The organism is Streptomyces noursei, from assembly GCF_001646665.1.
In the GTDB taxonomy this organism is placed as follows: domain Bacteria; phylum Actinomycetota; class Actinomycetes; order Streptomycetales; family Streptomycetaceae; genus Streptomyces; species Streptomyces lavendulocolor.
The window spans coordinates 56,010-111,230 of record NZ_LWBU01000373.1 but is presented as its reverse complement, the minus strand read 5'-3'; the positions used below and the strand labels follow the sequence as shown (position 1 = coordinate 111,230).

Annotated in this window: 57 protein-coding genes (2 of these 57 running past the window's edge); 33 read left to right on the top strand and 24 right to left on the bottom strand. The window is 73.1% G+C overall.

From position 1 onward, the window contains the following. The 6 genes from A4V12_RS28610 to ligD all read right to left on the bottom strand — a co-directional run. On the bottom strand, positions 1-67 hold the 5' portion of the coding sequence (locus A4V12_RS28610) for a gas vesicle protein (protein ID WP_064072333.1). The gene continues 254 nt to the left of window position 1, outside the view; only the first 67 of its 321 coding nucleotides appear in the window; its start codon is at positions 65-67; its stop codon lies beyond the left edge, outside the window. Further along, on the bottom strand, positions 64-300 hold the full coding sequence (locus A4V12_RS28605) for a gas vesicle protein GvpG (RefSeq protein WP_064072332.1): 237 nt from the start codon (positions 298-300) through the stop codon (positions 64-66). The genes A4V12_RS28610 and A4V12_RS28605 overlap by 4 nt, the downstream gene beginning before the upstream one ends. Before the next feature lie 13 nt (positions 301-313). Next, positions 314-1,030: a GvpL/GvpF family gas vesicle protein gene (locus A4V12_RS28600; protein WP_064072331.1), complete on the bottom strand. Its 717-nt coding sequence runs from the start codon at positions 1,028-1,030 to the stop codon at positions 314-316. Further along, on the bottom strand, positions 1,027-1,425 hold the full coding sequence (locus tag A4V12_RS28595; protein ID WP_064072330.1) for a gas vesicle structural protein GvpA: 399 nt from the start codon (positions 1,423-1,425) through the stop codon (positions 1,027-1,029). Before A4V12_RS28595 ends, A4V12_RS28600 begins: the two co-directional genes overlap by 4 nt. 18 nt (positions 1,426-1,443) lie before the next feature. Then, positions 1,444-1,797: a gas vesicle protein GvpO gene (locus A4V12_RS28590; RefSeq protein WP_079137410.1), complete on the bottom strand. Its 354-nt coding sequence runs from the start codon at positions 1,795-1,797 to the stop codon at positions 1,444-1,446. A 66-nt stretch (positions 1,798-1,863) separates the two neighbouring features. Next, positions 1,864-2,775, bottom strand: a complete 912-nt coding sequence (gene ligD, locus A4V12_RS28585; RefSeq protein ID WP_064072328.1) for a non-homologous end-joining DNA ligase — start codon at positions 2,773-2,775, stop codon at positions 1,864-1,866. 84 nt (positions 2,776-2,859) lie between these two features. Between ligD and A4V12_RS28580 the strand changes: the two genes are divergently transcribed. Further along, entirely contained in the window at positions 2,860-3,414 is a 555-nt protein-coding gene (locus tag A4V12_RS28580; protein WP_064072327.1) for a GNAT family N-acetyltransferase, read from the top strand. Between the two features lie 163 nt (positions 3,415-3,577). Here A4V12_RS28580 and A4V12_RS28575 read toward each other — a convergent pair whose 3' ends face one another. Further along, positions 3,578-5,452: a transketolase gene (locus A4V12_RS28575; protein WP_064072326.1), complete on the bottom strand. Its 1,875-nt coding sequence runs from the start codon at positions 5,450-5,452 to the stop codon at positions 3,578-3,580. Position 5,453: 1 nt separating this feature from the next. Further along, the gene (locus tag A4V12_RS28570; protein WP_064072474.1) at positions 5,454-6,791 is read right to left on the bottom strand and encodes an NAD(P)/FAD-dependent oxidoreductase; all 1,338 of its coding nucleotides are present in this window, start codon (positions 6,789-6,791) and stop codon (positions 5,454-5,456) included. 332 nt (positions 6,792-7,123) lie between these two features. Here A4V12_RS28570 and A4V12_RS28565 point away from each other — a divergent pair, with 332 nt between their 5' ends. The 13 genes from A4V12_RS28565 to A4V12_RS28505 all read left to right on the top strand — a co-directional run bounded on the left by A4V12_RS28565 (position 7,124) and on the right by A4V12_RS28505 (position 14,721). After that, the gene (locus tag A4V12_RS28565) at positions 7,124-7,930 is read left to right on the top strand and encodes a methyltransferase domain-containing protein (protein WP_064072325.1); all 807 of its coding nucleotides are present in this window, start codon (positions 7,124-7,126) and stop codon (positions 7,928-7,930) included. Positions 7,931-8,231: 301 nt separating this feature from the next. Next, positions 8,232-8,579, top strand: coding sequence for a VOC family protein (locus tag A4V12_RS28560; RefSeq protein WP_064072324.1), 348 nt, complete (start codon positions 8,232-8,234; stop codon positions 8,577-8,579). A 98-nt stretch (positions 8,580-8,677) separates the two neighbouring features. After that, positions 8,678-9,007 carry a gas vesicle protein gene (locus A4V12_RS28555; protein WP_079137428.1) on the top strand — a complete coding sequence of 110 codons (330 nt, stop codon included), beginning with the start codon at positions 8,678-8,680 and terminating at the stop codon, positions 9,005-9,007. A gap of 57 nt (positions 9,008-9,064) precedes the next feature. After that, positions 9,065-9,520, top strand: coding sequence for a gas vesicle structural protein GvpA (locus A4V12_RS28550; protein WP_199831408.1), 456 nt, complete (start codon positions 9,065-9,067; stop codon positions 9,518-9,520). Positions 9,521-9,523: 3 nt separating this feature from the next. Then, positions 9,524-10,237, top strand: coding sequence for a GvpL/GvpF family gas vesicle protein (locus A4V12_RS28545; RefSeq protein ID WP_064072322.1), 714 nt, complete (start codon positions 9,524-9,526; stop codon positions 10,235-10,237). A 14-nt stretch (positions 10,238-10,251) separates the two neighbouring features. Next, complete coding sequence (locus A4V12_RS28540) at positions 10,252-10,503, top strand: gas vesicle protein GvpG (protein WP_064072321.1); 252 nt, start codon at positions 10,252-10,254, stop codon at positions 10,501-10,503. 22 nt (positions 10,504-10,525) lie between these two features. Then, a complete protein-coding gene (locus tag A4V12_RS37735; RefSeq protein WP_064072320.1) occupies positions 10,526-11,131 on the top strand; it encodes a hypothetical protein in 606 nt (201 codons plus the stop codon). Continuing rightward, positions 11,128-12,327: an SRPBCC family protein gene (locus A4V12_RS28530; RefSeq protein ID WP_064072319.1), complete on the top strand. Its 1,200-nt coding sequence runs from the start codon at positions 11,128-11,130 to the stop codon at positions 12,325-12,327. The genes A4V12_RS37735 and A4V12_RS28530 overlap by 4 nt, the downstream gene beginning before the upstream one ends. Positions 12,328-12,354: 27 nt before the next feature. Continuing rightward, on the top strand, positions 12,355-12,885 hold the full coding sequence (locus tag A4V12_RS35700; protein WP_079137409.1) for a gas vesicle protein: 531 nt from the start codon (positions 12,355-12,357) through the stop codon (positions 12,883-12,885). Beyond that, on the top strand, positions 12,882-13,736 hold the full coding sequence (locus A4V12_RS28520) for a GvpL/GvpF family gas vesicle protein (protein ID WP_064072318.1): 855 nt from the start codon (positions 12,882-12,884) through the stop codon (positions 13,734-13,736). Before A4V12_RS35700 ends, A4V12_RS28520 begins: the two co-directional genes overlap by 4 nt. Next, on the top strand, positions 13,733-13,987 hold the full coding sequence (locus tag A4V12_RS28515) for a gas vesicle protein (protein WP_064072317.1): 255 nt from the start codon (positions 13,733-13,735) through the stop codon (positions 13,985-13,987). Before A4V12_RS28520 ends, A4V12_RS28515 begins: the two co-directional genes overlap by 4 nt. Next, positions 13,977-14,414 carry a gas vesicle protein K gene (locus tag A4V12_RS28510; RefSeq protein ID WP_064072316.1) on the top strand — a complete coding sequence of 146 codons (438 nt, stop codon included), beginning with the start codon at positions 13,977-13,979 and terminating at the stop codon, positions 14,412-14,414. Before A4V12_RS28515 ends, A4V12_RS28510 begins: the two co-directional genes overlap by 11 nt. A gap of 133 nt (positions 14,415-14,547) precedes the next feature. After that, complete coding sequence (locus A4V12_RS28505) at positions 14,548-14,721, top strand: CsbD family protein (protein ID WP_064072472.1); 174 nt, start codon at positions 14,548-14,550, stop codon at positions 14,719-14,721. A gap of 33 nt (positions 14,722-14,754) precedes the next feature. Here the strand turns inward: A4V12_RS28505 and A4V12_RS28500 are convergent, their stop codons facing one another. The 3 genes from A4V12_RS28500 to A4V12_RS28490 all read right to left on the bottom strand — a co-directional run bounded on the left by A4V12_RS28500 (position 14,755) and on the right by A4V12_RS28490 (position 17,883). Further along, positions 14,755-15,669: an arginase family protein gene (locus tag A4V12_RS28500; RefSeq protein WP_064072315.1), complete on the bottom strand. Its 915-nt coding sequence runs from the start codon at positions 15,667-15,669 to the stop codon at positions 14,755-14,757. Between the two features lie 19 nt (positions 15,670-15,688). After that, on the bottom strand, positions 15,689-16,258 hold the full coding sequence (locus A4V12_RS28495; RefSeq protein WP_234372363.1) for a GNAT family N-acetyltransferase: 570 nt from the start codon (positions 16,256-16,258) through the stop codon (positions 15,689-15,691). 164 nt (positions 16,259-16,422) lie between these two features. After that, entirely contained in the window at positions 16,423-17,883 is a 1,461-nt protein-coding gene (locus A4V12_RS28490) for an MFS transporter (protein WP_079137408.1), read from the bottom strand. Positions 17,884-18,116: 233 nt separating this feature from the next. On the opposite strand from A4V12_RS28490, the gene A4V12_RS28485 reads away from it, so the two are divergent. The 4 genes from A4V12_RS28485 (at position 18,117) to A4V12_RS28470 (ending at position 23,253) form a co-directional block, all read left to right on the top strand. Continuing rightward, positions 18,117-18,875 carry a GntR family transcriptional regulator gene (locus tag A4V12_RS28485; RefSeq protein ID WP_064072469.1) on the top strand — a complete coding sequence of 253 codons (759 nt, stop codon included), beginning with the start codon at positions 18,117-18,119 and terminating at the stop codon, positions 18,873-18,875. 231 nt (positions 18,876-19,106) lie between these two features. Then, positions 19,107-20,189 (top strand): adenosine deaminase, encoded by a 1,083-nt coding sequence (locus A4V12_RS28480; RefSeq protein WP_064072314.1) that lies wholly within the window; start codon positions 19,107-19,109, stop codon positions 20,187-20,189. Positions 20,190-20,447: 258 nt separating this feature from the next. After that, positions 20,448-21,509, top strand: a complete 1,062-nt coding sequence (locus tag A4V12_RS28475; RefSeq protein WP_064072313.1) for an AI-2E family transporter — start codon at positions 20,448-20,450, stop codon at positions 21,507-21,509. Between the two features lie 214 nt (positions 21,510-21,723). Continuing rightward, on the top strand, positions 21,724-23,253 hold the full coding sequence (locus A4V12_RS28470; protein ID WP_064072312.1) for a serine/threonine-protein kinase: 1,530 nt from the start codon (positions 21,724-21,726) through the stop codon (positions 23,251-23,253). A gap of 83 nt (positions 23,254-23,336) precedes the next feature. On the opposite strand, the gene A4V12_RS28465 is transcribed toward A4V12_RS28470, so the two are convergent. From A4V12_RS28465 to A4V12_RS28450, 4 genes are read right to left on the bottom strand one after another with little or no spacing between them, the layout of a single operon-like run. Further along, positions 23,337-24,269 carry a S66 peptidase family protein gene (locus tag A4V12_RS28465; protein ID WP_064072311.1) on the bottom strand — a complete coding sequence of 311 codons (933 nt, stop codon included), beginning with the start codon at positions 24,267-24,269 and terminating at the stop codon, positions 23,337-23,339. Continuing rightward, positions 24,266-26,251, bottom strand: coding sequence for a prolyl oligopeptidase family serine peptidase (locus tag A4V12_RS28460; RefSeq protein WP_064072310.1), 1,986 nt, complete (start codon positions 26,249-26,251; stop codon positions 24,266-24,268). Before A4V12_RS28460 ends, A4V12_RS28465 begins: the two co-directional genes overlap by 4 nt. Positions 26,252-26,266: 15 nt before the next feature. After that, a complete protein-coding gene (locus A4V12_RS28455) occupies positions 26,267-27,607 on the bottom strand; it encodes a M20/M25/M40 family metallo-hydrolase (protein ID WP_064072309.1) in 1,341 nt (446 codons plus the stop codon). Beyond that, positions 27,600-28,433 carry a M55 family metallopeptidase gene (locus A4V12_RS28450; protein WP_064072308.1) on the bottom strand — a complete coding sequence of 278 codons (834 nt, stop codon included), beginning with the start codon at positions 28,431-28,433 and terminating at the stop codon, positions 27,600-27,602. The genes A4V12_RS28455 and A4V12_RS28450 overlap by 8 nt, the downstream gene beginning before the upstream one ends. Before the next feature lie 254 nt (positions 28,434-28,687). Between A4V12_RS28450 and A4V12_RS28445 the strand changes: the two genes are divergently transcribed. Then, a complete protein-coding gene (locus tag A4V12_RS28445) occupies positions 28,688-29,431 on the top strand; it encodes a 2OG-Fe dioxygenase family protein (protein WP_064072307.1) in 744 nt (247 codons plus the stop codon). On the opposite strand, the gene A4V12_RS28440 is transcribed toward A4V12_RS28445, so the two are convergent. After that, positions 29,418-30,551: a carboxylate-amine ligase gene (locus tag A4V12_RS28440; RefSeq protein WP_064072306.1), complete on the bottom strand. Its 1,134-nt coding sequence runs from the start codon at positions 30,549-30,551 to the stop codon at positions 29,418-29,420. The two genes, A4V12_RS28445 and A4V12_RS28440, sit on opposite strands and share 14 nt — an antisense overlap. Positions 30,552-30,737: 186 nt before the next feature. Next, positions 30,738-31,274, bottom strand: coding sequence for a hypothetical protein (locus A4V12_RS28435; RefSeq protein ID WP_064072305.1), 537 nt, complete (start codon positions 31,272-31,274; stop codon positions 30,738-30,740). A 214-nt stretch (positions 31,275-31,488) separates the two neighbouring features. Between A4V12_RS28435 and A4V12_RS28430 the strand changes: the two genes are divergently transcribed. Next, positions 31,489-32,052 carry a hemerythrin domain-containing protein gene (locus A4V12_RS28430; protein WP_064072304.1) on the top strand — a complete coding sequence of 188 codons (564 nt, stop codon included), beginning with the start codon at positions 31,489-31,491 and terminating at the stop codon, positions 32,050-32,052. Between the two features lie 35 nt (positions 32,053-32,087). Here A4V12_RS28430 and A4V12_RS28425 read toward each other — a convergent pair whose 3' ends face one another. After that, positions 32,088-34,547, bottom strand: a complete 2,460-nt coding sequence (locus A4V12_RS28425) for an MFS transporter (RefSeq protein WP_234372362.1) — start codon at positions 34,545-34,547, stop codon at positions 32,088-32,090. A gap of 647 nt (positions 34,548-35,194) precedes the next feature. Continuing rightward, positions 35,195-35,638, bottom strand: coding sequence for an SRPBCC family protein (locus A4V12_RS28420; RefSeq protein ID WP_064072302.1), 444 nt, complete (start codon positions 35,636-35,638; stop codon positions 35,195-35,197). 145 nt (positions 35,639-35,783) lie between these two features. Between A4V12_RS28420 and A4V12_RS28415 the strand changes: the two genes are divergently transcribed. From A4V12_RS28415 to A4V12_RS28400, 4 genes are all read left to right on the top strand, one after another. After that, positions 35,784-36,821 (top strand): Rv2578c family radical SAM protein, encoded by a 1,038-nt coding sequence (locus A4V12_RS28415; RefSeq protein WP_064072301.1) that lies wholly within the window; start codon positions 35,784-35,786, stop codon positions 36,819-36,821. 108 nt (positions 36,822-36,929) lie between these two features. Further along, a complete protein-coding gene (locus A4V12_RS28410) occupies positions 36,930-38,513 on the top strand; it encodes an alpha/beta hydrolase (protein ID WP_079137406.1) in 1,584 nt (527 codons plus the stop codon). A gap of 38 nt (positions 38,514-38,551) precedes the next feature. Next, positions 38,552-38,965, top strand: coding sequence for a RidA family protein (locus A4V12_RS28405; protein ID WP_064072299.1), 414 nt, complete (start codon positions 38,552-38,554; stop codon positions 38,963-38,965). Further along, the gene (locus A4V12_RS28400) at positions 38,962-39,486 is read left to right on the top strand and encodes a GNAT family N-acetyltransferase (protein WP_064072298.1); all 525 of its coding nucleotides are present in this window, start codon (positions 38,962-38,964) and stop codon (positions 39,484-39,486) included. Before A4V12_RS28405 ends, A4V12_RS28400 begins: the two co-directional genes overlap by 4 nt. 7 nt (positions 39,487-39,493) lie before the next feature. Here A4V12_RS28400 and A4V12_RS28395 read toward each other — a convergent pair whose 3' ends face one another. Continuing rightward, positions 39,494-40,096, bottom strand: coding sequence for an adenylosuccinate lyase (locus A4V12_RS28395; RefSeq protein ID WP_064072468.1), 603 nt, complete (start codon positions 40,094-40,096; stop codon positions 39,494-39,496). An 878-nt stretch (positions 40,097-40,974) separates the two neighbouring features. On the opposite strand from A4V12_RS28395, the gene A4V12_RS28390 reads away from it, so the two are divergent. From A4V12_RS28390 to pssA, 9 genes are all read left to right on the top strand, one after another. Next, on the top strand, positions 40,975-42,756 hold the full coding sequence (locus tag A4V12_RS28390) for a 3-hydroxyacyl-CoA dehydrogenase family protein (RefSeq protein WP_064072297.1): 1,782 nt from the start codon (positions 40,975-40,977) through the stop codon (positions 42,754-42,756). 103 nt (positions 42,757-42,859) lie between these two features. Next, entirely contained in the window at positions 42,860-43,690 is an 831-nt protein-coding gene (locus tag A4V12_RS28385; protein WP_199831407.1) for a TetR family transcriptional regulator, read from the top strand. A 429-nt stretch (positions 43,691-44,119) separates the two neighbouring features. Beyond that, positions 44,120-45,457 carry a crotonyl-CoA carboxylase/reductase gene (ccrA, locus tag A4V12_RS28380; RefSeq protein WP_064072296.1) on the top strand — a complete coding sequence of 446 codons (1,338 nt, stop codon included), beginning with the start codon at positions 44,120-44,122 and terminating at the stop codon, positions 45,455-45,457. After that, on the top strand, positions 45,457-47,478 hold the full coding sequence (locus tag A4V12_RS28375; RefSeq protein WP_064072295.1) for a protein meaA: 2,022 nt from the start codon (positions 45,457-45,459) through the stop codon (positions 47,476-47,478). The genes ccrA and A4V12_RS28375 overlap by 1 nt, the downstream gene beginning before the upstream one ends. Continuing rightward, on the top strand, positions 47,475-48,437 hold the full coding sequence (locus A4V12_RS28370; RefSeq protein WP_064072294.1) for an HpcH/HpaI aldolase/citrate lyase family protein: 963 nt from the start codon (positions 47,475-47,477) through the stop codon (positions 48,435-48,437). The genes A4V12_RS28375 and A4V12_RS28370 overlap by 4 nt, the downstream gene beginning before the upstream one ends. 5 nt (positions 48,438-48,442) lie before the next feature. After that, positions 48,443-48,955 (top strand): MaoC family dehydratase, encoded by a 513-nt coding sequence (locus A4V12_RS28365; RefSeq protein ID WP_064072293.1) that lies wholly within the window; start codon positions 48,443-48,445, stop codon positions 48,953-48,955. Between the two features lie 2 nt (positions 48,956-48,957). Then, complete coding sequence (locus A4V12_RS28360) at positions 48,958-50,163, top strand: acyl-CoA dehydrogenase family protein (RefSeq protein ID WP_064072292.1); 1,206 nt, start codon at positions 48,958-48,960, stop codon at positions 50,161-50,163. Between the two features lie 167 nt (positions 50,164-50,330). Continuing rightward, on the top strand, positions 50,331-50,978 hold the full coding sequence (locus A4V12_RS28355) for a phosphatidylserine decarboxylase (RefSeq protein WP_064072291.1): 648 nt from the start codon (positions 50,331-50,333) through the stop codon (positions 50,976-50,978). Then, positions 50,971-51,831, top strand: a complete 861-nt coding sequence (pssA, locus tag A4V12_RS28350; protein ID WP_064072290.1) for a CDP-diacylglycerol--serine O-phosphatidyltransferase — start codon at positions 50,971-50,973, stop codon at positions 51,829-51,831. Before A4V12_RS28355 ends, pssA begins: the two co-directional genes overlap by 8 nt. 73 nt (positions 51,832-51,904) lie before the next feature. Here the strand turns inward: pssA and A4V12_RS28345 are convergent, their stop codons facing one another. The 4 genes in view from A4V12_RS28345 to A4V12_RS28330 are tightly spaced (at most 54 nt apart) and all read right to left on the bottom strand, a layout consistent with a single transcriptional unit that may run on beyond the window. Beyond that, entirely contained in the window at positions 51,905-52,456 is a 552-nt protein-coding gene (locus tag A4V12_RS28345) for a GNAT family N-acetyltransferase (protein WP_064072289.1), read from the bottom strand. A gap of 54 nt (positions 52,457-52,510) precedes the next feature. Next, positions 52,511-53,782, bottom strand: coding sequence for an ABC transporter substrate-binding protein (locus A4V12_RS28340; protein ID WP_064072288.1), 1,272 nt, complete (start codon positions 53,780-53,782; stop codon positions 52,511-52,513). Next, positions 53,779-54,849 carry a branched-chain amino acid ABC transporter permease gene (locus A4V12_RS28335; protein WP_064072287.1) on the bottom strand — a complete coding sequence of 357 codons (1,071 nt, stop codon included), beginning with the start codon at positions 54,847-54,849 and terminating at the stop codon, positions 53,779-53,781. The genes A4V12_RS28340 and A4V12_RS28335 overlap by 4 nt, the downstream gene beginning before the upstream one ends. After that, positions 54,842-55,221: the end of a branched-chain amino acid ABC transporter permease gene (locus tag A4V12_RS28330; protein ID WP_064072286.1), read on the bottom strand. Its footprint extends 511 nt past the window's final position; only the last 380 of its 891 coding nucleotides appear in the window; the start codon falls outside the window, past its right edge; it ends in the stop codon at positions 54,842-54,844. The genes A4V12_RS28335 and A4V12_RS28330 overlap by 8 nt, the downstream gene beginning before the upstream one ends.

The window sequence follows — 55,221 nt, the reverse complement described above, 5'->3', positions numbered from 1 at the left end:
CGAGGTTCGCGCTGCTGCCTTCGGAGGCGTACGGGCTGGGGAGGCCGCTGGGGCGGGGGGTGCTCATGTCTGTCTCGGGCCCTTCTCCAGGCGGTCGAGGAGCTCGTCCTCCCGGCGGTCGAATTCCTCTTCGTCGATCTCCCCCGCCTCGAGCAGCTCGTTGAGGCGGGAGAGTTCGCGTTGTACGGCGGCGGGGTCGTAGTACTGCCGCTCGGCCTCCGCCACCACCTGGCGCAGCACCCAGGCGGTGCCGCGCAGGGGCGCCGCCGGCAGGAGCAGCAGTTCTCCCAGCAGGCCCATGCTCGGTCCCTCCCTATTCGACGAAGCTGTACGGCGGCAGCGGGCCGTTCACCTGCAGCACGAGGTGGTGGTGGTCCTGCTGGAGCTTGTCGATCGCGGCGACGAAGCCGTCGGCGCTGTCGCGCTGCACCAGGAAGGAGATGTTGGCCAGCCAGCCGCCGCTCTCCGGGCCGGGGCGGACGTCGGTGGCCTCGGCCTCCAGCGCCTGCTGGAGGAGGACCGCGTCGCTCGCCTCGCGCTGCTGGACGGCGGCCGCGACGCGTTCGCCGAGAGCCAGCTTCTGCTCGTAGGTGCCGCCACCCGCGGCGCGGTTGGCCTCGCTGAGCTTGCGCAGTTCGGGGTTGTCGGCGAGCACCCGGTGCAGGACGGCTTCCTCGTCGTGGCTGGCCTTCACGTTGTACTCGACCTTGTCGTCGAGGGCGCGCAGCCGCTCCAGGTAGTGCTCCTCGCGGTCGCCGAGGACGGCGAGGACGGCGTCGTCGTCGGGCGAGACGCCGCCGAACCGCATGGGCAGGACCGCGCCGGCCGCGCCCGCCTCGGCGAGCACGTTCTGATGGGCCATCAGGTCGCGCCGCTTGGGCCTGAGGTCCTCGGGCGCGTCGCTGACCAGCGCGGCGAGGGCGCCGTGCTTGAGGACGCGGACGGCCTGCGGCGGGTCGCCGATGCCGCCCATCTTCTCGGGGAGGCCGGGGTGCGAGCTCCGCGCGATCCCGTAGACGTACGTGCTCACTCCGTCTCCTCCTTCTTACGGGTCGACGTGCGGCTGCCGGACGAGCCGCTGGACGAGCCCTTCAGGGCGTCCGAGATGGTCTCGGCGGCGCCGGAGAGCGCCCCCTTGGACTTGCCGCGTGCGCCGGACTCGGTCATCTCGCCGACCAGGTCGGGCAGTCCGGGGTTCTTCCGGGGCCCGGCCTCCAGGTCGAGGCGGTTGCAGGCCTCGGCGAACCGGAGGTAGGTGTCGACGCTCGCGACGACGACACGGACGTCGATCTTCAGGATCTCGATGCCGACCAGGGACACGCGGACGAACGCGTCGATGACGAGTCCGCGGTCCAGGACGAGTTCGAGGACGTCGTAGAGGCCGCTGCTGCCGCCGCCGCTCTGCTGTGCCGGAACTACGGTCATGGTGGGGTGCCTCCCTCCCTAGGAACGGTCGGACCTGCCGCGCTCGTAGCGGCGGACCCGCCGGTAGCCGCTCAGCTCGCCGTTCGCGTCGAGTTCGACCTCGTACGAGGCGAGCAGGCTCATCGTGTCGGGGACACGCGCCAGTTCGAGCACTTCGACGTTGAGCGTCCAGCCGTCCTCGGTGCGTTCGAAGGACGACACCGACTCGGTCTCCATACCGGTGAGTTCGGCGAGCTGGGCACATGCCCCTCGCAACACCTGCATGGGGCCCGGCGACTGTTCCTTGGGCTGTTGTCGTGTCCGGGCGCTCTTCGCCCGGGCGCTGGAGTTCTTCTCTGCGTTGTCTGATGTGTTCTCTGATGTGTTCGCCATGAATGCCTCGCTCTCCTGGTTGCCGTGACTCGGATCCGCAAACCCCTGGCCTGCGCTCGGTGCGGGTCAGCGCAGCGCGTCGAGGCGCCGCCGGGCGGGACCGAGCGCCCGCGGACGGGCGGTGGAGCCGTCCCAGGGGCCGCTGCGGGCCTGTTCGAGCGCGGTGGCGACGGTCCAGCGACGGGCGTGGGTGGCGGGGTCGTCCAGTTGGTCCCAGCGCAGCGGGGTGGCGACCGGTGCGCCCGGCCTGGCGCGTACGGAGTAGGGGGCGACGGCGGTCTGCGCGTAGCCGTTGCGCTGGACGTCGAGGTACAGACGGTCGCCGCGGTCCTGTTTGCGTGCCGCGGTGGTGAGTTCGCGCGGGTGGGCGGCGGCGAGCGTGGCGGCGACGTCGTGCGCGAAGGCGCGGACCTCGTCGAAGTCGCTCTGCCCGTCGAGGGGGACGATGACGTGCAGGCCCCGGGAGCCGGTGGTCATGAGCGTGGAGGGCAGCCTCAGCGCGTCGAGGAGTTCGCCGAGCCGGTGGGCCGCCCGGCGGACGGCGTCGAAGTCGTCCCCGGCGGGGTCGAGGTCGAACACCATGCGGTCGGGCGTCTCCAGGTGACCGGTCCTCGACTGCCAGCGGTGCAGGGTGACACAGGCCTGGTCGGCGAGGTGGACCAGGGTCGCGGTGTCGTCGCACACGGTGTGGGTGACGGTGCCGCCCTCCTTGGCGACCTCGACGCGGTGGACCCAGTCGGGGTAGCCGGCGGGCGTGTCCTTCTGCATGAAGCGGGGTCCGCCGATGCCGTCGGGGAGCCGTTCGAGCATCAGTGGCCTGCCGCGCAGGTGCGGCAGCATGTGGGGCGCGACGGAGCGGTAGTAGGCGGCGAGGTCCGCCTTGGTGATCCCGTCCTCGGGGAACAGGACCTTGTCGGGGCGGTGGATGTCGACGGTCCGGCGGCCGGCTCGTACGGCCCTGGTGCTGCTCGTACTCATCGTGTGCGCGTACCCGGGCGCCCTTCCCGGCACACGCCGCAATGCCGTTGCGGCGCGGCGGCGTTCGGGCGCAGGATCCGGTGCATGAGTGTTCTGCTGCGGACGCCCCGGCTCGTGCTGCGCACGGTGACGGAGGACGACCTGGACGAGGTGGTGGCGCTCGACAACGACCCGTGCGTCATGCGGTACATCAACGGCGGCCGCCCGGTGTCGCGCGACGAGGTGCGGGCGGGGTCGCTGCGGCGGCTGCGGGGGCCGGGGTTCTGGGCCGCCGAGGAGCGCGCCACGGGTGCGTGGCTGGGCTGGTTCGCGCTGGAGCCCACCGCCGAGCGGGGGGTGGTGGAGCTGGGCTACCGGCTGCGCCGGTCGGCGTGGGGGCGGGGGTACGCGACCGAGGGCGCGCGGGCGCTGATCGGCGCGGGCTTCCGGGAGTCGGGGGTGCGGCGGGTGACGGCGCAGACGATGACGGTCAACGCGGGGTCGCGCCGGGTGCTGGATAAGTGCGGGATGGCGTACGTCCGGACGTTCTTCGGGCAGTGGCCGGAGGTCATCGAGGGCTCCGAGCACGGGGACGTGGAGTACGTGCTGACCCGGGAGTCCTGGGCGGCGGGACGGGCCGCCGTGCACACGGGTGAGTGACTTCGGTGCGCATCGCGCGTGTCGTGACCCGTCCGGGGCGGGCACGCTGACCGCCGTCCGTCCGCCCGCCCGCCCGCGCAGGCGGACGGGCGGGCGGTGACACGCCCGTGTCCCGGCCGGGCCGGCCGGGACACGGGGAAGAGGTGCTGCGGGGGCGGGGCGCTCAGGGCGCGATGCCCCGCTCCACCAGCAGTTGTACGGCGGCCACGATCGCCTCCGCGTCGATGCCCGCCTTCCGCAGCTGCTCCTCGGGCGTCGCCGACGCGGGCATGTCCCGCACCGCGAGGCGCGCCATCCGCGGTGCCGGGCGCCCGTCGGAGAACGCCTCGGCGACCGCGTCGCCCAGGCCGCCCTCGGGGTGGTGGTCCTCCACGGTGAGGAGGCAGCCGGTGGCGGCGGCCGCGTCGCTCAGCGTGTCGACGTCCACGGGCTTCACGGAGTACAGGTCGACGACCCTGACCGGGATGCCGTGCTCCTCCAGCAGGTCGGCCGCCTTCAGCGCCTCGTGCAGCGTGACCCCGGCGGCGACGACGGTGGCCTCGTCGTCGTCCCCGTGGCTGCGCAGCACCTTGCTGCCGCCCACCGGGAACGTCTCGTCGGGCCCGTACAGCACGGGCATGTCGCTGCGGGAGGTGCGCAGGTAGCGGACGCCCTTGAGGTCGGCCATGGTCGCCACCAGCCGGGCGGTCTGGTTGGCGTCGCAGGGGTACAGCACGGTACTGCCGTGCACCGAGCGGAACATCGCCAGGTCCTCCAGGCCCATCTGGGAGGGCCCGTCCTGGCCGATGGCGACACCCGCGTGGGAGCCGACCAGGTTGATCCCGGCGCGGCTGACGGCCGCCATGCGGACGAAGTCGTACGCGCGGCTCAGGAAGGCCGCGAACGTCGACGCGTACGGGACGTAGCCGCGGGTCTGCAGGCCGACGGCGGCGGCGACGAGCTGCTGTTCGGCGATGTAGCACTCGAAGTACCGGTCGGGGTGGGCCTTGGCGAAGAACTCGGTCCGGGTGGAGTCGCCGACCTCGGCGTCCAGGGCGACGACGTCGGCGCGTGCGGAGCCGAGCGCTTCCAGGGCGTGCCCGTAGGCGGTGCGGGTGGCGACGGCGTCGCCGACGTCGAAGCGCGGCAGCTCGGTCTGCGGCGCCTCGCCCTCGTCGCCGCCGGCGTTGGTGACGGTCCTGCGCGCGGCGGTCGCCTCCGGGGGCTTCTGCACGTCGACGCGGAGGTGGCGCGGGCCGCCGAGTTCGGCGATCGCCGCGTCGGCGTCCTTGAGCGGCTTGCCGTGGAAGCCCTCCAGGTCCTCGACGGCGGCGACGCCCCGCCCCTTGCGGGTGGCGGCGAGGATCGCGGTCGGCTGCCGGATCGTGGAGCGGGCCTCGGCGAACGCCCGGTCGAGGGCCTCGACGTCATGGCCGTCGACCTCGACGGTGTGCCAGCCGAAGGCGTGCAGCCGCCGCTCGTAGGCGGCCAGGTCGTGCTCGTGGCGGGTCGGGCCGCGCTGACCGAGCCGGTTGACGTCGACGACGAGGGTGAGGTTGTCGAGGTGGTTGTACGCGGCGTGCTCGACGGCCTCCCAGACCGATCCCTCCGCCATCTCGCTGTCGCCGGACAGCACGTAGACGTGGTACGGGACGTCGTCGAGGCGCTTGCCGGCGAGCGCGATGCCCACGCCGACGGGCAGGCCCTGGCCGAGGGAGCCGGTGGCGACGTCCACCCAGGGCAGCCGGGGCGTGGGGTGCCCCTCGAGGCGGCTGCCGAGCTCGCGGAAGGTGAGGAGTTCGTCGTCGTCGACCGCCCCGGCCGCCTTGTACATGGCGTACAGCAGCGGGGAGGCGTGGCCCTTGGACAGGACGAGCCGGTCGTTGCCGGGGTGCTCGGGGTGGTCGAAGTCGAACCTCAGGTGGTGGGCGAGGAGGACGGCGCCGATGTCGGCCGCCGACATGGACGAGGTGGGGTGTCCGGAGCCGGCGGCGTCGGCGGCGCGTACCGCGTCGACGCGCAACTGCTGGCCGAGGGAGGCGAGTTCGTGGTGGTGCATGTCACTCCTTGCCGGGTGTGCCACCACGGGTGCCGTGGTCGCCGCCGGGTCCGGCCGGGATGCGGGCCAGTTCGGGCGAGGCGGTGTCGAGGGGGACCTGCCAGGAACGGAGCAGGCCGAGCTGGACGGCCTGCCGCGGCAGGGCCGCGTCCAGCAGCCAGTCGGCGGCGACGCGCACCCGGTTGCCGGGCATCGCGGCCAGGTGGTAGCCGCGGGTCACGGCGCCGGCGACGGGGCCGGACAGCTTGACGCCCATCGGGTTGGCGGCCGCCTTGACCCCGCCGAGGTCCACGGCGAAGCCCAGGTCGTTGTGCCGGTACGGGACGGCCTCGCCGTGCCCGAGGGACGCGGCGACGTTGCGTGCGGCCACCTTGCCCTGCCGGGCCGCGTGCTGGGCCGTCATGGGCGTGTACTCGCCGGGCCGGGTGAGGTCCGGTACGGCGGCGGCGTCGCCGCACGCGAAGACGTCGGGGTGGCCGGGGACGCCGAGCTGCGGCGTCACGACGAGGCGGCCGCGCTCGACGGGCAGGCCCAGTTGGGAGACGAGCGGGTCGGGGCGCACACCGACGCACCAGATCAGCGACCGGGTCTCGACGAACTCGCCGTCGTCCAGCAACACGCCGTCGGGCCTCGACTCCTTGACGGACGTCCTGACCCGCACGTCGACGCCCCGGCCGCGCAGCACCTCGTCGGCGGTGCGGGAGAGCGACTCGTCGAGGCCGGGCAGGACGCGGTCGGCGACGTCCAGGAGCATCCAGCGGGGCCGGACGCCGGAGGGCCAGGCGGGCTGCTTGCGGACCAGGGCGTCGGTGAACATCTTGCCGTGCGCGGCCAGTTCCGTACCGGTGTAGCCGGCGCCGACGACCACGAAGGTGCAGCGGGAGGTGCACTCGGCGGGGTTGCCCGCGGCGGACGCCAGCTCGATCTGGCGGGTGATGTGGTCGCGCAGGTACAGCGCCTCGGGCAGGCCGCGGAAGCCGGTGGCGTTCTCGGCGACGCCCGGGATGGGCAGCAGCTTGCTGACGCTGCCGACGGCGAGGACCAGCCGGTCGTAGGTGAGCGTGCCCTCGGTGCCCTCGGGGTCGGTGAAGTGGACCGCGCGCCCGTCGAGGTCGACGTGGTCGGCCTGGCCGAGCACCAGCCGTACGTGGCGGAGGGTGCCGGGCAGGGACACGGTGATCCGCCGGGGCTCCAGGACACCGGCCGTGACCTGGGGCAGCAGCGGGAGGTACAGGAAGTAGTCGGTCGGGTTCAGCAGCACGATCTCGGCCCGGCCGCGCAGGGTCCGGGAGAGGTGGCGTGCGGTCTGGTACCCGGCGAAGCCGGCTCCGACGATCACGACGCGCGGCAGGGCGCGGGAGCCGTCGGGGTTGCCGGAACGGCCGGACGGGCCGGGGAACGGGCCGGACGGGCTGACGGACGGGGTCACAGGGCCTCCAGCGTCATGTCTGCGTTACGGCACAGCCGCGTGAAGCGGGCGGACCTTCCCGGTGCCCCGGAGCCTGCCGCCCAAACGCGGCATACCGGTCGCACACCGGGTCCGGGGCCTCCCCGGGGGCCGTCGGCCGCCCCGTGAGCGCGTATCAGAATGCGAGAAGTACGTATCAGGATGTGACACGACCGGTCTAGGCTGACGGCACCGACCACCCGGCGCTACCAGGGGAGTACGCGATGGCCGACGCCGTCTACACGCACGGGCACCACGAATCGGTGCTGCGCTCGCACCGCTGGCGGACGGCCGCCAACTCGGCGGCGTACCTGCTCACGGAGGTGCGGCCGGGGATGGAGGTGCTGGACGTGGGCTGCGGCCCCGGGACCATCACGGCCGACCTGGCAGCGCTCGTCGCCCCGGGCGGCCGGGTGACGGGGGTCGACGCGGCCGCGGGCGTACTGGAACAGGCCCGGGCCACCGCCCGCGAACGGGGCCTGGACAACGTCCGCTTCGCGGTCGCCGACGTCCGCGCGCTGGACTTCCCGGACGACTCGTTCGACGTGGTCCACGCCCACCAGGTGCTCCAGCACGTGGGCGACCCGGTGGGCGCGCTGCGCGAGATGCGGCGGGTGTGCCGCCCCGGCGGGGTGGTCGCCGTGCGCGACAGTGACTACGCGGCGTTCGGCTGGTACCCCGAGGTGCCCGTGCTCGACGAGTGGCTGGAGCTCTACCGGCGCGTGGCGCGCGCCAACGGCGGCGAGCCGGACGCGGGCCGCCGGCTGCTGTCCTGGGCGCGGCGGGCCGGGTTCACCGACATCACCGCCACCGCGGCGGCCTGGTGCTTCGCCACCCCCGACGAGCGCGCCTGGTGGAGCGGGCTGTGGGCGGACCGCACGACCGCCTCGGCGTACGCGGGGCTCGCGATCGGGGGCGGCCACGCGACGGCAGACCGGCTGGCCGCGATCGCCGACGCCTGGCGGGAGTGGGGGCGCCACGACGACGGCTGGTTCCTGGTCCCGCACGGCGAACTGCTGTGCCGCGCCTGACGTCCCCGGTTCCGGCGGGGGCGTGACGACGGGGCGTCGCGGACCCGTCCCCCCGGACCCGTGACGGATCGGCGCGGGCCCGCCGCGGCGGCATCCGCCGGCCGTTCCGGGTGCGGAACCGGGGCGTCACGGGGCGCGGGCGCACCGCCGGCCGGCGGGGACGGGGCCGTCCCGGCGGCGGGGCCCCGCCGGGCCGGGCGGCCGGTCCGGCGGGGCCGCCGCGGCCGTCGGGCCCGTACCCGCGGTTGCACCGCGGGCGAATCGATCTCGCGGCCGTGCGCCGTCAACTACCCTCGCCCGTATGGAGATCCTCGGCACCACGCTGCGCGTCTGCGTCGACGACCTGGAGACCTCGGTGGTCTTCTACGAACGGCTCACCGGCAGCCCCGCGCTCCGCTTCGAGCGCGGCGGCGTGTCCGTGGCGGCCATCGGCTGCTTCCTGCTGATGAGCGGCCCCGAGTCCGAGTTGGAGATCCTGCGCAAGGTCGCGGCGACGATCGCGGTCGAGGACGTGGACGCCGCCCACACCACGCTCACCGCGGCGGGCGCCAAGGTCGTGGCCGGCCCCGTGCCGACGCCCGTGGGCCGCAATCTCATCGCCGTCCACCCCGACGGATCGGTCTTCGAGTACGTCGACCAGCGTCGCTGAGCCCGCCGTCGCCCCTGAACTCCGACCGTAAGTCCTATATGCTTACTTCGAGGCGTTATGACGCCTATGTCTGTTATGACAGCGGGTGAGTGACGACGATGTCTTCGGAGCAGCAGGGCGACCGGCCACGGCGTGAGCCCCGCGATGGCGGGAGCCGCCGGCCCCGCCGGATGTCGGCACCGAAGGCGATGCGCTCCGCCGCCCAGCAGTTGGAAGAACTGTTGGGCAGGCCACCGGAGTCGATCTCCGCACTCCGGCCCACCGATGACGGGTGGGAGGCCGAGGTGGAGGTGCTGGAGCTCGAGCGGATTCCCGAGACGACCAGTGTGCTGGCCAGCTACCGGGTGACGCTCGACGCCGAGGGTGAGCTCATGGCGTACGAACGGGTCCGGCGCTACACGCGCGGGCAGATCGATCGGCGCACCTGAGGACCGGAACGACCGGACCCGGACCGAGCGAGCAGGCGGTCCGTGAGAGGAGGCACCATGACGGTGGTGCCGCAAGGAGGCGGAGGCCCGGTCGCGCGCGGTGGCGGCGGCGGATCCTCCTCCTCGCTCTACGACGTACTGGAACTGATCCTGGACCGCGGACTCGTCATCGACGTGTTCGTCCGCGTGTCCCTGGTGGGCATCGAGATCCTGAAGGTCGACGCCCGCATCGTCGTGGCCAGCGTGGACACGTATCTGCGCTTCGCCGAGGCGTGCAACCGGCTCGACCTGGAAAGCGGGCGCAAGGCCCCCACGCAGCTGCCCGAACTGGTCGGGGAGATGACCGAGGGCGGGGCCCGGGGCAAGAGCAAGGGGGCGCTCACCGGGGCCGTGGAGGCCTTCTCCGACTCGTTCCGGAAGGGACGCGACGGCGAGCGCGAGGAGGAACCGGAACCGGCAGAGGAGCGGGAGAGGTCACGGCCGCGCCGTCCTCCCCGGCGCCGGGAAGAGTGAGTCATGGCGGTCTACGTCTACGCGATCACCCCCGCCGACCATCCCCTCCGGCTGGACGGGGTCACCGGGGTCGGCGAGCCGGCCGAGCAGCTGCGCGTGGTGACGGAGGGCGACCTCGCCGCCGTCGTCAGTGACGCACCGGAGGGCCTGCGGGCCAAGCGCCGTGACGTCCTCGCCCACCAAACGGTGCTCCAGGAACTCCTCGGGCAGGCGGGCGTGCTGCCCCTGCGCTTCGGCGCACTGGCGCCGGACGACGACGCCGTGACCGACGCGCTCAGGGAACGCGCCGCGAACTACCGCGACCGCCTCCGCGCCCTCGATGGCTGTGCGGAGTTCCACCTGAAGGCGTCCTGCCCCGAGGACCTGCTGCTGGCGGCCGTCCTGCGGGAGTCGGACGACGCCCGGCGCATGAACGAGGAGATCCGCAGCGGGCACGGCGGTCAGGACTTGAAGATCTCCCTCGGGGAACTGGTCGCGGCCGAGGTCACGGCCCGCCGCACGGCGCTCGGCGCCTCGGTCGTCGAGGCCCTGCGCCCGCTGGCGAGGGAGGTGCGGGAGTCGGAGGCCGTCGGGGACGACTTCGTCAGCGCCTCCTTCCTCGTCGAGCGGACCCGGCAGAACGCCTTCCTGGAACGGGAGGCGGAGCTCGTCGGGGAGTACGGCGAGGACTTCGACTTCCGGCTGCACGGACCGCTGCCGCCCTACAGCTTCGTCTAGGAGGTGCGCCGGTCATGGGGCTCTTCACCCAATTGGTCACCCTCCCCCTCGCCCCCGTGCGGGGCGTCGGATGGGTCGTACGGAGAGTCACCGAGGCGGCGGAGCAGGAGTACTACGACACGCGGCCGGTCCTGCAGGCGCTGAAGGAGCTGGAGGAGGAACTGACGTCCGGGCGGATCGATCAGGAGACCTTCGACCGGCGTGAGGACGAACTGCTGGACCGGCTGGAGGAGATCAAGCGCTTCCAGGAAGGCCGCGAACCATGACGTCCGAGGAGGACTCCCCACGATGAACAACGCGACGATCGGTGCGGCACTGCTGGGCGGTTACGTCCTGGGCCGGACCAAGAAGGGCAAACTCGCCGTCACCGCTGCGACCTGGATGCTCAGAAAGAAGATCAACCCCAAGGAGATCGCCTCGGCGGTCACCGGTTCGCCCGCCATCGACGCGCTCGGCGAGCGGATACGCAAGGAACTCGTCACCGCCGGCAAGGAGGCGGCCACGACGGCCGTCGCCGCCAGGGCGGACCGGCTGGCCGACTCCCTGCACTCGCGGACCGCGGGGCTGCGCGAGGGCCTGCCTCCCCTCAAGGGCGAGAAGGACGAGGACCGGGCGGCCGGTGAGGAGCCGGAGGACGAGGACCGGGACGAACAGGAGGACCGGGACGAGTCCGAGGGCGAGGACCGGGGCGGCAAGGAGGACCGGGAGCAGCGCCAGGACGGGGCTGACGACGAGGGCGGGGAGTCGGGCGCCGAGGAGGAACAGCGCCCGAAGCCGCGGAAGCGGTCGGCGAAGGCCGGTTCCGAGCGGCCGCGCCGTACGTCCGGGGACAAGGAGGGTGGCGCCGCGCGCCAGAAGAAGTCCAGTGGCACGGCGAGGAGGTCAGGGGCATGACCGACGGCAGGATGAAGGACATCGCGGGCGACGCGGGCGACCGGCTCAAGGACGAGCTGCGCGGATACCTCGAAGCACGCGCCGAGCGGGCGGTCAGCAGCCTGGGGGATCGCCTCGGTGAGGCGACCCAGCAGCTGGGGGACCCGGGCAAGTCGCTGGGAGGCGCTCTCGGCACGCTCGCCAAGGGCGGTCAAGCGCTGGGAGAGGGCAAGTCACCCGGCCGTGCGGCGGCATCCATGGCGATGTCGCACATGGGCAGTAGCGTGAAGGACAAGGTCTCCGGACTGGTCGGCAAGATCACCGGCAAGGGCGGCAAGGGCGGCAAGGGCGAGACCCGGGGCAAGAGCGTCGTCATCATCGAGGACATCGACGTGGGCGTCCCCGTGCGCCAGGCCTATGACCAGTGGACGCAGTACCAGGAGTTCTCGCGCTTCGCCAAGGGCGTGGTGAACGTCGAGCAGAACGACGAGATCACGACCTCCTGGCAGACGAAGGTCGCCAAGTCCAACCGCAGCTGGAAGGCGTCGATCGTCGAGCAGGTCGCCGACGAACGCATCTCCTGGACCTCCGAGGGCCCCAAGGGCACCACGAAGGGTGTGGTGACCTTCCACTCCCTGGACGACAACCTCACCAAGGTGCTGCTGGTCCTCGAGTACTTCCCCAAGGGCCTGTTCGAGAAGACCGGCAACATCTGGCGGGCCCAGGGCAGGCGCGCGCGGCTGGACCTGAAGCTGTTCCGCAAGTTCGTCACGATGAAGGGCGAGCCCGCCGAGGGCTGGCGCGGTGAGATCCGCGACGGCGAGGTGGTGCGGGAGCACGACGACGCCGTGAAGGAGGAAGAGGAGCAGAAGCAGCGGGAGGAGCAGGAGGACCAGGAAGGCGGCGAGGGGGAGGACAGGGCCGACGACGAGGACCGCCCGGAGGGCGAGGAGTCCGAGGAGGACGAGGATTCCGAGGACGCCGACCAGGACTCCGACGAGGAGGGAAGCGAGGACGAGGAGGAGGTCCGGGGCCGCGAGGGACGCGGCCGGTCCGAGGACGACGACGAGGCGTACGACCGCGACGTCGAACCGGAGGACGGGGACTGGGACGACGAGGACGAGGCACGCCAGGACGACGAGGAGGACTGGGAGGACGAGGACGAGGAGCCCGACGAAGAGGAACGTCCGCGCCGCCGGGCCGGGGCACGTGGCTGACCACCGACGGAACGAGGTCGACCTGCCGTGACAGAACCGCACTCCGACAACCTCGGGTCCTTCCCCTCCCGGGCCGCGCCCTCCTACGGACAGGGGTCGTCGGCGAACCTCGCCGACATCCTCGAACGCGTCCTGGACAAGGGCATCGTCATCGCGGGCGACATCCAGATCAATCTCCTCGACATCGAGCTGCTGACCATCAAGCTGCGGCTGCTGGTGGCCTCGGTGGACAAGGCCAAGGAGATGGGCATCGACTGGTGGGAGCACGACCCGTCGCTGTCGTCCCGCGCGGACAGCCGCCCCAGTCTCTCCGAGGAGAACCGGCGGCTGCGCGAGGAGATCGCGGCCCTGCGCGGCACGCGGTCACTCGACCGTGCGGAGCCCGTCGACGACGTGCCCCGCGGGGCCGCCCGCGGGGAGGTCGCCCGCGAGGACGTCGTCGCCGGTGAGGTGACCGAGGGCCGCCGGCGCCGGGCCCCCACCCGTTCGGGCACGCCACGGCGGAGGACGGCGGAGGACGGCACCGCGCGGCGACGGCCGCCGGAGGACGACCGATGACCGGGAGCGTCAGTTACGTGTACGGCGTCGCCGGACCGTCACCCGCGCTGGACGACGCGGTGCGCGGCCTTCGGGGCGTGGACGGGGCGCCCGTGCGCGTCGTGGCCGCCGGGGACGTGGCGGCGGTGGTGAGCGACGTGCCCGCCGCCGACTTCGAGGAGCGCCCGCTGGCGGCCCACCTGGAGGACCTGGACTGGCTGGAGGCGGTCGCCCGCGCCCACCACGGGGTGATCGACGCCGTGGCGGCGCGCGTCACCGTGCTGCCCCTGCGGCTGGCCACCATCTACCGGGACGACCAGGGCGTGCGGGCCGTGCTCACGGCCGGGGGCGCCGCGTTCCGCTCCCGCCTCGCCCGGCTGGCCGGGCACGTCGAGTGGGGCGTCAAGCTGTACGCGGAGCCCGCCGCGGCGCCGGACGGCCCCCCGGGCGGGTCCGGCGAGTCGTCGCGGCTCTCCCCCGGGCGGGCCTACCTGCGCAGCCGCAGTCGTGAGCGGACCGCCAGGGACGAGGCGCACCGGGCGGCCGCCGATGCCGTACGGCGCGTCCACGAGGCGGCCTCCGCGCACGCCGTGGAGCATGTGCGCCACCGGGTGCAGCAGGGACCACTGGTGCGGGGCACGTCGGAGAACGTCAGCAATGACGCGTACCTGGTGCCGTCCGGGAGGTCCGACGCGTTCCTGTCGGCCGTGCGGGAGGCGGCCGGTGCGGGCACCCCGGTGCGGGCCGAGATCACCGGGCCGTGGGCGCCGTACTCCTTCGCGGCGGGCGCGCCGGGCGCGGAGGACCGGGCGGACGGGGCGGACGGGGAGAACCGGGCGGACGGGGCGCGGGAGGAGGCGGCTCCGGGATGACCATGGACGCCGTCCCGCCCCCGGAGGACGGGGCCGACCCGCTGCCCCAGCGGCAGGTGGCCCTGATCGACCTGCTGGACCGCCTGCTGACCGGCGGCGTCGTGATCACCGGCGACGTCGTGCTGTCCATCGCCGACATCGACCTCGTCCGCGTGTCGCTGCGCGCGCTGATCGTGTCCATCAGCGAGGAGAACCCCTCGCCCTGGGGCGGCGTCGGCGCGGAGACCGCCCGGGACCGCCATGTCGCCTGACCGGGACCGGGACCGGGACCGCCCCGAGGACCGTTACGGCGACCGCTACGAGGAGGTCGCGGACGCGGCCGCCCGGGCCTTCCGGCTGCTGCCGGCCGCCCCGGCGGAACTGCCCCGGCGCGGTGACGCCGGCCCCGCGCGCCCGGCACGGCGGATCAGCGCCGACCCGGACACCGTCGAGCGGGACCTGATGAAGCTGGTGCTGACGCTCGTCGAGCTGCTCCGGCAGCTCATGGAGCGGCAGGCGCTGCACCGGGTGGACGCCGGGGACCTGTCCGAGGACGAGGAGGAGCGTCTGGGGGCGACGCTGATGCTGCTGCACGACCGGATGACCGGCCTGTGCGCGACGTACGGCCTCACCATGGAGGACCTCAACCTGGACCTGGGGCCGCTGGGGACGCTGCTGCCGCCGGGCGAGGCCCCCTAGCCACACACCCACGATGTCCCGTTAGGCGTGAATTGTCCGATTGTTCGGTCGGTCTGGCGGGTAGGAACGGTCATGGGGCGTGTTCCGCATCGGCGCCCCGCCGCTGCGAGCGACCGCCCAGGAGGTGACACACATGGCCGCGGGCAAGAAGGCCAAGAACGTGGCGCGATCCGCCAAGGGCAAGGCCAAGGAGGCCACCGGAAGGGCGGCCGGCAACGAGAGCCTGGAGGCGGAGGGCCGGGCCGAGCAGATGAAGAGCGACGCCAAGCAGACGGTGCAGAAGGGCAAGGACACGCTCAAGCACTGACCGCACGCCGTCGACGGCCGGTGGGTGGCCCCGTCACCCGCCGGCCGTGCCCCCTCCGGTCAGGGCGTCCACCACCAGGTCGGCGAGCAGGGCGCCCGCCGTTCCGTCGGGGTCCAGGTCCGGGTCGTAGATGGTGACGTTCAGCCCCACACACCGCTCGGACCGCACCAGCGTGCGCAGCAGCGGACCGGCCTCGTGCGGCAGCAGGCCCTCGGGGTCGGGACTGTCGACCGCGGGCATCACGGACGGGTCGAGCACGTCGGCGTCCAGGTGCACCCAGAAGCCGTTGAGGACGGGGGTCTCCAGCGTCCGCACCACGGCTCCCGCGATGTCGGTGACGCCCCACTCGCGGAGTTCGCCGACCGTGACGGTCGGGATCTTCAGGCCGGCGAGCTCGGCGCGGTCCTCCTCGTCGTAGTCCCGGATGCCGAACAGCCGGACGTCCTCGTCCCGCAGGTAGGGCCGCAGGCCCTCGATGTCGGTGAGGTCGTCCTGGCCGCGTCCGGTGGCGATGGCGAGTTCCTCGCCCGCGGCCGCGCCGATCCGGTCGGAGTTGCCGGGGTGCCGGAAGTCGGCGGACGCGTCGAGGGCGGCGAGCCCGTAGCGCCCGAGGCGCTTGAGCGCGAGCGAGGCGCCGAGCTGGATGGAGCAGTCGCCGCCGAGTACGAGGGGGAAGTCCCCGGCCCGCACGTGATGTTCGACGCGGTCGGCCAGCCTGCGGGTGTACTCCGCGATGGGGGCGGCGTGGAAGACCCCGTCGCCCTCCTGCCAGTCGCCGCGGTCGTAGCGGGGCGGTACGACGACCCCGCCTTCGTACGCGCCGAGTCTTTGGACGATCCGGTTCTCGCGGAGGGCGCCCGCCAGTTTGTGGCAGCCGGGGACGGTGCCGGGCGCGGGTGGCCGCAGACCCAGGTTGGAGGGGGCGTCGATGACCACGATGTTCCGCATGCGGTCATCCTCGGCGCCCTCAGGGCCGGTCGGCAATGGGATTGTCGGCGGTGATCGCCCAGCGTTCGTGGTCGCGCCAGGCGCCGTCGACGAGGACGAACGACGGCGAGAAGCCCTCCAGCCGGAACCCGGCGCGGCGTACCAGTGCCACCGAGGCCTCGTTGCGTGGCTGGATGTTGGCCTCCAGCCGGTGCAGGCCGAGCGGCCCGAAGGCGTGGCGCAGGACGAGGGCCAGCCCCTCGCCCATCAGCCCGCGGCCGGCCGCGTGGCGGAAGGCGCCGTACCCGAGGGTGCCGCTGAGGAAGCCGCCCCGGACGATGTTGTTGATGTTGATGAACCCGGCGATCGCGCCGTCCTCCCCGCGCTCGCACACCAGCAGCGGCTCGCAGTCGGGGCTCTCGATGCGGGCGCGGGCGTAGGCGGCGTACGCCGCCGCGGTGTCCGGCGGGAAGAGCCACGGCCGGTGCAGGTCCCTGCTCTCGCGCACCCGCGCGACGAACTCGTCGCCGTCGTCGAGGGTGAAGTACCTCAGGGCGACGCGCGGGCCTTCGGCCAGGTGGTGGCGGGGGCGGGGGGCGTGCACGGACACCCGGTCAGGCTACCGGGCGGGGCCACTGCCGCCACTGTGGCCGCACGTTTCACTTCCGCCTCCTGGGTGGGCCTGCGCCGCCGCCCCCGGCGACCAGGAGGTGCGGATCCGGTCGCGCGGGGGCGGAGGGGCTGGGCCGTACGGGCGAGGTGGCCGTACCGCTCTCAGTGGTGGGCGACGACCAGCTGCGGCTCGTCGGCGTCGGCGGTGTCGGCCGGGTCGGGGCGCTGGATGAGCAGCGCGGTGACGACGCCGATGCCGAGCAGGGCGAGCGCGGCGTACATGGCGTGCTGGTAACCGGCCTCGGTGACGCCCCCGGCGTCGCTGCCCGCGGTGATCATGGCCGAGGCGAGGGCGATGCCCAGCGAGGCGCCGATGCCGAAGCAGGCCCCGTTGAGGCCGGAGAGCGAACCCGGCTTGTCCTTGGGAGCAGTGGTGACGGCGAGGCCGTTGAGGCCGGTGAGCATGAAACCGCCGTACGTGATGCCCAGCGCGGCGAGCGCGGTGACCAGGATCCATTCGCTGTGCAGGAACAGCGTGGCGAAGACGAAGATCACGAAGTTGGCGACCGCGCCGGTGACCACGATCGTGCGCCAGCCGATCTTCGGGCCGAGCCGCCCGGTCAGGGGGGCGGAGATCACGCCGATCAGCTGGATGGGCGTGAGGAAGAGGATCGCGGCGGTGACGGCGCTCAGCCCGAGGCCGACGCGGGAGTCCTGGGAGAACAGCGGGATGGTCAGCGCGATCGCGCCGAAGGCCCCACCGAGGGTGCAGACGGTGGTGAGCAGCAGGGGCCAGGCCCGGCGGGAGGCCAGCACGTCCAGGTCGATGACCGGGTTGGGGGCGCTCTTCTGCGAGACGACGAAGAAGACGAGCGAGGCGAGGCCGCCGAGGAGGAAGCCGAGCGTGAGCGGCGAGGTCCAGCCCCAGGCGGCGCCCTGGGCGAGACCGACGAGGATGCCGGTGAGGCCGAGCGCGAGGGCCGCGATGCCGCGGGAGTCGAAGCGGGCGCCGGCGTCGGTGGTGGGCGGGACGTCGGGGACGTACCGGCGCACGCCGATCAGGCCGGCGACCGCGATCAGGGTGGAGCAGACGAAGATGCCGCGGAAGCCGATGGTGTCGGCGATCTGGCCGCCCGCGATGGCGTCGACGCCGGCGAGGCCGCCGTTGACGGCGGTGATGATGCCCGCGGCCTTGCCGAAGCCGGCCGGGGTGAGCAGCTGGTTCAGGGTGAGGAAGGCGAGGGTGAACATCGCGGCGGAGATGCCCTGGAGGATGCGGCCGGCGATGAAGACCTCGATCGTCGGCGCGAAGACGCAGAGCAGGTTGCCGATGATCAGCACGACGGCGCAGACGAGCATCATCGGCTTGCGGCCGCGCTGGTCGCTGAGGCGGGCGAGCGTGACCTGGCCGATGGCGGCCATGAGGAAGAAGAGGGTCTGCGACAGGCCGGCGGCGGCCGTGGTCGTACCGAGGCGCTCGATGACATCGGGCAGGGCGGGGCTCAGCATGGTCGCGTTGATCTGGTAGCCCAGAACCGCCAGGACCATCGCCAGCAGCATGGGCCCGCGGCCCGCGAGGTCGGATTCGGCTCCGGAACGTGTCCGGCCGAGCGAGATGGACATGTCGGCCCCTTTGCCTTGGATGTCATGTCGGGATCGGTAGAACGGCACACCACTGGCCTTGTCAGACAAGTGCTGCTGAGTCAGATTGGAATCTACGCGCGTAAACGTCAATACCCTCTGGCGAAATTTTCGACTTTCCGCAGTTCAGTGCCGCTGAATCGAGACCGTACGGTCATTGCCCGTCCCCGTCGTGCGGCATAGCTTGATGACAAGTGAGCCGAGGAGGGGCAGTGGTGGTCAGCAGCGCGGAGCAGCGGAGACCGGTCGTGGTGCTGTACGAGCGGATCGTGGACGCGATCCACGCCGGCACCTACCCGCCCGGCTCCACCCTCCCCTCCGAGCCGAAGCTCGCCGCCGAGCTGGGCGTGAGCCGCCCGGCACTGCGCGAGGCCCTGCTCCTCCTCCAGGAGGACGGCCTGCTCTCGGTGCGCCGCGGGGTCGGCCGGACCGTCGCTGACCGCCCGCCGCGCCGGGGCTTCGAGCACATCCAGCCGCTGGAGGAACTGATCGGCGCGGGCGCCCCGGTCCGGGTACGGGCCCTGCTGCGGGCGGTCGAGGAGCCGACCGACTTCACCGCCCAGCACCTGCTCGCCGCCGCGCGCGCCCGGCTGCGGTTCTGGGAGTCGCTGCTGGCCGCGGACGGTACGGCGGCGGCCCTCAGCCAGGAGTGGGCGGCCGCCGAGGACGTCCTGGAGACCGCCCACCCCGGTTTCGCCCGGGCGCTCGACGCCGTCGCGGGCTCCCCGGACGCCGCCCGCACATCGATGCTCGCCGTCCTGACCGGGGCCTCCCGCGGGGTGCCGCTGAGCGCGCACAGCAGCGTGACGGCGACGCTGGTGGGGCAGCGGCGGGGAGAGCAGCTGGGCCGCCCGGCCGACACCCCGGCGGTACTGATCACGCAGGTCGTCCGGGTCGGCGACGTCCCGGTCCTGGCCGCCAAGCACATGCTCCCCACGGGGGCCGCGGCCCTCCCGGTCCTCCAGTCCAACTGACGGCCGCGGGCTCCGGCGGCCACCGGAACCCCGCCCGGCGGTGATCCCGGCGGTGACCGTGATCCCGGCGGCCACCGGGATGCCGGCGGGCCGGCGCGGTCGATCTCGGCGGTGACCGTGATCCCGGCGGCCACCGGGGTCCCCGGGGGCCGGCGCCGCCGCCGTCGGGGGCGTCACGCTGTCGGCTGCGTCACGGCGTACGCCCCCGGGCGTGGCGTACACTCCCGCACCATGCACTTGTCTGACAACGTCTCCGCCGACGTCACGGCCGCCGACTGGATCCGCCGCGCCCCCAAGGCGGTCCTCCACGACCACCTGGACGGCGGACTGCGCCCCGCCACGATCATCGAGCTGGCCCGCGCGTGCGGCTACACCGGCCTGCCGACCGAGGACCCGGCGGCGCTGGGCTCCTGGTTCCGCGACGCGGCCGACTCCGGTTCGCTGGAGCGCTACCTGGAGACGTTCGCCCACACCTGCGCGGTGATGCAGACCCGTGACGCGCTCTTCCGCGTCGCGGCCGAGTGCGCCGAGGACCTGGCGGCGGACGGCGTGGTCTACGCCGAGGTCCGGTACGCCCCCGAGCAGCACCTGGCGGCGGGCCTGACCCTGGACGAGGTCGTGGAGGCGGTGAACGAGGGCTTCCGCGAGGGCGAGCGCCGCGCCGGCGGCCGCATCACCGTCGGCACCCTGCTGACCGGTATGCGCCACACCGACCGCTCGCTGGAGATAGCCGAGCTGACCGTCGCCCACCGCGAGCGCGGCGTGGCCGGCTTCGACATCGCGGGCGGCGAGATCGGCAACCCGCCCGCCCGCCACCTGCCGGCCTTCCAGCAACTCAAGCGGCACAACTGCCACTTCACCATCCACGCGGGCGAGGCCGTGGGCGCCGAGTCGATCCACGAGGCGGTGCAGGTGTGCGGCGCCGAGCGGATCGGGCACGGTGTGCGGATCACCGACGACATCGCCGAGGACGGCACCCTCGGCCACCTGGCCGCGTACGTCCGTGACAACCGCATCGCGCTGGAGGTCTGCCCGACCTCCAACCTCCAGACGGGCGCCGCGAAGGACTACGCGACGCACCCGATCGACCAGCTGCGCCGCCTCGGGTTCCGCGTCACGCTCAACACCGACAACCGCCTGGTGTCCGGCACCACCATGAGCCAGGAGTTCCAGCACATGGTGGACGCCTTCGGGTACGGCCCCGAGGTGTTCGAGGAGTTCACGGTCGCAGCCGTCGAGGCCGCGTTCCTGCCGCTGCCCGAGCGCCGCAGGCTCATCGACGAAGTCATCCGCCCGGGGTACGCCGCGCTCTGACGCCGCGGCGCGGCACGGCACGGGAGGCGGTGGCGGCCGGGGGCGGCACCGGCGCCGGGGGGCGGGGCGCGGCGCCGGGGGGCTGAACCGGATCGGGTGCGGCCCGGGGGCAGGCGCGCCGGGCGCCGCCCTCCGGGCCGTCCCGCTGCTCCCGCTGCTCCCGCTGCTCCCGGCCATTCGGCCCGCTGCGCGCCCCGGCAGGGCGAACGTTTCTGCGGGGGCGTGGCGGGACCGGCCGCCGGTGGTACCTCAGCGGGCATGGAGCCCCAGGTACCTCCGTTCCTCCGCACGGCCGCCGCCCACGCGTGGCGCATCCTGGTCGTCGGCGCCGCCGTGTACTGCGTCTTCGCCGTACTGGGCCGCTTCCACGAGATCGGGGTGGGCCTCTTCCTGGGGCTGGTCGTCACGGCACTGCTGCGGCCCGTCGCCGACCTCGTGGCGCGGATCCTGCCCCGGGGGCTCGCCGTCGCGGTCACGCTGCTCGCCGGGATCGCGGTGGTGCTGGGGGTCCTGGCCCTGGTCGGTGAGGCGGTCGCGGGCGAGAGCACCACGCTGGTGCGGGAGTTCCGGGACGGTGTGGACCGTATCGAGCGGTGGCTGGAGCGGCCGCCGTTCCGGCTCCACCCGGATGTGCTGTCCGACCTGCACTCACGGGTGACGCAGTTCCTCTCCAGCCACCGCTCGGCCCTTCTCAGCAAGGCGGTCAGCGGTGCGGGCGAGGCGGTGCACGTGGTGGCGGCGCTTGCCCTCGGCCTGTTCGCCTCGATCTTCTTCATCCACTCGGGCGACCGGCAGTGGGCCTGGTACTGCGACCAGTTGCCGCAGCGGGCACGGTCGTACTGGAACATCGCGGGACGGGCGGCGTGGCGCACCTTCACCGGCTACACGCACGGGATCGTGCTCGTCGCGGCGACCAACGCCGTACTGGTCGGTGTCGCGCTCTACTTCCTCGGCGTACCGCTGGCCGTGCCGCTGGCGCTGCTGGAGTTCGTCGCCGCGTTCGTCCCCCTGATCGGATCGCCGGTCGCGCTCGCCGTGGCGGCTGTCGTCGCCCTGGCGGCGAAGGGGCCGCTGACGGCCGCCATCGTGATCGCGCTGATCGTGATCATCGGGCAGATCGAGGGGCACCTGCTGCATCCGCTCGTCATGAGCTGGGCGGTCCGGCTGCACCCGCTGGTGGTGGCGATCTCCGTGATCGCGGGAGCCGTCGCGGCGGGCGTCGTGGGCGCGGTGGTCGCCGTGCCGCTGGTGTCGGTGGCGTGGTCGGTCTACACGGCACTGCGCGAGGCGCGCCGGCCGGCGGCCACGGCACCCGCCTGAGCCGGCCCTCCGGCACCGCGCGGGAGGTCCGTGCCACGGTTTCCGCCCTGGTCGGAGGGGCATCGTGAGACGGAATGGGACACGCACGGATGTCCGGGGGTTCAGGGGGCAGGCGTACTGCGTGCCCGTCACCATGCGGTCAGTCATGAGCCCGGCCGTTGTACGGGTGGGCGGGCGGACATCGGCAGGTGACGACAGCAGGCAGGGAGCCCACATGAAGGTCCGCCCGTGGACGGTACGACCGGACTTCCGGCTCACGGCCCATGTGGTGGCCGGGCGCTACCGGCTCGACGATCTCCTGGGCCGGGGAGGCGGGGCCGATGTGTACGAGGGTCTGGACCTGCGGCTGCGGCGTCCCGTCGCCGTGAAGGTCCTCCGCCCCGAGGGCGAGGCCCCGACGGAGGAGCGCTTCGACAGCGAGGCGCGTCTGCTCGCCCGGTTGCAGCACCCCGGCCTGGTGACGGTGTACGACTGCGGCCGGGACGACGGGCAGCCCTTCCTGGTGATGGAGCTGATCAAGGGCACGACGCTGCGCCGCCGGATAGCCCGGGCCCCCCTGACGGCCGCCGAGGCCTGCCGTCTCGGATCCGCCCTGGCCTCCGCCCTGGCGCACGTCCACGCGAACGGTGTCGTGCACCGCGACGTCAAGCCCTCGAACATCCTCCTGGACGAGACGGGCGTGCCGTACCTGACCGACTTCGGTATCTCCCGGCTGCTCGACAGCACCGCTCACACGGTCACCGGCACGCTGGTCGGCACCGCCGCCTACATGGCGCCCGAGCAGGTGCTCGGCCGGGGCGCCGGACCGGCCGCGGACGTCTACAGCCTCGGCCTGGTGCTCCTGGAGGCCCTGAAGGGTGAGCTGGAGTACGACGGGACCCCGCTGGAAGCGGCGATCGCCCGCCTGCACCGGGCCCCGGTCTTCCCGCCCTCGCTGCCCGAGGGGCTCACCGCGCTGCTGCGGGCCATGACCGCGGTCGACGAGACCGGCCGGCCCGACGCCGGGACCTGCAGCCGGGCACTGGCCGAGGTGGCCGAGGTCGCCGAAGTGACCGAGGTGGACGAGGCCGCTGACGTGGCCGGGGTGGCCGCAGGAACCGCGGACGCCCGCTCAGGAGTGCAGGGTGGGACGAGCGGGCCGGGCGGTTCGAGCGAGGCGCTGCCCCACCGGCGACCGGAGGCCCTGCGGGTTCCCGAGCCCCGGGCGGTGGCCACCGCACGCGAGGAGGCGGCGCGCGTCCCGGCACAGGACCAGCGGACCCACGCCGCCCGCCGGAGGCATCGTTCCCACCGGACGCACCGCGCCCTGCTGACGGCCGGTTCGACGCTGGCCGCGCTCGGGGTGGCGCTGACCGGCTCCACCGGTGCCCCGCCGTCCGACGCCCGGGACACAGCCGCCCGCCCACCGCGTCCGGCCACGACGAAGCCGGCGGTGCCCGCGGCGGACGACCGTCCCTCCCGTCCGGCCTCCCCGTCGGCGGCCCCGGCCTCCCCCACCGGTGCGCGCACTGCCGCGGGCACGGGCGATGCCGCCGGCAGGTCCGGCGCGGTGACCGGAGGGTCCGGCGTCCCCGCCGCGGCCACCGTCTCCCGCGAGCAGCCCGGCCGGCAGGCGCAGGAGGTCCGGCAGGTGCGAGAGGTCCAGCAGACGCAGGACGTCCGGGACCCGTCCTACGACACGCCGTCACGGCCCGCCGGTGCGAAGCCGGAGAAGGCCAAGGGCAAGGCCAAGGGCAGGAACTGACCGCTCCCGGGCGGCGGACCGACGGCGGTCCGACGCCGGTCCGGGAGCGGCCCGCGGCGGACCGGTGGCCGCTCCCCCGCGTCTCAGCGCAGCGCGGGTTCGTCCAGGGTGAGCGTTCCCGCGTCCGCGTCCAGGAGCGCCGGAACGCCGAGGGGGACGGTCAGGTTGGTCGGGCCGTGGCCGAACCCCAGCTGTTCGACGATCGGGACGCCGAGCGGCGCCAGCCGGTCGCGCAGGGTGGCGCGGACCTCGGCGTAGGGGCCGCACTCCTCCCACGAGCCGAGGGCGATGCCCGTGACGCCGTCGAGGCGGCCGGCGCGCAGGAGCTGGGTGAGGATGCGGTCGAGGCGGTACGGCTCCTCGGCGACGTCCTCCAGCAGGAGCAGACCGCCGCGCAGCGAGCGGCGGGCATGCGGTGTGGCGAGGTCGGCGGCGAGCAGGGCGAGGCAGCCGCCGAGGGTGACGCCCCGCGCGCGGCCGGGGACCATGGGCCGTGCGCCGGGAAGGCCCAGGGTGCGTACCGCTCCGGGGTCGAAGAGCGTGGCGCGCAGCGACTCCCGGGTGGCGGCGTCCTTGAGGAACGTCATCGCCCCCGCCATCGGCCCGTGCAGCGTGGCCAGGCCCATCCGTACGGCGAACGCCTCGTGCAGGGCCGTCACGTCGCTGTAGCCGACGAACACCTTGGGCCCCGCGGCCCGCATCGCCGGCCAGTCGAGGAGGTCGACCATGCGCTGCACGCCGTACCCGCCGCGGGCGCAGACGACCGCCGAGACGGTCGGGTCGCACCAGGCGTCCGTCAGGTCGCGGGCGCGGTCCTCGTCCGTCCCCGCGAGGTACGGCAGTTCCGGGTGGACGTCCAGGGCGTGCGGCATCACCAGCGGGTCGAGGCCCCAGCCGCGCAGGACGGCGAGCCCGTCCCGGAGGCGGTCCTCGGGGACGGGGCCGCTGGGCGACACCACGGCGATCCGGTCACCCGGCCGCAGGCGGGCGGGCCGGGTCAGTGCGGCGACCGTCACTTGCGCAGCTCCAGCGGCGGCACGTCGGGCCGGGTGATGCCGAAGACCTGGAGGTAGAGGGCGAGTTCCGCCTCCAGGGCGCGGACGACGGTGTCGGCCCTGCGGAAGCCGTGCCCCTCCCCCTCGAAGGCGATGTACGCGTGCGGTATGCCGCGTCCCGCCATGGCCGCCAGGAACCGTTCGCTCTGCTCGGGGCGGCAGATCACGTCGTCGAGCCCTTGCAGCAGCAGGAACGGCGCGGTGATCCGCTCGACCTGGTTGAGCGGCGCGCGCTCCCGGTAGCGGCCGGGGACGTCCTCGGGCGGTCCGATCAGCGACTCCATGTAGCGGGATTCGAAGTCGTGCGTCTCCGCCGCCCACCCGTCGAGGTCGAGGACCGGGTAGAGCAGGGTGCCGCAGGCGTACACGCCGGTGGCGGCCAGGGACGCGGCGGCCGTCCAGCCGCCGGCGCTGCCGCCGCGGATCGCGAGCCGGGCCGGGTCGGCGGTGCCCTCGGCGGCGAGCGCCTCCGCGACGGCGGCGCAGTCCTCGACGTCGACGACGCCCCACTGTTCCCGCAGCCGGTCCCGGTAGGACCGGCCGTACCCGGTGGAGCCGCCGTAGTTGACCTCGGCGACGCCGATCCCGCGCGAGGTGAAGTAGGCGATCTCCAGGTCCAGGACGAGCGGGACGTGTGCGGTGGGGCCGCCGTGCGCCCACACCACGTAGGGCGGCAGTTCGTCGTCGGGCGCGATCCGGTCGGGGTTGTGCGGGGGGTAGATGTGGGCGTGGATCTCCCGGTTGTCCGGTCCGGTGAAGGTGCGGATCTGGGGTTCCGGGTAGTACGCCGGGTCCACGGAGTCGTCGTGGGCGGAACCGATGACCCGGGTGCGGCCGGTACAGGTGTCCAGTTCCACCACCTCGTAGCCGCTGCGGGGGCTGGCCGCCACGCCGACGACGCGGGTGCCGTGCCCGGCGAGGGTGGAGGCCCACTCGGTCCAGGGCCCGGGGGCGTCGACCACCTGGCCGGTCTCGGGGTCGAGTATGCCGAGGCCGGTGGCGCCCCTGCCGTGGATGACGGCGATCGTCCCGTCGTCCAGCGGCTGGAACCACTTGAGGCCGATCTTCCAGAGCGGTCCGCCGAACTCCTCCGCGCGCCCCGTGCACAGGCCGGCCGGCCGGGTGTCGCCGGGCCTGATGCGCTGGAGCTCCCACCAGCCGCAGGCGTCGGAGACGAACAGCAGGGAGCCGTCCGGGGCCCAGTCGGCCTGGCAGACCGCCTCCTCCTCGCCCCCGGCGATCGGCCGCGCGTCGGTGAAGGTCCCGTCCGCCGTGACGTCGGCGGTCATCACGACCGTGCCGTCCCACGGCATCCGGGGGTGGTCCCAGGCGAGCCACACGGCCCGCCGGCCGTCCGGCGAGAGACGCGGCCCGGTGACGAACCGGTGCCGGTCGTCCGTCAGTTCCCGCACCGCCCGCCGGTCCTCGGCGGCCGATCCGTCGAGGGGCACGGCGGCGACCACCCGCCGCACGTCGCCCGGCCCGGGGCCGGTGTACTCCTCCAGGACGCACCACACCTCGTCCCGGTCCGGGTGGATCACCGGGTCCACCCAGCGCAGCCCGCCGCCCACGCCGGACACCGGGGTGAGCGGCACCGGTGCGGTGTCGCCGTCCGGTTCGTACACGTAGAGCCGCTGGTCGGGGAAGTGGCTGAAGACGACGAGCGGCGTGGCGTCCTCACCGCGGACCGCTCCGGCCCAGGGCTGCCCGCCGTACTCGACCACCCTGCTGCGCACGTTCCACGGGGCGGGGAGCACCTGCTCCTCCGTGCCGTCGGGACGCCGGCGCACCAGGGCGCGTCTGCCGCCCTCGGCCGGCCGCGGCTCGGTCCACCACACCTCGTCGCCGACCACCCCGACGTACTCGGGACGCCCGCCGTGTGCGGCGGCGATGCGTGCGTCGATCGGTGACGGCCATGTTCCGTAGGCCCCCGTGGGTACCATGTCCGGAATTCCCCCCTACGCGGTCTGCAGATAGTGGTCGAGCACACGGATGCCGAAGTGCAGCGCCTCGACCGGGACGCGCTCGTCGACGCCGTGGAAGAGCGCCTGGTAGTCGAACCCGATGGGCAGCCTCAGCGGCGCGAAGCCGTAGCCGGTGATCCCGAGCCGGGCGAAGTGCTTGGCGTCGGTGCCGCCGGACATGCAGAACGGCACGACGTGGGCGTCGGGCTCGAAGTGCTCCAGCGCGGCACGCAGTTTGGCGTACGTCGGTGAGTCGACGGGCGCCTGGAGGGCGATCTCCTGGTGCTGGAACTCCCACTGGACGTCCGGTCCGGCGAGCATGTCCATGGTCTCGGCGAACTCCAGGTCGGCGCCGGGCAGGACACGTCCGTCGATGTGGGCGGTGGCGACGCCCGGGATCACGTTGACCTTGTAACCGGCGTGCAGCATCGTCGGGTTGGAGCTGTTGCGGATCGTGGGCTCGACCAGGGCGGCCGCGCGGCCGAGCTTCGCCAGCAGGGCGTCGGCGTCGAAGTCGTCGGCGTCGAGGTCGGGCTGGAGGCCGTGCAGGGCGGACAGTTCGGTGAGGGCCGCGCGGACGGTCGGGGTGAGGCGCACCGGCCACTGGTGCTCGCCGATGCGGGCGACGGCCTTGGCGATGCGGCTGACCGCGTTCTCCCGGTTGACCTTCGAGCCGTGCCCGGCCCGGCCCTCGGCGGTCAGCTTGAGCCAGGCGGTGCCCCGCTCCCCCGCCCCGATCGGATAGATCTCCAGGTCCGGTCCGGCGTGGAAGGTGTAGGCGCCGGACTCCCCGATCCCCTCGGTGCAGCCCTCGAAGAGGTCCCGGTGGTGGCGCACCAGGTACCCGGCGCCGTCGGCGGCGCTGGCCTCCTCGTCGGCGGTGTACGCGATGACGATGTCGCGCCGGGGCCGGATGCCGTGGCGGGCCCACTCGCGTACCACCGCGAGGATCATCGCGTCCGTGTTCTTCATGTCGACGGCGCCGCGGCCCCAGACCAGTCCGTCGCGCACCTCGCCGGAGAAGGGGTGCACCTCCCAGTCGCCGGGGTCGGCCGGCACCACGTCGAGGTGGCCGTGGACGAGGAGCGCCTCGGCGGACGGGTCGGTGCCCTCGATGCGCGCGACGACGTTCGTGCGGCCGGGGGTGCGTTCCAGCATCGCCGGTTCCAGGCCGGCCTCGGCGAGCCGCTCCGCCACGTACTCGGCGGCGGGCCGCTCCTGGCAGTCGCCGCTGCCGTGGTTGGTGGTGTCGATACGGATGAGTTCGGAGGTGAAGGCGACCACCTCGTCGAGCGCCTGCGAGTCCGTGTCGAACGGTGCCGTCACGTCAGCCATACTGCTCCTCCACTGCGGCCGAGACGATCGTGGTGACCGCCTTGAAGGCGCGGATGGCCTCGTACATCGTCTCGCTGGTGCAGGTGACACGCCGTTCGCCGCAGGCCGTCACGCCCGGGACGACGGTGGCGGCTGCCGCCAGGTGCTCCGCGTCGAACTCCAGCTCCACGGTGAACGGTCCGCCGCGCACCGGTTCGTACCGTACGGCGAGAGCGGTCGCGTCCTTGGCTGCGGCGCGGATGTCGGCGGCCGTCCGGGTGGGCGTGCGGCACACCGCGGCGTACCGGGAGACGTGGTCCTTGACGGCCACCTTGCGGGCCTCCGGGGCGTACTGGAGGGCGTCCTCGCAGGTCAGGTCGTCGCCGGTGACGAGGATGACGGGGACTCCGTACTCGGCGACGACATGGGCGTTGAGCATGCCCTCGCTCGCCCGTACGCCGTTGAGCCAGACACCGGTGATGGAGTTGGCGAGGTAGGTGTGGGCGAGGACCCCTTCGGTGCCGGCGCCCGTGTGGTAACCGACGAACGCGATGCCGTCCACGTCGCCGTGCTGGACGCCTTCCACCATGGACAGGGACTTGTGCCGACCGGTGATCATCTCGGCGCGCTCGTCGAGTCTCTCCAGCAGCAGGTTGCGCATCGTCCAGTGCGCTTCGTTGATGAGGACCTCGTCGGCTCCGCCGTCGAAGAAGCCGAGCACGGCCGCGTTCACGTCCGAGGTGAACATGGTCCGGCAGCGCTCCCACTGGGGGGTGCCGGGCAGCACGTCGGCCGGCCAGGTCACACCGGTGGCGCCTTCCATGTCGGCGCTGACAAGGATCTTCATGCCTCGAAACCGTACGCGGTCCCGCCCCGCCTGCCCAGGCCTGTGGATAACTGTCGGCCGGGGTCGGCCGACGAGCGTCCGTCCCACGCACCTGCCCACCGGTGGCGCGCCGTACACGCGCCCGCCACGCGCTTCACGCACTCCCACCGCGCGCCGTTCGCGCCCCCGCATGCGCCGGGGCGCGCACGTCACGCCGTACGCGGGCCGGGCGCACGCCGGATGCGGACCACCGCTCGCCGCCCGACCATGGAGCCATGGACCACGTCGCCGACGACACGACCTCGACGCACACCGCCCCGGTCACCGCCGCCCACGACGCGCTGGTGTCGTCCGGCGCGTACGTGATGCGGCCTGCGGACCTCTCCGCGTGCCTCGGGGTGGACGAGCACGACTGGGCCGCCTTCGCCGCCCATTGGGAGGAGCTGGCCCCCGACACGTACGCCGCCGAGCGCGGTACGCGCCGGCTGCGCCGCTACGGGCACTTCCGCCTCTCCCGCACCGGGGAACTCACCCTGCTGCCGCACATCGCCTTCGTCCAGCCGGAGGACAGCAACCCGCTGTACGTGGACGTGGACCGGCACTTCGAGCCCCTCACCGACGCCTTCGTGACCGATCCGCTCCTCACGCCGCTGCTGAGGATGCTCGGCGACGTGGCGGCCTGCCTGGGCGACACGGACGAGTGGGACGTCAAGGTGCACCCGTTCCGGGTCGTCGCCTCCACCGACAGCCAGGGCGCGCCCACCCCGGAGGGCATGCACCGCGACGGGGTCGCGCTCGTGACGTCGCTGCTCATCGGCCGGGAGAACGCCACCGGCGGCGAGAGCGCGGTCCGCGACCCGGACGGCGGCGAGGTGCTGACCACCACGCTCGGGGAGCGCGGGACGCTCCTGCTGGGCGACGACCGCCGCACGCTGCACGGCGTGTCGCCGGTCCGGCCGGCCGACCCCGCCCGGCCGGGGCACCGGGACGTGCTGGTCACCACGCTCACGGCACGCTGACGCACTCGGTGGCGCGCACCAGCGCGTCCACCGCGCCGGCCGGGCCCGCCCCGCCGCGGGCCCAGGCGCGCTGACGCTCGGCGCCGGTGCCCCGCGCCGCGAGGCGCCGCAGGAACGCCGACACCTCCCCCATGTCGCCGTACGCCTCCAGGGCCGGCCGCACATGCCGCACCAGGCTCTCCGCCTGCTCCGTCACGGGCCGGACGCGACCGGTCAGGGCGTCCACCCCGCCGCCGGTCCGGCCGTCGCGGGCGGCCCGCCAGTAGGCGGCGCGCAGCAGCTCGCCGCCGGTGCGCGGCCCGGGGTCGCCGCGCCGGACCAGGTCGGCCGACGTCACCACCAGCGCTCTGATCAGCGCCGTCATGGCGACGGTGTCGTCGACGTCCACGAGGACGTCCATGGAGCGGACCTCCAGCGTCGGCAGGCGCGGGTTCGGCCGGACGTCCCAGAACGGCATGCCGGGTTCCAGCATCGCCTCCGTCTCGGCCATGGCGATCGCCAGACGCTCGTGCTCGGCGAGCGACGCGGCGTACGGCGGCGGTCCCAGGCACGGGAAACGGCCCCTGATGACGGAGCGCCAACTGGCGTACCCGGTGTCGTGCCCCTCGTGGAAGGGCGAGTTCGCGCTCAGCGCCACCAGGAGGGGCAGCCAGGGCCGCAGGTGGTTGCCCACCAGCACGGCCAGCTCCTTGTCGGGCAGGTGCACATGGACGTGGAACGCGCTCACGGCGAAGTCGTCGAGCATGGCGCGGTACTGCTCGGCACCGGCACGGTAGCGGGGATGGTCCCCGAGGCCGGCGAGCGAGGACACCGGGCCGTCGCCGCCGAGGACCGGGGTGCCGGACGCGCACAGCCGCAGACCCTCCGCGCGGGCGGCCTCCGCGGCCGCCGCCCGTACCCGGCGCAGCTCCTCGCGCAGCTCGGCGGTGCCCGGGCACGCCGGGGTCTTGCCCTCGATCTGGTACTCGGTGAACTCGCCGGACACGAGATCGCCGACCATGGCGGACGCCCGGGCGACGACCCGGGACCCGGCCGGTGCGACGCCGCGTGTCGCGGGGTGGACGAGGAAGTACTCCTCCTCCACCCCGACCGTGGGCGCGTGGTTCTCCCAGTCGTTCACCGGTCCAGCATCACGCCTCGCGGTATCCCTGTCGCGGGGAAGGGCCGGTCCGGGGGACGGGCGGTTGTGGGACGAGCGGTCCGGGGACGGGCGGTCCGGGGGGCCGGGCACGGAAGGCCCCGCGGACCCTGCGGGCCGGCCACCGGCCGCCGGGCGGTACGGGACCTGTGCGGTACGGGGCCGGACTCAGCCCGTGAGCGGTACGGGGCCGGCCGCCAGCCGGTCGAGGAGCTGGTCCCGGTGGAGCTCCGCCACGGGCGCGAGCAGGTCCGGGTGGCGCAGCAGGGCGGCGGCCCGCCGGTCGCGGTCGTCGGGGTCCAGGAGCCGCCGGAACTCGACCGGCGCCCCCGCCGTGTGCGCGGAGCCGGTCAGCGCGTCCGTGGCGGCCGAGGCCAGCTCGGGGGCGCCGAGGAGGGCCGCGGCCCAGCTCGCGACGACCTCGTCGACCCAGGTGCGCCAGGCCTCCGCGTCCTCGTCGGCGCTCCCGGCCACGTCGGCGCCCGTGAGCCCGTCGAGCCGTCCGGCACCGCCCGGTCCCGCCACGGCGACCAGCGCGGCGTCCATCGCGGTCGGGTAGCGCAGCCATGCCGCGACCGTGACGGCCTGCCGGGCCTGTGCCTCGGCGAGGGCGGAGTCGAGAGCGCCGCCGCCCGGCGGGTAGGCGCGCACGAGCCACTGCGCGGTCGCCGCTATGAGCGGGGAGAGCGAGAAATCTGCGGGCACGGTCTGTCCATCCGAATGCACGGGGAGCTGGGCGGACGCAAAACGTACCCCTGGACGACGCGGACGGAAATGACGCAGCTCACGCACGCCGATACCGGCGCAGGGGCGTACGCCGGTGACGACACGCTGGGCGCGCGGCAATACACCGGGCGGGAACGCGGCGGCGTTTCATGGGGAAATCCACAGAAAAGTCCGCAGAGGATCAGGAGCGACCATGGGGCACGGCGGAGATGTGATCACCGAATTGAGCAATGACCACGAGGAAGTGGAGGAGCTCTTCGCCACCATCGAGGAGCTGCCGTCGGGTGACGGCCGGCGCAAGCACTTCGCCGACCAGGTCACCATCGAGCTGGTCCGCCACTCGGTCGCGGAGGAGGCCTGCCTCTACCCGGCGGTGCGCCAGCACGTGCCGGGTGGTGACGCGCTGGCCGACAAGGAGCTGGCCGACCACGCGGCGGCCGAGCGGATCATGAAGGACCTGGAGGGCTGCGAGGCGGACGACCCGCAGTTCGACGTCCTGGTCAACCGGCTGATGGCGGAGATCCGGTCGCACGTCACGGACGAGGAGAACAACCTCTTCCCGCGCCTGCGCGAGGCGTGCTCCGCCGACGTGCTCGGCGAACTCGGGGAGAAGGTCCGCCAGGCCAAGAGGACGGCGCCGACCCGGCCGCACCCCTCCGCCCCGGACAAGCCCCCGGCCAACAAGCTCCTCGCTCCGGGCGCCGGCCTCGTCGACCGCCTCCGCGACGCGATGACGGGCCGCGGCAAGGAGTCCTGACGGCCCGGCCGCCGCGCCCTTCCGGCGGCCCGTGGTCAGTCGTCGTGCCCCAGCCTGAGGTCGCGCTCGGTACGGCCGTCCCCCGCCACCTGCAGCACGGTGGCCACCGGCGGGTAGCCCGCGGCGATCACGGTGTACTCGCCGGAGGGCAGGTCGACGAAGCGGAAGGTGCCGTCGGGCCCGGTGGTCAGCGTGTCGACGACGTTCCCGGCGGTGTCGAGCAGCGTCACGCGCGCGTCCTCCACGGGCCTCCCGTCGGGCGCCCGCACCGTCCCGCGCAGCACGGACCCGCCGGCGAGTTCGACGTCCTGCCGGGTCTCGCGGGCCGCCTGGACGCTCACGGGCAGCGCGGCGGGCCGGAACACCGGCGCGGTGGCGGCCAGGGTGTACTCCCCCGCCACCAGTGAGGTGAGCACGTAGCTCCCGTCCCGCCCCGTGCGGGCACTCGCGACGACCTCTCCGCGTACGTCGGTGAGGGTGACCGCCGCGTCGCGCACCGGGGTGCCGTCGGCGGTGCGCACGGTCCCCGCGAGCCGGCCGGCGCCACCGAGGACCACGTCGACCTCGACGGGCCGGTCGCCGACGGTGACGGGGACGGCCTGCGGCTGGTGCCCGCCGGCCGCCGCGATCAGCACGTACGCGCCTGTGCCGGGCGCGCTCAGCGCGTAGCGGCCGTCGTCGCCGCTCGCCCCGCGCCCCGCCTGCTGCCCTTCCGCGTCGATCAGGGTCAGGGCGGCCCGCGGCACCCCGGTGCCGTCCTGGTGCTGGACGATGCCGCGGACCGGGACGCCCGCGCCGGGTTCCGGCGTCGCGCCGCGGGGCCGGGGCACGGCGGCGGTGTCACCGGCCACCGGCGGCCTCTCCTTGAGGAAGAGCGCGAGGAGGAGGCCGAGGCCGAGGACCGGGACCAGGTACAGGAAGGTCCGGGGCATGGTCTCCGCGTACGCCTCGGTGTAGGCGTCGCGCAGCGCGGGCGGCATGGTCTCCAGGAGCCGGGGGGTGACCGCCCAGGGTCCGGGCAGGTCGGTCGCGGCCGTGCCGGCCGGGAGCCGGTCGCCGAGCGCGTGGTCCAGGCGGTGGGCGAGGAGCGCGCCGAGTGCCGCCGCGCCGAGGCAGCCGCCGAGCAGCCGGACGTGGGTGTGGGCGCCGGTGGCGGTGGAGAGGTCGGCGGGTGCCGCGGCGTTCTGGACGGCGAGGAGGACGGCGGGCAGGACGAGGCCGATGCCCACGCCGAGGACGGCCTGCCAGACGCTGTGGGTCAGGCGGGGCGTGTCGGGCTCCAGGCGGGACAGCAGCCACATGCCGACGACCGCCACGGCGCCGCCGAGCACGGGGTGGACCGTGTGGCGGCCGGTGCGGCTGATGAGGTGCCCGGAGAGCAGGGACGCGACGACGGTCCCGGCCGCCAGTGGCAGCACCAGCAGGGCGGCCTCGGTGGCGTCCGCGCCCGAGGTCAGCCGGAACCAGGCGGGCAGGCCGTCCGCGGCGGCGAGGAGCGCGACGCCCGCGGTGGTGCCCACGAGGCCCGTCACCGCGAAGGCGGGGTCCCGCAGCAGGCGTGGCGGGACGATCGGTCGCACCGCGTAGTTCTCGACGACGACGAAGAGCAGCAGGGTGCCCGCCGCGCCGCAGGCGAGGCCCAGGACGACCCGGGAGCTCCAGGCGTACTGGGTGCCGCCCCAGTCGGCCAGCAGCAGGAGGAAGGTGGAGGCGGCCGCGAGCAGGAGTGCGCCCAGGACGTCCGGCCGCCGCCGGGCGCCGGATGCGGCGGACGAGCCGGAGGTGGCAGGCGCGGCAGTCGTGACGGACGGGGACGACACGACGGACGCGTCCCGTGCGACGGACGAGCCGGACCCGGACCCGACCGACGAGCCGGACCCGGCCGGCGCACCGGGCACGCCGGACCCGGCCGAGGCCGGCCCGGCGGCGGCGTCCGCGGCCCCCCGGGGCAGCGCCACGCCGACCAGGAGCAGGGCGAGCAGGCCCGGTGGGAGGGCGGCCCAGAAGCACCACCGCCAGGAGACGTGCTCGGTGACGAGGGCGCCGAGCTGGGGGCCGGCCAGCATGGCGAGACCCACGACCGCGCCGACGAGACCCAGGAAGCGGCCGCGCCGGCGGTCGGGGACGAGGGCGGCGGTGAGCGTCTGCGCGCCGGCCAGCAGGCCGCCGGCCCCGACGCCCTGGACGGCGCGGAAGGCGATGAGCTGGTCCAGGGAGCGCGCCCAGCCCGCCAGTGCCGTACCGGCCAGGAAGATCACGAGGGCGGCCTGGAAGAGCCCCTTGCGCCCGCGGAGGTCGCCCAGCCTGCCGTGGACGGGGAGGGTGACGGCGGCGGCGAGCAGGTAGGCGGTGACCGTCCAGGACGTGCGGTCCGGCGCCCGGCCGGCCGGCGGGTCCGGCACCCGCAGCCCGCTGGTGATGGCCGGGAGGGCGGTGGTGGTGACGAGTTGTTCGGCCACCGCGAGCAGCAGCGCCAGGAGGAGCCCGCAGAGCACGAGACGTACCCGGGCGGGACGAAGCAGGGCGGGACCGGGCGGCGCGGCGGGGTGGGGCTCGGCGCCGGGCGGTGGCCCCGGGGTCGCCGTGGCACCGGGCCGGCGGCCGGACGCGGGGCGCCGGCCGGGCGCGGGGACCGCGTCCCAGGGCTCAGTGTCGGGCCCGCGCCCCTGGGCGGCGGATCCGGCGGCACCGCTCCACGCGGCCGGGTGCGGGCCGGCCGGTCCGGGCGGTGCGGCCGGCCGGGCGTGCCCGTGCGGGCCGGACGCGGGGCGCGGCGTCCGGAAGCCGGCCCATGGTGCGGTGCGGGGGCCCTGCTCCTGGGCGGGCGCCGTGCCGGACCACCCCCGGGCGGCCGGTGTGTGCCCGTCGTTCGCCAGCGTGCTCCCACCCACGAACCTGCTCCCCTCGGTCGCGCCTACGCGGCGCGCCATTCTTCGCATTGCGCGCCGAGGGGGAGCAAGCGGGGCATTACGAGGTCACACGGGGGGACGGGTCGCCGGAGCACCCCGCACCGCTGCCCTCATCAGGGCCTTTCCGCCGGTCTCCGCGCGCGTGGGGCGGGTTCGCGCGCCGGTGACCGGGGCGGGAAGACCACCCGAACCGGTGACCGTGGCGCGGACCTCCGGGCCGGGCCGGCCGGGAGCTACTTCTCGACCTCGGCGGCGAGGTTGGCGAGCAGCTGGTCGTAGATGCGGGCGAGGCCCTTGGGGGCGAAGGTCCTCTCGAAGAAGCCGCCGATGCCGCCCGCGCCGTTCCACACCGTGGTGACGACGGCCCTGGACCTGCCCTCGCCGGCCGGGGTGACGGTCCAGGTGGTGACCATGGAGGAGTTGCGGTCCTTCTCGACGAGCCGGCCGTCGCTCGGCTCGGTGACCTCCAGCAGGCAGTCCCGGATGCGCTTGCTGGTGGCCTGGAGCTTCCAGTGGACCAGGGTGCCCTCGCCGTCGCCGCCCTCGCGCACCTCGTACTCGCTGAAGTGCTCGGGCAGCACCTTCCCGCGGGTCTCCTTGTAGTCGGCCAGCGCGTCGAACACCGTCTCCGCGTCCGCCGCGATGACCCGCTCCGTCGTGGCCTCGACCTGCGCCATGGCATGTCCTCCAGCACTCGTTCCTAAGGGGAGGCACCAGCCAACCACCTGCGCGGTTGGGCGCCCAAATCCGGGGAGGTGCGGGAGAGGCGATCATGGGAACACGTGTTCTATTGTGAGGGACGGTACTACCGAGGAGGCGTCCATGCGCTGGGACAACCTGAGCGAGACCCCCGCCGGGGACTCCGTACTGTTCGGGACGGACGCCGTGATCACGCGTACGTTCGACACGCCCGAGTTCCGGGGGATCACGTTCCACGAGGTGCGGGCCCGTTCGATCCTCAACCGGGTGCCGGGCGCCTCGCGCATGCCGTTCGAGTGGACCGTGAACCCCTACCGGGGCTGCACGCACGCGTGCGTCTACTGCTTCGCCCGCAAGACGCACAGCTACCTGGACCTGGACACCGGGCTGGGCTTCGACTCGCAGATCGTCGTGAAGACCAACGCGCCGGAGCTGCTGCGTGCCCAGCTCGCCTCCCCGCGCTGGCAGGGCGCGCACATCGCCATGGGCACCAACGTGGACTGCTACCAGCGGGCAGAGGGCCGCTACCGGCTGATGCCCGGCATCATCGCCGCGCTGCGCGACCACGCGAACCCCTTCTCGATCCTCACCAAGGGGACGCTGATCCTGCGCGACCTCGACCTGCTGCTCCAGGCCGCGCGGGTCACCGACGTCGGCATCTCCGTCTCCGTCGGGTTCACCGACACCGAGCTGTGGCGGACCGTCGAACCCGGCACCCCCGCCCCGGAGCGCCGCCTGGACGTGGTCCGCACCCTGACCGACCACGGCATCGGCTGCGGGGTCCTCATGGCCCCCGTGATCCCCTTCCTCGGCGACCACCCCGACCAGCTGCGCGCCACGGTGCGCGCGATCGCGGCGTCCGGGGCGACCTCGGTGACCCCGCTCGTGCTGCATCTGCGGCCCGGGGCCCGCGAGTGGTTCATGGAGTGGCTGGTCCGCCACCATCCGCACCTGGTGCGGCGGTACGAGCGGCTGTACGCGGAGGGCGCCTACGCGCCGAAGTGGTACCAGCGCCGGATCACCCGTCAGGTGCACGAACTGGCGGACGAGTTCGGCATAGGCCCCGCGCGGCGGAGCACGTCCCGCCGTCCGGGCGTGCCCTCCGGCGGGCCCCGCCCGCAGCCTCCGGAACCGGGACCCACCCAGCTCACCCTCCTCTGAACGGGTCAAGTCCACCCCCCTGATGCCCGGCCGTGCCGGAATGCGGGGACGATCCGCCGAGGGCCCCGTGCCCTCGCACCCATCGTTCCGCTCGCTCGGGAGGCCCGTATGCAGAGACGTGCAGGAGTGCTGATCGCCGCCGGGGCGCTCATGGCGGGCGCGGTCACCGCCGTGCCGTCGGCGGCGGAACCCGCCCCCAAGGAGCAGGCCGGCGCCCTCGCGTGGAAGGCGTGCGCCACCAAGCAGTACCCCAGGCTCCAGTGCGCGACGGTACGGGTGCCCCTGGACCACGCCGACCCGGGCGGCGAGCGGATCACCCTCGCGCTCTCCCGGGTCCCGCACACCGCGAAGACCTTCCAGGGCCCCCTGCTGGTCAACCCGGGCGGGCCGGGCGCGAGCGGGCGCACCCTGGCCGGGTTCGTGGCGGCCTCGCTGCCGGCGAAGGTGGCGGCGCAGTACGACGTGGTGGGCTTCGACCCGCGCGGCGTGGGCGCGAGCAGGCCGGCGCTCGACTGCAAGCCGGGGTACTTCGCCCCGGTGCGGCCGGACTCCGTGCCGCGCGACCAGCGCGACGAGCGGGTCAACCTGGCCAGGGCCGCGTCGTTCGCCAAGGCGTGCGGCGACAAGTACGGCGACCTGCTGCGGCACATGAGCACGGTGAACGCGGCCCGGGACCTCGACGTCGTCCGGCAGGCGCTGGGCGCGGAGAGGATCAACTACTTCGGCTACTCGTACGGCACGTACCTGGGCACCGTCTACGCGAAGCTGTTCCCGCAGCGGCTGCGGCGCGTGGTGCTGGACTCCGTGGTCGACCCGCACGGCGTCTGGTACGGCCTCAACCTGGAGCAGGACGTGGCCTTCGACGCCCGCCACAAGGCCTTCCTGGCCTGGGTGGCCAGGCACCACACCACGTACCGGCTGGGCACCGACCCGGCGAAGGTCGAGGCGCGCTGGTACGCGATGCGGGAGGCGCTGCGGAAGAAGCCGGCGGGCCGGAAGGTGGGCCCGGCCGAACTGGAGGACACCTTCCTGCCGGGCGGGTACTTCAACGGCTTCTGGCCCACGCTCGGTGAGGCGTTCTCGGCGTACGTCAACGACAAGGACCCCGAGCCGCTCGTCGCGGCGCACCGGACGCTGGCGGCCTCGGACGCGGCGGACGACAACAGCTACTCGGTCTACGCGGCCGTGCAGTGCCGCGACGCGCGCTGGCCGAGGGACTGGGGCGTCTGGCACCGGGACAACTGGCAGGTGTACGACAAGGCGCCGTTCTCCACCTGGAACAACGCCTGGTACAACGCGCCGTGCGCCTTCTGGCCGGTCGGGTCCCTGTCGGCGCCGGACCTGTCGAACGACGCCCTGCCCCCGGTGCTGCTGTTCCAGGCGACGGAGGACGCGGCCACCCCGTACGCGGGCGGTGTCGCCGTCCACCGGAAGCTGCGCGGCTCCAGCCTGGTCGTCGAGCGGGGCGGCGGCAACCACGCGATCACCCTGGGCGGCAACGCCTGTCTCGACCGGCACCTGGTGCGGTACCTGGAGACGGGACGGGTTCCCCGGGGCGGGGCGGGGGCGGCGGTGGACGCGGTCTGCGCGGCCACGCCCGATCCGCGGCCGGCCGGGCGGGCGAAAGCCGCCGGCCCCGCGGGCCGGACCGGCGGGGCCGTGCTGCACGGTCTGCTGGGGCACCGGGGCTGACCGGTCCGTTGTCAGTGGCGTGCGCGAGGATGAGGCGCATGAGCAACCACCTCACCCATGTGCACGCCCCTGACGGGGTCGCCCCCGGTTCCGGGTACAGCCATGTCGTCTGGGGCAGCGGCCGGTTCATCGCGATATCCGGCCAGTGCGCCCTGGACGCGGAGGGCCGGGTGGTGGGCGAGGGCGACGCGGGCGCCCAGGCCCGCCGGGTCTTCGAGAACCTGCGGCGGTGCCTGGCCGCGGCGGGCGCCGGTTTCGACGACGTGGTCAAGCTGACGTACTTCGTCACGGACGTCGCCCACCTCCCCGCGGTGCGGGCCGCCCGGGACGAGGTGATCGACACGGCCCGCCCGCCGGCCAGCTCGGCGGTGCAGGTGTCGGCGCTGTTCCGGCCCGAGCTGCTGGTGGAGATCGAGGCCTTCGCGGTCCTCCCGGAGGGCCCGCGGCCATGAGCGGGGCCGTCCGGGTGCGGGACATGGTGGAGGCCGACTGCGAAGCCGTCGCGGAAGTCCGGGTGCGCGGCTGGCGCTTCGCCTACGACGGTCTGATACCGGCCTGGTACCTGCGGGCGATGACCGTCGAGGCGGACGCGGCGACCCGCCGGAAGCACTTCGCCCGGGACGGCGCCCTTCACACCCACCTGGTGGCGGAGCGCGCCGGTGCGGTGGTCGGCTGGGCGTGCCACGGGCCGAACCGGGACGGGTCGGCCACGGGGGACGGCGAGCTGTACGCGCTCTACGCGCGGCCGGACCAGCTGTCGACCGGTGTGGGACGCGCCCTGATGGACGAGACGGTGGCCCGCGCGACGGCCGAGGGGTACCCGGCGCTGCGGCTGTGGGTCCTGAGGGACAACGTCCGCGCGCGACGCTTCTACGAGAGGGCCGGGTTCGTGCCGGACGGCGCGGAGGAGCCCTGGCACGTGGCGGGGGTGACCGTGCCGGAGGTCCGCTACGTCCGCCGCCTCGCCGCCTGAGGACCCGTCAGGACGGCGGCCGGGCCGGCCGGGGCAGGCGCCGCAGGGCGGCCACGGCCGCCGCGGCCAGGCGCGGGTGGGCACAGGCCGCTTCGAGCACCGGGCGGGCACCGGGGTCGCCCAGGGCGCCGAGCCCCTCCGCGCAGGCCACGCCCACCCGCCAGTAGGGGTCGCCGGGCGCCAGGCGGCGCTCCAGGACGGTGACGAGCGCGGGCACGGACTCCGGGGCCCGCAGCTGTGTGAGCAGCCGTACCGGCAGCAGGGCGTAGGCCACGCGCAGTTCGTTGGTGGCGAGCGCGGCGGCGGCCCTCGGCGTGCGCGGATCGCCGAGCCGGGCGAGGGCGTAGGCGGCCGATACGCACCGCTCCGGGTCGCGGTGGTTGAGGAGCAGCACCAGCGCTTCGAAGGCGCGCCGGTCCCCGGCGAGACCGAGCCGGAACGCCGCGACCTCGCGCGCCCACAGCGGCCGGCCCGGCCCGGTGAGCACGGCGGCCAGCTCGTCCGGGTCCCTTGCGCCCAGCAGCCGTTCGAACTCGGGCGACCCGCCGGCCTCCTCGCCCAGCCGGTGGGTGAGCGACCTCAGCTCCTCGCCGTCCGCGCCGCTCGGCACCGTCCGGTCCCCCTCCCCGCCGACGGCCGGTCCCCCACGCCCCCGTCCGGCACCGCCGGCGGCCACCTGCCCGCCCCCGCCGTCCGCTCCCCGCACGCCCCGCACTCCCCCGCCCGGCCCGCGACGCGTCCGGTTCGCGCGGCCCGTGCCCGGCACACCGCCGGGCGCGCCGCCGTCCGCACCGCCGGGCACACGGCCGGGCTCACCGCCGTCCGCGCCGATCACCGGTCCCGCACCCGCACCCGTGGTGCCGCTCCCGCCCCGCACGCCCTGTGCGCTGCCGTCCTCACCCATGCGTCCCCCACTCCTCACGTCTCCGGCCGGTCCGTGCTCCGGACCACCCGTGCTCCGGGCCACCCGTCCTCCGGCCCACCCTGTGCGCCGGCACATCCGCCGCCTCCGGCGCACCCGCCGCGCTCCTGTGCTCCCGCACATCCGGCACGGCCCTCGCACCGCGCGCCCCGCCACGTCCACCGCACAGCCGGCCCCTCGGCCACCGGCCTCCCAACGGCCGGACGCCGCCCGGCAGCCGCGACGTCCACGAATGTCAGTATCCGGTTCCACCGCGATCCACATCACACTTTCGACCGGGTTCCCAGGACTGGCGCGCTCGTTACTCGCCAGTTAATCTCAGGTGAGCGGGACACACCCGCACCCCTCACGGCGGCCTGGTGACGCAGCCGCCGCGAGTGCCTTGTCGGTTCGGCATTTCGTACGGCGTGACTCCGGGACAGAGTCGGCCGGTTCTCATCACCGCGACAGCACGGCTGCGCAGCTCGTCTGCACACGCCCCGCACGCCTCCGCGTACACCGTCTCTTCCGGTCGTACCTCCGCGCGCGCCCCTCATTCAGTCGTCACTCATCCCTGGAGTCCCGTGATGGACACCCCTCTCTCCACCATTGCCGTCGTCGGCCTCGGCACGATGGGCACAGGTATCGCCGAGGTCCTGGCCCGGGCCGGCCGCGAGGTCATCGGCATCGACATCAGCGAGGCCGCCGCCACCCGCGCGATCACCGCCCTGGAGTCCGCCACCGCCCGCTCCGTGGCGCGGGAGCGGATCACCGAGGAGGAGCGACGGGACATCCTCGCCCGGTTCCGTGCCTTCTCCGACCTCCAGGCCGCGGCCGACGCCGACCTCGTCATCGAGGTCGTGCCCGAGTCGTACGAGGTCAAGCAGCAGGTCTTCCGGGCGCTGGACTCCATCGTCCGCCCGGACGCGATCATCGCCACCGGCACGAACGCCCTGTCGGTGACCCGGCTGGCCGCCGACTCCGCTCACCCCGAGCGCGTGCTCGGCCTGCACTTCTTCAACCCGGCCCCCGCGATGAAGCTCGTCGAGGTGGTCTCCTCGGTGCTGACCGCCCCGCAGGCCGTCGCCGCCGTCACGGAGCTGGCGCAGCAGCTCGGCAAGGAGCCCGTCTCGGTCGGTGACCGGCCCGGTTTCGTCGCGGACGGTCTGCTGTTCGGCTACCTGAACCAGGCCGCGGCGATGTACGAGGCGAAGTACGCCTCCCGCGAGGACATCGACGCCGCGATGAAGCTGGGCTGCGGCCTGCCGATGGGGCCGCTGGCGCTGCTGGACCTGATCGGCATCGACACCGCCCGTACGGTCCTGGACGCCATGTACGCCGAGTCCCACGACCGGCTGCACGCCCCGGCGCCGATCCTCAAGCAGCTCAGCGAGGCCGGGCTGACCGGCCGCAAGTCGGGGCGCGGCTTCTACACGTACGAGGCGCCGGGCAGCGGCGCGGTGGTGCGCGACGCGCTGACGCCGCTGGAGACGGCCACCACGGGCGCCGCCCGTGAGGTCCGTTCGGTGGGCGTGGCGGGCTCGGGGACCATGGCGAGCGGTATCGCGGAGGTCTTCGCGAAGGCCGGGTACGACGTGGTGCTCGCGGCGCGCTCCGCCGAGAAGGCGGAGACCGCCAAGGCGCGGATCGCCAAGTCCCTCGCCCGCTCGGTGGAGAAGGGGCGGATGACGGCGGAGGCGCGGGAGGAGACGCTGGCCCGCGTGACGCCGGCCGGTTCGCTCGACGCGTTCGCCGAGGTGGACCTGGCGGTCGAGGCCGTCGCCGAGGACCTGGAGATCAAGCAGCAGCTGTTCGCGACGCTGGACAAGGTCTGCAAGCCGGGCGCGGTGCTCGCCACCACGACCTCCTCGCTGCCCGTCGTCGCCTGCGCCCGGGCCACGTCGCGCCCGCAGGACGTGATCGGGATGCACTTCTTCAACCCGGCACCGGCCATGAAGCTCGTCGAGGTGGTGCGCACGGTCCTGACCGCCGACGACGTCCACGCCACCGTCCGCGAGGTCACCGCGAGGATCCGCAAGCACCCGGTGGACTGCGGCGACCGGGCCGGTTTCATCGTGAACGCGCTGCTCTTCCCGTACCTGAACAACGCGATCAAGATGGTCGAGCAGCACTACGCGTCGCTCGACGACATCGACGCCGCGATGAAGCTGGGCGGCGGCTACCCGATGGGGCCCTTCGAGCTCCTCGACGTCGTCGGGCTGGACGTCTCGCTCGCCATCGAGCAGGTCCTGCACCGGGAGTTCCGCGACCCGGGGCTGGCCCCGGCACCGCTCCTGGAGCACCTGGTGGCGGCCGGCTGCCTCGGCCGGAAGACGGGCCGCGGCTTCCGCGAATATGCCCGCCGCTGAGCCGTACGGGGAGTGGGGCGGGTTGCTCGACCGGGCCGGCGGCCCGGCGGGCGACCCCGCCCCGCAGGCGCGGTCTCCTGCACGGATGCAGTACGTTCAGGTCATGTCCCACCCCGCTGACTCCGCCCGCCGGCCACCCCGTGCCACCGCCGCGCCCGACGCCCCCGAGAGCGCCGCGGGCAGCCGTGCCGCCGCCCAGCGGCTCAAGATGCGCCGCGAGCTGGCGGCCGCGGCCATGGAACTGTTCGCGACCAAGGGGTACGAGGCGACGACGGTCGACGAGATCGCCGCCGCGGCCGGGGTCGCCCGGCGCACCTTCTTCCGCCACTTCCGCTCCAAGGAAGAGGCGATCTTCCCGGACCACGACGACACCCTGGTGCGGGCGGAGGCGGTGCTCAACGCCGCTCCCGCGCACGAGCACCCGCTGGACACGGTCTGCCGGGGCATCAAGGAAGTCATGAAGATGTACGCGGCGTCCCCCGCGGTCTCGGTGGAGCGCTACCGCCTCACCCGCGAGGTGCCCACGCTGCGGGAGCGCGAGATCGCCTCGGTGGCCCGTTACGAGCGGCTGTTCACCCGCTACCTGCTGGGCCACTTCGACGAGCGGGACCACCACGACGGCAACGACGACCCGCTGCTGGCCGAGGTGGCCGCGTCGGCGGTCGTCACGGCGCACAACCACGTGCTGCGCCGCTGGCTGCGGGCGGGCGGCCAGGGCGACGTGGAGGCCCAGCTGGACCACGCCTTCGCCATCGTGCGGGACACGTTCGGCACCGGGATAGGCGCGGGGCGCGCCGCCGGCGCGACGGCCCCCTCCACGTCCCCCGCCGCGACGGCGAGCACCACCGGCGACGTCCTGGTGACCGTGGCCCGTACGGACACCCCGCTGGACGAGATCATGCGCACGATCGAGCAGACCCTGAAGACCCGCTGACTTCCGCCCGGGGGGCTCACCCGTCCCCCGCCCGGTGGGTCCCCGCCCGCCCGGCCCGACGATTCGTCGGCGCCCGGCGGGCGTTTTGACGTGCATGAACGCCCCGGACGATCGATCATCGCTCATCTGTGAACGGCGTATTGCATCTGAGAGAAATTGTTGGCACTCAGTGTCTTGCGAGCTGGCACGCGGTGTCATACGTTGTCGTTGTCCGGGCGGCCGGCGTGCAGAGACATCTCGTACGCCGGCTGTCCCCGCAAGGCCATCGCGCCTCGCGCGCCCGGGCGCCTGCGTCACAGGCAACCTCTGCGCACCACCCAGCGCTGCCCGCACCACCCGGCCGAACCGACGGCACACCTCCCAGCAGCAATTCCCCGACGTTCCCCTCAACGTCTTCCCTCGGAGACGTTCTTCGCCGGAGGCAACACCGTGAAGGAAATCCTGGACGCGATTCAGTCGTCGGACACCACGTCCGCGGACTTCGCCGCTCTGCCCCTCCCCGAGTCCTACCGCGCGGTGACCGTGCACAAGGACGAGGCCGAGATGTTCGCCGGTCTCACCACGCGCGAGAAGGACCCGCGCAAGTCGCTGCACGTCGACAACGTGCCGCTGCCCGAGCTGGGCCCGGGCGAGGCGCTGGTGGCCGTGATGGCGTCCTCGGTCAACTACAACTCCGTGTGGACCTCCATCTTCGAGCCGGTCTCCACCTTCAGCTTCCTGGAGCGGTACGGCAGGCTCTCCGAGCTCACCAAGCGCCACGACCTGCCGTACCACATCATCGGCTCCGACCTGGCGGGCGTCGTCCTGCGCACCGGCCCCGGCGTGAACGCCTGGCAGCCCGGCGACGAGGTCGTCGCGCACTGCCTGTCCGTCGAGCTGGAGTCCTCCGACGGCCACAACGACACGATGCTCGACCCCGAGCAGCGCATCTGGGGCTTCGAGACCAACTTCGGCGGCCTCGCGGAGATCGCGCTCGTCAAGTCCAACCAGCTGATGCCCAAGCCCGACCACCTCAGCTGGGAGGAGGCGGCGGCCCCGGGCCTGGTGAACTCCACCGCCTACCGCCAGCTCGTCTCCCGCAACGGCGCCGGCATGAAGCAGGGCGACAACGTGCTCATCTGGGGCGCGAGCGGCGGCCTCGGCTCGTACGCCACCCAGTTCGCCCTCGCCGGCGGCGCCAACCCGATCTGCGTGGTCTCCAGCGAGCAGAAGGCGGACATCTGCCGCGCGATGGGCGCCGAGGCGATCATCGACCGCAGCGCCGAGGGCTACAAGTTCTGGAAGGACGAGCGCACCCAGGACCCCAAGGAGTGGAAGCGCTTCGGCAAGCGCATCCGCGAGTTCACCGGCGGCGAGGACATCGACATCGTCTTCGAGCACCCGGGCCGCGAGACCTTCGGCGCGTCCGTCTACGTCACCCGCAAGGGCGGCACCATCACCACCTGCGCCTCGACCTCGGGCTACATGCACGAGTACGACAACCGCTACCTGTGGATGTCGCTGAAGCGCATCATCGGCTCGCACTTCGCGAACTACCGCGAGGCGTGGGAGGCCAACCGCCTGATCGCCAAGGGCAAGATCCACCCGACGCTGTCGAAGACGTACTCGCTGGAGGACACCGGCCAGGCCGCGTACGACGTCCACCGCAACCTCCACCAGGGCAAGGTCGGCGTCCTGTGCCTCGCGCCCGAGGAGGGCATGGGCGTGAAGAACCAGGAGATGCGGGACAAGCACATCGACGCCATCAACCGCTTCCGGAACGTCTGATGACCCCGCGGAAGAAGGACCGCCCCTGGCTCATGCGGACGTACGCCGGTCACTCGACCGCCGAGGCGTCCAACGAGCTGTACCGGCGCAACCTCGCCAAGGGCCAGACCGGCCTGTCGGTCGCCTTCGACCTGCCGACGCAGACCGGTTACGACCCGGACCACATCCTCGCCCGCGGGGAAGTGGGCCGGGTCGGGGTCCCGGTCTCGCACCTCGGTGACATGCGCCGGCTCTTCCAGGACATCCCCCTGGAGCAGATGAACACCTCCATGACCATCAACGCCACCGCCATGTGGCTGCTGGCGCTGTACCAGGTGGTCGCGGAGGAACAGGGCGCGGACATCACCAAGCTCCAGGGGACGACGCAGAACGACATCGTCAAGGAGTACCTGTCGCGCGGGACGCACGTCTTCCCGCCCGGTCCGTCGCTGCGGCTGACCACCGACATGATCACCTACACGGTGAACCACATCCCCAAGTGGAACCCGATCAACATCTGCAGCTACCACCTGCAGGAGGCGGGCGCCACGCCGGTCCAGGAGATCTCGTACGCCATGTCGACGGCCATCGCGGTCCTCGACGCGGTGTTCGCCTCCGGACAGGTGCCGGAGGAGCGCAAGGGCGATGTGGTCGCGCGCATCTCCTTCTTCGTGAACGCGGGCGTCCGCTTCGTCGAGGAGATGTGCAAGATGCGCGCCTTCGGCCGCATCTGGGACAAGATCACGCGTGAGCGGTACGGGATCGAGGACCCCAAGCACCGCCGCTTCCGCTACGGCGTGCAGGTCAACTCGCTCGGTCTGACCGAGGCGCAGCCGGAGAACAACGTCCAGCGCATCGTCCTGGAGATGCTCGCCGTGACGCTGTCGAAGGACGCACGCGCGCGTGCCGTCCAACTCCCGGCCTGGAACGAGGCCCTGGGCCTGCCCCGGCCGTGGGACCAGCAGTGGAGCCTGCGCATCCAGCAGGTGCTGGCGCACGAGAGCGACCTGCTGGAGTACGAGGACATCTTCGCGGGCTCGCACGTGATCGAGGCCAAGGTGGACGCCCTGGTCGGGGAGTGCCTGGCGGAGATCGACCGGATCCAGGAGATGGGCGGCGCCATGGCCGCCGTCGAGTCCGGCTACCTCAAGTCGCAGCTGGTCTCCTCGCACGCCGAGCGGCGGGCCCGGATCGAGGCCGGCGAGGAGAAGATCGTCGGCGTCAACATCTTCGAGACGACGGAGCCCAACCCGCTCACCGCGGACCTGGACACCGCCATCATGACGGTGGACCCGGCGAACGAGGCGCGGGTGGTGGCGAAGCTCCACGAATGGCGGGACAACCGCGACGAGAGCCGCGCCCAGGAGGCCCTGGCCCGGCTGAAGGCCACCGCGGCCGGGGACGCGAACATGTTCGAGGCCACCCTGGAGTGCGCCCGGGCGGGCGTCACCACCGGCGAGTGGGCCTGGGCGCTGCGGGACGTCTTCGGCGAGTTCCGGGCGCCGACGGGCGTGTCGTCCGCGCCGGTCGCCATCACCGCCGAGGAGGGCACCCCGCTGGCCGCCGTACGCGCGAAGGTGGCGCGGACGGCGGAGGAGCTGGGCGCCGGGCGGCTGCGGCTGCTGGTGGGCAAGCCGGGCCTGGACGGCCACTCCAACGGCGCCGAGCAGATCGCGGTACGCGCGCGTGACGCCGGATTCGAGGTGGTCTACCAGGGCATCCGGCTGACCCCCGAGCAGATCGTGAACGCCGCGCTAGCGGAGGACGTGCACTGCGTGGGACTGTCGATCCTGTCCGGTTCGCACGCCGAGCTGGTGCCGGACGTGCTGACCAGGCTGCGCGAGGCGGGCGCCTCGGACATCCCGGTCATCGTCGGCGGAATCATCCCGGGTGCCGACGCCGCCGAACTGAAGCGCGCGGGAGTGGCCGCCGTCTTCACACCGAAGGACTTCGGTATCACGGAGATCATCGGCCGTATCGTCGACGAGATCCGTACAGCGAACAAGCTCAACCCCCTCGAAAGCTCGGAGGTCCCCGCATGACGCCCGTCAACCGTCTCCGCCCGCGCCGCTCCTGCCTGGCGGTGCCCGGTTCCAACCCGCGCTTCCTGGAGAAGGCCCAGGGCCTCCCCGCCGACCAGGTCTTCCTCGACCTGGAGGACGCGTGCGCGCCGCTCGCCAAGCCGGAGGCGCGGCACACCATCGTCAAGTTCCTCAACGAGGGCGACTGGACGGGCAAGACCAGGGTCGTGCGGGTCAACGACTGGACGACGGAGTGGACGTACCGCGACGTCGTCACCGTCGTCGAGGGCGCGGGCCCGAACCTGGACTGCATCATGCTGCCCAAGGTCCAGAACGCCGAGCAGGTCGTGGCGCTGGACCTGCTGCTGACGCAGATCGAGAAGACGATGGGCTTCGAGGTCGGCCGGATCGGCATCGAGGCGCAGATCGAGAACGCCCAGGGCCTCAACAACGTCAACGCGATCGCGCAGGCCTCGCCGCGCATCGAGACGATCATCTTCGGCCCGGCCGACTTCATGGCCTCGATCAACATGAAGTCGCTGGTCGTGGGCGAGCAGCCGCCCGGCTACCCGGCGGACGCGTACCACTACATCCTGATGAAGATCCTGATGGCGGCGCGCGCCAACGACCTCCAGGCGATCGACGGCCCCTACCTCCAGATCAAGAACGTGGACGGCTTCCGCGCGGTCGCCGGCCGTGCCGCCGCGCTCGGCTTCGACGGCAAGTGGGTGCTGCACCCGGGCCAGGTCGACGCCGCCAACGAGGTGTTCTCGCCCTCCCAGGAGGACTTCGACCACGCCGAGCTGATCCTGGACGCGTACGACTACTACACGTCCGAGGCGGGCGGCAAGAAGGGCTCCGCGATGCTCGGCGACGAGATGATCGACGAGGCCAGCCGCAAGATGGCGCTCGTCATCTCCGGCAAGGGCCGCGCCGCCGGCATGACCCGCACCTCGAAGTTCGAAGCCCCGGAGGCCTGATCAGCATGCAGTTCGGACGCACCTACGAGGAGTTCGAGGTCGGCGCGGTCTACAAGCACTGGCCCGGGAAGACGGTCACGGAGTACGACGACCACCTCTTCTGTCTGCTCACCATGAACCACCACCCCCTCCACATGGACACCAACTATGCGGAGAAGACGACGGACTTCGGCAGGAACGTCGTCGTGGGGAACTACATCTACTCCCTGCTGCTGGGCATGTCCGTGCCGGACGTCTCCGGCAAGGCGATCGCCAACCTGGAGATCGAGTCGCTGCGCCACGTGGCGCCGACCTTCCACGGCGACACCATCTACGGCGAGACCACGGTCCTCGACAAGACCCCGTCGAAGTCGAAGAACGACCGCGGGATCGTGTACGTCGAGACCAAGGGCTACAAGCAGGACGGCACCCTGGTGTGCGTGTTCCGCCGCAAGGTGATGGTCCCGACCGAGACGTACATCAAGGAGCGCGGCGGCGAGCAGCCCGGCCGCCCGGAACTCAAGGCGCAGGAGAAGTAGTCATGGCCCGACTCGCGCAGACCCACGGTCTGACGGACGTCCAGCAGGAGATCCTGTCCACGGTCCGGGACTTCGTCGACAAGGAGATCATCCCGGTCGCGACCGAGCTGGAGCACCGCGACGAGTACCCGCAGGACATCGTCGACGGGCTCAAGGAGCTGGGCGTCTTCGGACTGATGATCCCGGAGGAGTACGGGGGTCTGGGCGAGTCCCTGCTCACGTACGCGCTGTGCGTGGAGGAGATCGCGCGCGGCTGGATGTCGGTGTCCGGCATCATCAACACCCACTTCATCGTCGCGTACATGCTCAAGCAGCACGGTACGCAGGAGCAGAAGGACACCTTCCTGCCCCGGATGGCGGCCGGCGAGGTGCGGGGCGCGTTCTCGATGTCGGAGCCGGCGCTCGGCTCGGACGTGTCGGCCATCACGTCGAAGGCGGTCAAGGACGGCGACGAGTACGTCCTGAACGGCCAGAAGATGTGGCTGACGAACGGCGGGACGTCAACGCTCGTCGCCGTTCTCGTCCGAAGTGACGAAGGACACCCCGAGGGCTCCGCGCCCCACAAGTCGATGACGACCTTCCTCGTCGAGAAGGAGCCGGGCTTCGGAGAGGTGCGGCCCGGCCTCACCATCCCCGGGAAGATCGACAAGATGGGTTACAAGGGGGTCGACACCACCGAACTCATCATGGACGGACTGCGCATTCCGGCCAATCGTGTACTCGGCGGCGTCACCGGCCGAGGGTTTTACCAAATGATGGACGGTGTCGAGGTCGGCCGCGTGAACGTCGCGGCGCGTGGTTGCGGTGTGGCACAGCGTGCGTTCGAGCTGGGCGTCTCCTACGCCCAGCAGCGCCAGACTTTCGGCAAGCCGATCGCCCAGCACCAGGCGATCCAGTTCAAGCTGGCCGAAATGGCTACCAAGGTCGAGGCCGCTCATGCGATGATGGTCAACGCAGCACGCAAAAAGGACTCCGGGGAGCGAAACGACCTCGAAGCAGGGATGGCGAAGTACCTCGCCTCCGAATACTGCAAGGAGGTCGTCGAGGACGCCTTCCGTATCCATGGCGGCTACGGGTTCTCGAAGGAGTACGAGATCGAGCGTCTCTACCGGGAGGCACCCATGCTGCTCATCGGCGAAGGTACCGCCGAGATCCAGAAAATGATCATTGGGCGTCGGTTGCTCGAGGAGTACCGATTCCAGGGGTGATTGTCGCTTTTGAGCCGGTTTGGCCGCGAAGAAGATCACACCCTGTCATCGTCTTCCGGCCGCCGACTCGGCTTCTGGCTTGCCCAGTTGCGGCCCGCAACCGATAGCATCGCCAAAAAGCCGCCGTCCCCCGCACTCGCGCGGCATCACCGCTACGAAGGTCATCCATGCCCCACAGCCAAACCTCTGCACCTCGCGGCCGCGTCCGCATCGCACGCGGAGCATCGCCGTGGCTTCTGCCGACCGTCGCCACCGCTGCACTCAGTCTTGCCCGCTCGCGCCGTTCCAAGCGCGCCGCGGCCATCGCTGTGCCCACCACCGCTCTGGCGGCGGGCATGCTGTGGTTCTTCCGCGACCCCGAGCGCGAGATCGCGCCGGGCAGGGTCATCTCGCCCGCAGACGGGGTGGTGCAGAGCATCATGCCGTGGAAGGACGGACGGACCCGGGTCGCCATCTTCATGAGCCCGCTGAACGTCCACGTCAACCGCGCCCCGCTGGCGGGCACGGTGACGTCCGTCGAGCACGTCCCGGGCGGGTTCGTGCCGGCGTTCAACAAGGAGAGCGAGAACAACGAGCGCGTTGTCTGGCACTTCGACACCGAGCTCGGTGACATCGAGATGGTGCAGATCGCCGGCGCGGTCGCGCGCCGCATCGTGCCGTACATCCCGCAGGGGACCAAGGTCGAGCAGGGCGAGCGCATCGGTCTGATCCGCTTCGGATCGCGCGTTGACATCTACCTTCCGGAAGGTGTCGACGTCGCTGTCGAGGTCGGTCAGACCACGACTGCGGGGGTGACTCGAATTGACCGTGATTGATCCCGACACACGGGCCGACTGGGTCGCCGACGCCGAGGCGGACGCCGAGGAAGCCGAGGAGATGCCGCTGTCGCTGCGTCTCTCGATAGCGGACACGCTCACGCTGGGTAACGCCACGTGCGGCTTCATGGCGGTGTACTTCACCACCACCGGCATCCTGATCCCGCACCTCACGGGCAGCGACGAGGTCGGCATGGCACGGCACTCCGCCGCGACCGCCGTGATCCTCATGCTCTGCGCGGCCGTGTTCGACCTCTTCGACGGGCTCGTCGCGCGCAAGCTGCGCAGCTCGCCCATGGGCGCCGAGCTGGACAATCTCTCGGACCTGATCAGCTTCGGCTTGGCGCCGGCCTACTTCGTGCTCGTGTACGGGATGGTCGCCGACGACGCGCACCAGCGGGTCTCGGCGGTCGCCGCGATCGTGGTGCTGCTGGCGGTGGTGCTGCGGCTCGCCAGATTCAGCTGCGTGACCATGAAGGACGGCATGTTCCAGGGCATGCCGAGCCCCTTCGGCGCGCTGACGGTCGTCTCGATCGTCCTGCTGGGCCTGCCGTTCATCCCGACGCTGCTGGCGATCATCGGCACGGCGTGGCTGATGGTGAGCCGCGTCGAGTACCCCAAGCCGCGGGGCGTCCTCGCGATCGCGATGCTCAGCTGGATCGTCGGGGCCATGGGCCTGCTCGCGGCGTGGGCGTTCGACGCGCCGGGCGGTCAGCTGCTGCTCCAGACCGGCTGCGCGCTGCAGGTCGTGCTGGGCGCCGTGATCCCCCTCTTCGCGACGGCCCGGCGGGTGAACACCTTCCGCGACAACCGGCGCGAGAGCCGGGAGGCGCGGGCGGCGCAGCTGCCGTAGCCGTACGGAGAAGGCATGGACGACCGGGAGGGCCCGGGTGCGCATCACGGCACCCGGGCCCTTCCGCGTGCCCTCACGGGGCGGCCAGCAGCTTGTAGTAGTACGTCGTGGGGTGCGGGACGCCCGTGGGGGTCAGGGCGTAGTGCGGGATCGTCCCCGCCCGGGTCCAGCCGGCCCTGCGGTACAGGCCCTCGGCCGCGCTGCCGGTCTCGGTGTCCAGGACCAGCAGGGTGAGCCCCTCGGCGGCCGCCGCTTCCTCGGCCGCCGCCAGCAGCCGGGAGCCCAGGCCCCGGCCGCGGGCGTCCCGGTGGACCAGGAGCTTGGAGACGTCGCCGCGGTGGGGCTGGTTCGGCAGGGTGGCGCGCACCAGGGTGATCACGCCCACGACGGCGTCTCCCGGTCCGTACGCCGCCCAGACGCTCCGTACCCCGCGGGCCGTCTGCTCGGCCGCCTCACGCCACCAGGCGGCCGCCTCGGCGTGCTCCAGCGGGGCGAGGAAGCCGACGGAGGCGCCGCCGTCCACGGCGTCCCGCAGCAGCAGGGCGAGCCCCTCAGCCGCCCGGTCATGGACCTGCTGGGCGGTGAGGGGCTCGATCCGGTGGTCGGTGCGGAGGTCGTCGCTCATGACCAGAGCTTCACACGGCGGCGTTTCGCCCCGGTGACGAGGCCGTCCTTCCGGTCAGGCGCCGGGTGTGAAGGCCTTGGCGGCGTCCGAGACCTGGGGCTCGCGCACCACGCGCGCACCGCCGGGGACGGACTTGTCGGGCTGGATGACGGCGCTCTGCCGCGACGACGGCGCCTTCGGGTCGGAGAAGTCGTGCGTCATGCCGAAGCCCGCGTCGTGGGCGTTCAGCGTCAGCAGCGCCTTCCCGACGCCCTCGCGCGTCAGGTCCTTGTCCGCGCACGCCTTCTTCAGCGCCTCGCCGAAGACCTGGGCGGCCGACCAGCCGGCGACGACGCCGTTGTCGAGGGCGTCCTTGGGGTAGGCCGCCTTGTAGTCGGCGACCAGCTTCTTGGCGACCGGGGTGTCGGCGCCGATGGGCAGGCTGGGCGAGGCCACGTAGTACATCTTCTCCAGCGCCGGACCGGCCTGGGTGGCCAGCAGCTGCGGGGCGAAGGCCGAGTTGTTGCCGATGACCGGGACGGTGAGCTTCACCGCGGCCGCCACGCCGACGAGCGAGGCCGCCTGGCGCGGACCGGCGCTCAGCACGATCGCCTTGACCCCCGCCTGCTTGAGGGCCGCGACCTGCGCCGACATGTCGTTGTCGGTCGGCTTGATCTTCTGCTCCACCACCGACAGACCGGCCTTCTCCGCCGCGTGCTTCGAGCCCTTGAGGGCGTTCTCGCCGTAGTCGCCCTCGAAGTAGACGTGGCCGAGCTTGTCGCCCTTCCTCAGTCCCTTCTCCTTCAGCAGGAAGTCCACCGCGTTGATCGTCTCGATGTCGTAGGTGGAGCCGATCACCCGGATGTGCCCGCTGCCCAGCAGGGACGCCGACCATGCCTGCGGCAGGACGAGGCCCTTGTCCTGGCCGTCGATGCGCTGCTTGACCGCCGCCACGAACGGCGAGCCGATGAACTGCGGGAAGCCCAGCACCTTCGGCTCCAGCTCGGTGTAGCCGGCCAGGGCCTTCTGCGGGTCGTAGCCGTGGTCGCGGACCGTCAGCTCCACCGTGCGGCCGCAGACGCCGCCGGCGGCGTTCAGCTGCTTGACGTACAGCTGCTGGGCCTGGGTGACGCTCTTGCCGAGGGTGGCGTACACGCCGGTCATGTCGGTGAGGACGCCGAGCTGGATCGTCTTGGCGTCGACGCCCCTGCCGGTCTTCACCCCGTCCGCGCCCTGGCCGCCGGCGTCGTCGCCCGACTTCGCCTTGGAGCTGCAGCCGGCGGCCGCCGTCAGTGCGACGAGCGCGGTGAGGGTGGCGGCGAGGCGCCGGTGTCTGCGCATGGTCATCGTTCCTCCGCTGTGGTACCTGAGGGTGGTGCGGGACGCCGGGCGGCCAGCCGGACCAGGCCGCCGGGCAGGAAGAGCACGACGGCCACGACGGCGGCGCCGTACAGGTAGCGCGACGCCTCGCCGGGTGCGATCCCGCCCGTTCCGGGGGCGGACACCAGGGGCAGCGCGTCGCTGTACCGGTTGAGGACCTGCGGCAGCAGGGAGACGAAGACGCCTCCGACCACCGCGCCCGCCACCGAGCCCAGACCGCCGATGACGATCATGGCGAGGTACTCGAGGGAGAGCAGCATGCCGAAGTACTCCGGCACGGTCCGTTGGAACACGAGGGCCAGCAGGACGCCGGCGAGCCCCGCGTACATCGACGACAGGACGAACGCGGCGGCGCGGTAGCGGGCCACCGGGATGCCCAGGACGCCTGCCGCGATGCGGTGGTCGCGGATGGCGTTCAGCGCCCGCCCCGGCCGGCCGCGCAGCACTCCGCGGGCGAACAGGGCGGAGCCCAGGAGCAGGGCGAGGCCCAGGTACCAGAGCTTCTCGGCGGCGCCGAACGGCACCTGCGCGACCAGCAGTTCGCTCTCGTCGAAGGTGACGCCGAGCAGGCTCAGCGGCGGGACGGCCCGGCCGTTGAAGCCGCCGGTCAGGTCGTGGGCGTTGAACAGCACGTGCTGGCCGATGAAGATCAGCGCCAGGGTCGCGATGCCCAGGTACGCCCCGCGCAGCCGGCCCGCGATCGGGCTGAACAGGCCGCCCGCGGCGCCCGCCAGGGCGACCGCGCCCACGGCGGCGAGCCAGCCGGGCAGGCCGAGGCCGCTCAGTCCGTCGCTCCCGTCGCCGGCGAACGCGCAGTAGCCGTACGCGCCGACGGCGAGGAAGAAGGCGTGGCCCATGGAGAGCTGGCCGGTGGAGCCGGTGAGCAGGTTGATGCCGATCGCGCCGATGGCGGCGGCCATCGCGAACAGCCCGGCCTGGAGCCAGAAGCGTTCGAGGTAGAAGGGCAGGGCGAGGAGGAGGACGGCGCCCAGGGCCCACAGGTACGTGCGGGGGCGGGTGAGCGTGTCAGACACGGGCGAGCTCCTTCGTGCCGAAGAGCCCGGCGGGGCGGATCAGCAGGACCACGACCATGACGAGGTAGGGCGCCAGGTCGCCGATGCCGCGGCCGAGGAAGGTGAGGTCGCCCTGGTAGCCGGTGGCGAGGGACTCGGTGACGCCGACGAGCAGTCCGCCGACGAGCGCGCCGGTGGTGGAGTCCAGCCCGCCGAGGATGGCGGCGGGGAAGGCCTTGAGGGCGGCCAGGGAGGTGGAGCGTTCCAGCCCGGGGGTCGGGAAGACCGTCAGGAACAGGGCCGCGACGGCGGCGAGACCGCCCGCGACGGCCCAGGCGCCGAGCGAGACCCGGCCGAGCCGGACGCCCATGAGGGCCGCGGTGGACGGGCTCT

Excerpts from the sequence above, each read along its gene's own strand:
- A4V12_RS28385 (WP_199831407.1), top strand. The coding sequence starts at position 42,860 with ATGTCCCACCCCGCTGACTCCGCCCGCCGGCCACCCCGTGCCACCGCC.
- A4V12_RS28430 (WP_064072304.1), top strand. The coding sequence starts at position 31,489 with ATGGGGCACGGCGGAGATGTGATCACCGAATTGAGCAATGACCACGAG.
- A4V12_RS28595 (WP_064072330.1), bottom strand. The coding sequence starts at position 1,425 with ATGACCGTAGTTCCGGCACAGCAGAGCGGCGGCGGCAGCAGCGGCCTC.
- A4V12_RS28545 (WP_064072322.1), top strand. The coding sequence starts at position 9,524 with ATGGCGGTCTACGTCTACGCGATCACCCCCGCCGACCATCCCCTCCGG.
- A4V12_RS28450 (WP_064072308.1), bottom strand. The coding sequence starts at position 28,433 with ATGAAGATCCTTGTCAGCGCCGACATGGAAGGCGCCACCGGTGTGACC.
- A4V12_RS28500 (WP_064072315.1), bottom strand. The coding sequence starts at position 15,669 with ATGCGGAACATCGTGGTCATCGACGCCCCCTCCAACCTGGGTCTGCGG.
- A4V12_RS28400 (WP_064072298.1), top strand. The coding sequence starts at position 38,962 with ATGAGCGGGGCCGTCCGGGTGCGGGACATGGTGGAGGCCGACTGCGAA.
- A4V12_RS28575 (WP_064072326.1), bottom strand. The coding sequence starts at position 5,452 with ATGCACCACCACGAACTCGCCTCCCTCGGCCAGCAGTTGCGCGTCGAC.
- A4V12_RS28560 (WP_064072324.1), top strand. The coding sequence starts at position 8,232 with ATGGAGATCCTCGGCACCACGCTGCGCGTCTGCGTCGACGACCTGGAG.
- A4V12_RS28420 (WP_064072302.1), bottom strand. The coding sequence starts at position 35,638 with ATGGCGCAGGTCGAGGCCACGACGGAGCGGGTCATCGCGGCGGACGCG.
- A4V12_RS28590 (WP_079137410.1), bottom strand. The coding sequence starts at position 1,797 with ATGGCGAACACATCAGAGAACACATCAGACAACGCAGAGAAGAACTCC.
- A4V12_RS28480 (WP_064072314.1), top strand. The coding sequence starts at position 19,107 with ATGCACTTGTCTGACAACGTCTCCGCCGACGTCACGGCCGCCGACTGG.
- A4V12_RS28470 (WP_064072312.1), top strand. The coding sequence starts at position 21,724 with ATGAAGGTCCGCCCGTGGACGGTACGACCGGACTTCCGGCTCACGGCC.
- A4V12_RS28540 (WP_064072321.1), top strand. The coding sequence starts at position 10,252 with ATGGGGCTCTTCACCCAATTGGTCACCCTCCCCCTCGCCCCCGTGCGG.
- A4V12_RS28605 (WP_064072332.1), bottom strand. The coding sequence starts at position 300 with ATGGGCCTGCTGGGAGAACTGCTGCTCCTGCCGGCGGCGCCCCTGCGC.
- A4V12_RS28530 (WP_064072319.1), top strand. The coding sequence starts at position 11,128 with ATGACCGACGGCAGGATGAAGGACATCGCGGGCGACGCGGGCGACCGG.
- A4V12_RS28405 (WP_064072299.1), top strand. The coding sequence starts at position 38,552 with ATGAGCAACCACCTCACCCATGTGCACGCCCCTGACGGGGTCGCCCCC.
- A4V12_RS28475 (WP_064072313.1), top strand. The coding sequence starts at position 20,448 with ATGGAGCCCCAGGTACCTCCGTTCCTCCGCACGGCCGCCGCCCACGCG.
- A4V12_RS28520 (WP_064072318.1), top strand. The coding sequence starts at position 12,882 with ATGACCGGGAGCGTCAGTTACGTGTACGGCGTCGCCGGACCGTCACCC.
- A4V12_RS28565 (WP_064072325.1), top strand. The coding sequence starts at position 7,124 with ATGGCCGACGCCGTCTACACGCACGGGCACCACGAATCGGTGCTGCGC.
- A4V12_RS28390 (WP_064072297.1), top strand. The coding sequence starts at position 40,975 with ATGGACACCCCTCTCTCCACCATTGCCGTCGTCGGCCTCGGCACGATG.
- A4V12_RS28340 (WP_064072288.1), bottom strand. The coding sequence starts at position 53,782 with ATGACCATGCGCAGACACCGGCGCCTCGCCGCCACCCTCACCGCGCTC.
- A4V12_RS28510 (WP_064072316.1), top strand. The coding sequence starts at position 13,977 with ATGTCGCCTGACCGGGACCGGGACCGGGACCGCCCCGAGGACCGTTAC.
- A4V12_RS28410 (WP_079137406.1), top strand. The coding sequence starts at position 36,930 with ATGCAGAGACGTGCAGGAGTGCTGATCGCCGCCGGGGCGCTCATGGCG.
- A4V12_RS28345 (WP_064072289.1), bottom strand. The coding sequence starts at position 52,456 with ATGAGCGACGACCTCCGCACCGACCACCGGATCGAGCCCCTCACCGCC.
- A4V12_RS28505 (WP_064072472.1), top strand. The coding sequence starts at position 14,548 with ATGGCCGCGGGCAAGAAGGCCAAGAACGTGGCGCGATCCGCCAAGGGC.
- A4V12_RS28580 (WP_064072327.1), top strand. The coding sequence starts at position 2,860 with ATGAGTGTTCTGCTGCGGACGCCCCGGCTCGTGCTGCGCACGGTGACG.
- A4V12_RS28360 (WP_064072292.1), top strand. The coding sequence starts at position 48,958 with ATGGCCCGACTCGCGCAGACCCACGGTCTGACGGACGTCCAGCAGGAG.
- A4V12_RS28445 (WP_064072307.1), top strand. The coding sequence starts at position 28,688 with ATGGACCACGTCGCCGACGACACGACCTCGACGCACACCGCCCCGGTC.
- A4V12_RS28490 (WP_079137408.1), bottom strand. The coding sequence starts at position 17,883 with ATGTCCATCTCGCTCGGCCGGACACGTTCCGGAGCCGAATCCGACCTC.
- A4V12_RS28365 (WP_064072293.1), top strand. The coding sequence starts at position 48,443 with ATGCAGTTCGGACGCACCTACGAGGAGTTCGAGGTCGGCGCGGTCTAC.
- A4V12_RS28555 (WP_079137428.1), top strand. The coding sequence starts at position 8,678 with ATGTCTTCGGAGCAGCAGGGCGACCGGCCACGGCGTGAGCCCCGCGAT.
- A4V12_RS28355 (WP_064072291.1), top strand. The coding sequence starts at position 50,331 with ATGCCCCACAGCCAAACCTCTGCACCTCGCGGCCGCGTCCGCATCGCA.
- A4V12_RS28515 (WP_064072317.1), top strand. The coding sequence starts at position 13,733 with ATGACCATGGACGCCGTCCCGCCCCCGGAGGACGGGGCCGACCCGCTG.
- A4V12_RS28460 (WP_064072310.1), bottom strand. The coding sequence starts at position 26,251 with ATGGTACCCACGGGGGCCTACGGAACATGGCCGTCACCGATCGACGCA.
- A4V12_RS37735 (WP_064072320.1), top strand. The coding sequence starts at position 10,526 with ATGAACAACGCGACGATCGGTGCGGCACTGCTGGGCGGTTACGTCCTG.
- A4V12_RS28455 (WP_064072309.1), bottom strand. The coding sequence starts at position 27,607 with ATGGCTGACGTGACGGCACCGTTCGACACGGACTCGCAGGCGCTCGAC.
- A4V12_RS28550 (WP_199831408.1), top strand. The coding sequence starts at position 9,065 with ATGACGGTGGTGCCGCAAGGAGGCGGAGGCCCGGTCGCGCGCGGTGGC.
- A4V12_RS28375 (WP_064072295.1), top strand. The coding sequence starts at position 45,457 with ATGACCCCGCGGAAGAAGGACCGCCCCTGGCTCATGCGGACGTACGCC.
- A4V12_RS28415 (WP_064072301.1), top strand. The coding sequence starts at position 35,784 with ATGCGCTGGGACAACCTGAGCGAGACCCCCGCCGGGGACTCCGTACTG.
- A4V12_RS28370 (WP_064072294.1), top strand. The coding sequence starts at position 47,475 with ATGACGCCCGTCAACCGTCTCCGCCCGCGCCGCTCCTGCCTGGCGGTG.
- ligD (WP_064072328.1), bottom strand. The coding sequence starts at position 2,775 with ATGAGTACGAGCAGCACCAGGGCCGTACGAGCCGGCCGCCGGACCGTC.